Raw genomic sequence first — 57,671 nt, 5'->3', positions numbered from 1 at the left:
TACCTTTAATTCTGTTACATCATCCCAGGATCCTGCGGGTACATCAAAGAAAACCTGATGTCTGCCAAGTCTTACATAAACACGGCATTTCTCTGCATTGAGCCATCTCGCTCCGTTGTGCTGAAGGTAACGTCCGCTGGAATCTGCCTTTCCATAAGTGATGTTTTCCACGCTGCCATCTGTATAAGTCGCCTTTACTTCCATTCCCTTGAGGGAAATTGCATTTACGTCATTTGGAAGCATGGTTGTCTGTGCAGGTGCTTTTACAAGTTCCAGGGTCTTGATGTCTTTTGATCTGTTGATGGTTACAGAAAGTTTCTTACCTTCCGGTACACTCGCTCTGGCATCCAGAACGTACCATTTGCCTTTTTCCAATTTGAAGGAATAGATTCCTTCTGCTTCGTAGTTCTGTCTTACGTTGTTTGAATATACAGTCTGCTGGTAGTTGGCGCTGCAAGTATACATTTCTGCGCGGGCAGATTCCTCATCCTGTCCTGCAAAATGCACCATATATTCGCCGCTATCCGGAGCCTGGAATACAAATCTTCCATATGTGCGGAAATTGGAATCACCTGTCAGCTCCTGTGTCTTTCCTGTCTTAATCTGATTAAGTCCGGCAAGGCCTTTACGTTTCAGGGTGATCTGTGATTTTTCCTCGTAATCATATTTTCCCGCTATCCAGTTAGCACTGCTGAATTTTATTGTATAGGTCAGTTCTTCGTCTGTTGACAGACCATCTGTTGATATCTCCCGGTCAATTGCATTTTCATACGCATCTCTACCGTAGTCATCCCAGTCCAGTATTCCAACAGATTCATCCGTATAAGTAACTTTCAGGTCAAAATACTCCCAGAAATCATCAAGAACACTGAAGTTTGCAGCATCTTTTCCTTCTTTTGCCTGAAGTTCGATCTTCTGCACTTCTTTGACCTGGAATTTGTCAAATCCAATATAGAAAGATGATGTTACACTCCGTATGTTTATACTATAATAATAGGTGTTGCCTTTTTTCAGGTTATAAACCTGTCTGAAGTTCCAGCCTGCACCGCTATCATCATCACCGCTATCCCAGTTATGTCCATCTTCACTGAAGTCCACCCACGGGTCTATTTCCGTGTCTTTGTTATACTCAGACCAGATTACATAATAACCGTCTTCTTCCGGTGTAAAGGTACCGATCATTTCGCCCTCTGGCTCATTGATTTTAACAAGTGTTCTCATTCCGGTGCTCAATTCAAGAGTTTTTCCTGTGAACGGATCCTCGTCTTCTCCCGGATTTTCCGAAGTGTATCTTTTAATTTTGAATTTTACTTCTGATGATTTTTTATACAGGTTTGTAACAACTGCACAGGTTTCACCTGCCTCAAGGTGAATGCTTCCGTACTGCAGGGAAAGGCCATCTTCATCATCGCGGAAGAACCAGACATATCCGCCTCCTCCTTCTGCTTCAAATACATACTCACCCTCCTGCTGTGCACGGAAAGCATAGATAGTTCTTTCTGATGTATTTACAACTGTTTCTGTATTTTCTTCAATAACAGGATATTTGGAGAGATCCAGTTTCGTTGCTGTGATCTCAGTTCCCTCTGCCGGGATATCTACTGCCACTGCTGTTCCTGTTGCAACGCTTGCACTCAGATAAGGTTCTACCTTCCATACACCACTGCTCAGACGGCTTCCGTTATACGCTACGCTTCCATCCTCTTTGGTTGCTCTGTACTGAAGATAATATCCGTTGGTTTCTTCCTGATTTCTGACTTTTCTTGTTGTCTTGTCCGGATAGGTGATCTCTGTTTCTATTGTATCTGCATCAAACGCATCCAGACCGGCAATATAAGAAGTCTTATGTGCCTTGGATTTCATGCTCTCCGGTCTTGTCAGAAGAGAAGTCGTCATCCTGAGGTCTTTGTACATCTCATCTGTCTTTATGCTGAAGTAATAGGTAATGTCCTGGTTCAGAGTGGTATAAATTGCATAATCGTCTCTTTCCATACCTACTTTTTTGCCATCTTCATCGTACACCCTTACGTCAGAGAGCGGAGCATTGAAGGAAATTTCATAATGACCGGATTCTTCCGGACGGAAACGCAGAAGGAATTTGCCATCTTTGTTCTGGATATCCTGAGTACCTGTTTTGAGTTCTGTGGCATCTGCATCTGCCATAGAAACTATTTTTACCGGAATGTCTTCTGTATAGACAGCATCTTCTCTGGTTCGTCCATACCAGATACGGTATACATAGTCTCCTTCCTCCGCCCTTCCGTACCACATACTTTCGTAAGTTCCGTCATCATTTTTCCTGCAGAAATCCAGATTAAGAGAACGGCCGTATAAATCGTCCTCATACTCTGAAACCACAGTCTTACTTCCATCCTCAAAAAGTACTTCTGCAGTTACATCCTCAAAAGTAGCTGTATCTATTCCTTTTACAAAGGTTACAGTCTCAGAAGATGGCTTACGTGATGTCACAGTAAGCTTCGTCGGAGATGCAATTCTGGCAATTGTATAATCAAGTTCATCTGCCTGATCGTCTGATCTTTTTTCAAAATATACCGGGTAGCTTCGTCCCGCCTCAAATACAAATCCTGCATACTCATCTTCCAGCCCGAAATAATCATATCCACCTTCATCATTGCTGTAATACCAGGATTGCCTAAATGTATCTTCACCAGTACTTACTTCATAGATTCCTGTTTTGTCGGGTTTAAACACATACCAGTTTCCTGCCTTTACTTTATTCGTTCCTTCTGTAAGAAGTGACAGATCGCTGGCATTAAAATCTTTTACTGTAATGGTGCACGGATCACTTACAATGTCTCCAAGCTGCAGAGAAACCGTATAGGTTCCTGCCGCGAGTCCCTCTGCCGGGGCAACCGCATCTCCATCCTGGTTCTTAACGATAATATCAATATAATTAGACTCGTCATCCCATAATCCGGTTGTACAGTCTATCTTCTCTCCTGTCCAGGTCGTCTGGTCGTCATAGGTAATAACAACATTTCCCCAGATGCGGGTGTCATCATAATTAAGAGCATTGCTGTATATTGTTCTTGCAGGTGTAAAAGAAAGCCCTGTAATCACACGCAGACGATGGATATTCAGGTCAAAAGTGCCCTCATCAATGTCCATGCCTGATACACAAATGTAATATGTTGTTTCTTTTTTCAGAGTACTTTCGTAGTCTGTCTCCAAAGAACCATTTTCATTTCCTGTATATTTCTCGACAATAGATACATCATCCGAGGAAGAAAAATTATAAACGCCCTCCAGAGATGTTGTAAATTTATAATACAGATACTCATCCTGTGGTGCTTTCAGACCGGAGTTTTTTCCCTCATGTACTTCACCGCAGAAAGAAGGTGCCTCTTCGATGTTTACCGCCTGCAAATCCAGCTCATTGCTCTCCACATCAGCAAGACTTATACTTAATTTATACTGTCCGGCTGGCAGGGAAGACCATTGATTATATGTATATCCATCTGGATCATCCACGGATCTGATTACAACATTTGTTGCAGATATATCCAGGGCATCATTCTCTGTTCGCCAGTTTCCTCTTCTTAATTTTACTGTTTCTGTACTGTCATCAGTAAATGTGTATTGTATATCCATACTCAGACCGGAAGGAACTTCTGCCGGAACCTTATCTGTATTCAATGTCGCCTGAATACTTCTGACTTTTTTATTTCGGACTAATCTGACATCAAAGTTACCAGTTATCTCTGCGTCTTCCATTCTGGCACAATAATAGTACGTTGTTCCGGCTTTTAATGTTTTTACAATTTTAAAATTGCCGCCTGATCCACTGTTGCCATCCCACCAGGTACTGTTATATTTATAATTGCCAACAGGAGCACCATAGTCTTTACTGTCAAAGATATATCCTTCCGGATCACCTGAGCCTATTGAGTAAAAAATGTACTCCCCGTCTTCCTCTGGTGTAAAGGAAAACCACTCAGTTCCTTCCTCTTCTTCAATATTGACAGAATATGTAGTATCCAGAGCAAGCTCTCTGATTCCTTCATCCGGCACTACTGATTTTAATTTTTCTAATCCTATATTGAACCTTCCTGTAACATCTGATTCATAGAACTTCGCACAGTAATAATAGGTTGTTCCAGCGTTTAATTTCTTCTCCAGTTCAAAATTACCGTATCCATTTCCGTTATAATGACTTTCATCCCATCTGTAGTAATCTAAACGTTTTATGTAATCTTCTTTATTGTCAAAGAAGTAGACTTCTGTAGGATATTCTGAATCTGCTGAAAAAATACGATATATTCCATCTTCGGATGGAGTAAAGGAAAACCATCTGCTCTGATCTGCTTCCTCTACAGATACAGTATAATAACTGTCAACATCTATTGCAGTAACACCTTCATCCGGTACTACTGATTTTAATTTTGTCAATGTTACATCGAAAGAGCCAGTAGTCCAATCACTCCACATTTTTGCACAGTAATAATAGGTTGTTCCGGCGTTCAATTTCTTTGAAAATTTAAAGTTACTGTTCGTGCCGCCCTGATCGTTATAATGCTCCTCATCATTCTGGCTTCGATAATATTTAAGTGCGTCATAGTATTCCCTGCTGTCGAAAAAATATCCTTCCGTATCATACGTACCTGTAGAATAGAATTCATATACTCCATCTTCCTTTGGGGTAAAGGAAAACCATGCACGCTGATCTTCTTTTACAATATCAACAGGATAAACACCGTCAGCTTCTATCTCCGTAATGCCCGTATCCGGCACTACGGAAGTTTGTCCATCAGATACAACATCCACATTTGTATCTTCTGATGTCAGCTCCGGTTCTTCTGAATCAACCTCTTCTACGATCTCCGGGCTGTCTGTTGTTTCTTCTTCGGATTCCGCCACATCTCCGTCGGAGAATTCAATATCTGCCGTATCCTCCGATGCTTCCTCCGTCAAAATCTCCGGTGCTTCTTCTGCTGCTTCCGGATTTTCTGTCACTTCCGTTTCTGTGTCTGGTTCCTCTGACTCGACAACAGGATCAGCGGTAAAGTCCGCTGCGCTGGCGACCATCGCCGTGCTGTCTACGCTCGTAGCCGTCAATGCAACAGCCAGAAGCAATGCAAGCCTTTTTCTCTTCATCTCTAATCCTCCTTTTACTAAAAATAGTTAATTTTAGTATATATTCAAGCACTTTATTTGTCCAGAGGCGTTTTTGTCTAATTTTGTCATTTATCTTGCATTTTCTGGATATCTTTTGTTTATTATTATTCCAATTGTATTTTATTGCAAAGATTCCCATGGCAATTTTGCCATGGGAGTCTTTCGTATTTGCTTATTTTACTGTAATTTTAACTCTTACATACTTACGTCCGGATTTTGCTGTGATATAAGCAGTTCCTTTTGCTTTAGCCACGATCTGACCATTGGAAGCCACTGTTGCTACTTTTTTATTAGAAGTTGCATAGGTAACTGTCTGTGTACTTGTTACAGGTGCAAGTACCGGAGTTACTTTTAATTGCCGTTTCACTTTCAGTATAAAAACGCCCTCCCTGTACCAAAAGTAGTTACATTCAGTATAAGGAGGGTATTTTTATTTATCCAGTCTGTTATTCATTGTTTCACTTTAATTTTCACGCACGATTACGGCAGCTGTATCTCCTCATGCACCCACCGCAGTTCCAACGGGTCGCGGGACCAGACGGCTCCGCTGTAGCCTGGTTCCATTTCAAGCATCAGGTAGCTGCCTTTGTCCAGGGAGATCTTGCGGAGGTCTTTGGAAAGACCTTCTCCCGTCCATTTGATGTAGGCTTCTCTGAGCACCCACTGAGTAAAAAAGGCTTTCTCCATCTGCTCGCTCTCAAGAATCTCGCGTACCATGTCTGCCGGGACCATTCTGGTGAGCATTCGTTCGTAGTTGACTTTCTTGTGTTCCTGGACATCGATGCCGACTTCTTCTCCGGCGATGATGCACATTACATATTTGCCGGAATGGCTGATGTTGTAGTGGATCTTTGGCTGCAGGGTCAGGAATGGTTTGCCGTGCTCTCCTGCTGCCCGCGGCTCAAATGCAAGCTTCAGTCCATATTCCTTGTAAAGTCCTGTCGCAAGTAGTTTCTCTCCGATCATATGCCCCATATTCTTGTGGAGATATTTCTCCGGAACCTCTGTAAAATAAATCACTGCCTTCATATGTGCACCTCCTCTAGAAAGCGGGAAGGCTCCCGTTTCTTCTCATGCTGCTGCCTCACGTAACACAGATCAAGTTCCTTCCTGGCACGGGTCATCCCTACATAAAAAAGCCTCCGTTCTTCTTCGATCGCCGGTTCCAGGACTGCTTTCTTGTACGGCATGCTGCCTTCATTTACATTCAGGATATATACCTTGTCATATTCCAGACCTTTGACTCCATGGAGTGTTGAGATCAGTACACCCTCTCTTTCCTGCTCCTGTTTCTTCGCCTGTTCTTCCAGTTTCCTGGTGTAATCTTCTATGTAGGCTTCCCAGTCTCCGAGGCTGTCCATCCCCTTCGTGCTGTCGGTCAGACGATCCAGGATCTCACTTAATTCTTCTGGTTTTATTTTACGATATTCCGCGTATTCCCGCAAGTATTCTTCGTATCCCATGCCCTTTCGGATGAAATTTATCGCCGCAAAAGGTGTCAGACCCCGAAGGATACGCAGATGCGTCTCAAGTGTTGTCAGCCGGTCACACATCCAGTCCTTATCCTTGTAAAAATCCTTAAGCTGATCAAAGGAGATCACAGGGGAAAGTGATACCGCATCTCTGGCTATATAACGGTTCGGGCGGTTCATAAATTCAACAAAATTCTTCCGGCTCTCATCGCCCGCCGCAAATCTCAGATATGCCAGAATGTTCCGGCAGATCCAGTGGTGGAACAGGTTCGGAAGTTTTTCTTTCATGTTAAATGGAACCTGACGTTCCATCAGCGCACCGACCAGACCTTCCGCCTCCTGGTTCGTGCGAAGAAGGATTGCTGTGTCTTCCAGCTTGTCGCCCTGTTCCAGACGCGCCCGGAGTTCTGATACAACTTCGAGATATTCTTCTCTCGGATTTTCAAATTCACGGATCTTTACCGGATCACCTTCCGGATTGGGAGTCTGCAGATGCTTCTGGAATCTTTTCTTGTTCGTTCCGATCACCTGCATTGCAGAAGAAAGGATCCTCTTGCTACATCGGTAATTCACATCCAGTGTCACCGTCTCTGCCTCTGGATAATCCTTTGTGAAATTCAGCATGATCTCCGGTCTTGCTCCACGGAAATGATAGATGGACTGATCATCATCCCCCACGATAAACAGATTATCCTGCGGCTTCGCAAGAAGCTTCACGATGTCATACTGAAGCTGGTTGATATCCTGAAACTCATCGACCAGGATATACTGAAATTTATTCTGCCACGCTGCCAGAATATCCTTCCGCTTATCAAAAAGGTCATAACAGTAGAGGATCATGTCATCAAAATCCAGTTTCCGTCTCGCCTGACAGGTTTTGACATATTCCCGGTAGATCTGACGGAAAACCTCATCCGGACAGCACGAAGAATAATAATATTCCAGCGAGATCCTGTTTCCCTTGACAACACTGATCTCCTTGGCAACTTCTTCCGAAAAATCACCTTCCTCTGCCAGTTCCCCGCCATGGTTCAGTGCAAGTTCCCGGAGAATTGCAGACTTCTCCTCCTCTGACAGAATATTCGCCGCAGTAAATCCATACGCCTGCTTCAGAATTCCATAAAAAACGCCATGGAAAGTCCCGAATGTGATCGGTGTATACTCCTGGCCGGTAAAATTCAGAAATCGTTCTTTCATTTCCTTCGCCGCTGCCCTTGAAAAAGTCACGACAAGGATATTGGAAGGAGAAATCCCGCCCTCGGTTGTCATATATGCTGTTCTTTCTACAATTACGGAAGTTTTCCCCGAACCAGGGCCTGCCAGAACCATCATGGGTCCTGACAGGTGGGCGATTGCCCGTTGTTGAGATGGATTACGTTTCATATATCTGTGATCAGCTGAGTTTTTCGATAGCTGCTTTGACACGTTTCAGTGTTTCTTCTTTGCCGATGATCTCCATGATCTCAGTTGCTCCTGCCGGTGTCATCTGCTTGCCGGATACAGCGGTACGAAGCGGCCACATAACATAACCGTTCTTGTATCCTTTCTCCTTAACAAACGCACTTAAAGATGCGAACAGCGGATCATTAGTATAGTCCTCCTGAGCTTCCAGAACCGGAAGAACTTCTTTGAGGACTGCCAGAGATGTCTCCTCGTTGGTCTTCATCTTCTTGTGGCAGTACATTGCGCTGTCGTATTCCGGAACTTCCTCGAAGAAGTCGATCAGTGCCGGGATATCCGGGAATGTCTCGATTCTTGTCTGAACCATTCCTGCGATTTTGCGGAAGTTGTAGTCTCGTTTGAGGACCTGCTTCATGTATGGAAGTGCTTTCTCGTAGAATTCTTCCGGATCCATTTTTTTGATGTACTCGCCGTTCATCCAGCGGAGTTTGGTGATATCAAAGACTGCCGGTGATTTGCTGATGTGATGATAATCAAATGCCTTGACAAGTTCCGGAAGAGAGAAGATCTCCTGGTTGTCCTGCGGGCTCCATCCGAGCAAAGCTACGAAGTTTACGATCGCTTCTGTCACAAATCCCTGCTCCAGAAGATCCTCATAAGAGGAATGTCCGGAACGCTTGGAAAGCTTCTGATGCTCCTCGTTGGTGATCAGTGGGCAGTGAACATAGACCGGGATCTCCCATCCGAATGCTTCGTAGATACGGTTGTATTTCGGTGCAGAAGAAAGATACTCATTTCCTCTGACAACGTGAGTGATTCCCATCAGATGGTCATCTACAACGTTTGCAAAGTTGTAGGTCGGGTATCCGTCAGACTTGATCAGAATCAGGTCTTCCATTTCTTCGTTGTTTACTGTGATGTCTCCGTAAATTACATCGTGGAAAGTAGTGGTTCCCTCTGTCGGCATATTGAAACGGATAACATGCGGTTCGCCTGCATCCAGACGTCTCTGTACTTCTTCTTTGGAAAGGTGCAGACATCTCTTGTCATAGATGGAGATCTCCTTGCCTGCAACGACACGTTTCATGGATTCCAGTTCCTCCGGACCGCAGAAGCAGTAGTAAGCATCACCCTGTTCAATAAGCTGCTGTGCATATTTGAGATAGATTCCGGATGCCTGTCTCTCACTCTGTACGTAAGGACCTACGCCGCCGTCCTTGTCCGGACCTTCATCGTGAAGAAGTCCTGTACCTGCCATGGTACGATAGATGATATCTACAGCTCCTTCTACATAACGCTCCTGGTCTGTATCCTCGATTCTAAGGATAAAGTCTCCATCTTCATGTTTTGCAATCAGGTATGCGTACAGTGCGGTACGCAGATTTCCTACATGCATCCTGCCTGTCGGGCTCGGTGCAAATCTGGTTCTGATCTTTGTCATTTTATTATTTCCTGCCTTTCAAAAATGTAAAACCCCTGAGACAATTATATGCCTCAGGGAGTGTTTTTGCAATTATGCCTCAATTCCTCTGCCTTTAAGATACTCGATCACGTCTCCCACTGTTTCCAGTTCTGTCAGTTCCTCAGCAGGTATCTCGATGTTGTACTCATCTTCCAGTGCCATAACCAGTTCGAACAGGTCAAGGGAATCTGCTCCAAGGTCATCTTTAAAAGAAGTATCTGCTGTGATCTCATTTTCGTCGCAGTTTAACTGTTCTGCGAGCATTTTTTTCATTTCATCTAACATTGCTTTTCTCCTTTATCAAGTATGCTTTTTCACTACTTTGATGTGCAAAGTATATATTCTGGAAAACTATTTGTCAATAGATTTTCTGTTATTTTAGGCTGCCCTTTCGGGTGTCTTGAGCTTAATCTGCCTGGACACGCTTAAGGCCAGTCCCATCTCGGCCATGAGGAACATGATCGAGGTACCTCCATAGCTGATAAACGGCAGCGTGACACCGGTATTTGGCATCAGATTTACTACGACTGCAATGTTCAGAATTACCTGCAGTGCAATATGTATAAAGATACCGCTGACAATCAGCGACCCAAAAAGATCCGGTGCATTCTGTGCGATAAAACACAGCCTGTAAAGAAGATATCCAAACAGAAGCAGAAGAATCACGCCCCCTACGATTCCAAGTTCTTCACAGATGATAGAAAAGATCATATCGTTCTGTGCTTCCGGTACGCTTCCAAGCTTCTGAATACTGTTACCAAGTCCACGTCCCAGAAAGCCTCCGGAACCAATTGCATAAAGCGCCTGTATGGTCTGGTATGCCGCAGTTCCTGTGGCATTCTCAGGATGAAGCCACGCGATGATTCGATTCAGACGGAAATCATCTGTCTCCTTTACACTCTGACCAATAACAAATACAAGAATCGCCAGAAACGCAATTGCCACCGCCGCAAGAATCAGAAAAATCCTGGTCTTGGGATGTGCCACAAAAATCATTCCCACTGTAATACAGAAAATAATAATGGCTGTACTGAGGTTATCTGTGCAGACATATGCCAGCAATGCAAGAAATGTTCCCATTGCCCCAAGTGTCATACATGCCTTAAGTGAATTCATCTTCTTGCCCATGTGAACGATCATGTAGGAAAGACAGACGATCACGGCGATCTTGGCAATCTCTGCCGGCTGAAACTGAATCGGTCCGATCCTGAGCCATCTCCTGGCACCATTGGAAACAGTTCCCAGAGGTGTTCTTACCAGTACCATAGAGCCGGCAGCAACACCATACAGAACCCCTGTAAACCTTGCCAGGATATGATAATCAAACATGGATATAAACAGAGCACCGGCAATACATACAAAGCTGATCGCCGCCTGTTTCTTAAAGAAATACATATCATCACCATACTTGATCGTTGATGTGTATGCGCTGGTACTGTACAGCATAACCAGACCGAAACAGGTCAGAAGGATAATCGCCGCTACCAGATTGTAATCATAATACTCTGGTTTCTCTATAAGCTTCACTCCGATATTATTTCTGGATCTGGATTTGGTTTTGGATTTCTTTTTGGTCTTTTTCGAAACCGGTACATTGCCCCGCTGTTTCGTTTTTTCCATTTTATCACCTGATACTTTCTCTGTGATTTCTATGTCCTGCTATACAGTATAGCAGACTCCCTCCGCCATCGCAAGACAAAACAGGGGAACGGTCTGAAACCGTTCCCCTGAAAAAGTTATCATCATTATCAGTCGTTGTCAATTGCTTCTGTTTCAATGACAAACTTCACATTTCCATCCATCTTATCGGACTTTCCTGCATAGCTTGTGTATGCATTATCATCAGAACGAAGCGCATCCAGACGATCCAAAACATCCTGAAGATCATCATTTACAGCTTCATCAAGTTTCTTGATTCCCTTGTCATTGAATTCCTTTGTTCCGTCAGCCAGTTTCTTGGCTCCTTTGGCAAGCGTATTAATTCCGCTCTTAACCTGCGAACTTCCACTTACAAGTGTGCCTGTTCCACTTGCAAGCTGCTGTGTTCCGCTTGCAAGCTGACTTGCTCCGCTGTTCAGTGTACCACTGTTTGCAGAAAGCTGGTTTGCTCCGCTTGTCAGAGTACTTGTTGCACTGTCAATCTGACTTGCTCCGCTCTGAACCTGCTTGCTTGCACTTGTAAGCTGGTTTGCTCCACTTGTCAACGTTGTTCCTGATTTCTGAAGCTGACTTACACCATTTGTAAGCTGTTTATTGGTAGACTGCAGTTTCAGTGCACCAGATTTCAGCTGTGTTGCTGACTTCTTTGCTGTATTATAACCTTCCTGAAGCTGATCTGCACCAGTCTGGAGTTCTTCTGCACCTTTCTGAAGTTTAGTTAACTGGTCGCCATCCAGCATACTTCCGACTTCTGTCTGAAGTGCTGCTGTTCCTTCTTTTACCTGAGCGGAAGCATTTGTCAGGGATTCTCCCTCTCCGGTTCCGTTCGTGATCAGATTGTCAGCTACTGTCTCTAACGCTTCATTATTACCGGTAAGCTGTGTCAGGGCTGCATTCAGACCTGCTGCAAGCTGTGCTGCACTGTCAATTGCATCTCCTGTGGAATCAGCATCGTCATCCTCATCCAGACCATCAGAAATCTGATCCAGACCATCCTTAAGCTGTGATACTGCATCTGCTGCCGCCTCATTCTGGCTGCCCTGTGCACTGATCGCAGCTGCTGCTGCCTGAACTTCTCCAGCCTGTTCAGAAAGACCAGATACCTGATCTGCATGTTCCTGAAGACTGTCAACTCCACTCTGCGCGGTATCCACACCACTGGAAATTGCTCCGATCGCACTTTCCACTGCGCTGTTTACAGCCGCTGCTGTTACATCATCCATAGAAGAAGTATCAATGCTGCTCAGAATATCAATTGCAGATTCTGCACTTGCAAGACCGCCGGCGATCGTTCCTGCATCACCCTGAATTGCTGCTCCTGCACCCGCTGCTTCGCTGATTGCATCTGCTGCTTCACTCACCTGATCCGCTACGGAATCATCTGTAGATGCCTCAATGGAATCTGCTGCCTCCATTGCCTGTGCAAGACCGCTTGTGATCTGCTCTGTTTTGGAGTCTTCACTTTCGCTGCTTCCTGTCATGCTTCCAAGAAGCTGTGCAAGCTGTTCAGCAACCGGCTGTGCCTGTGCAACGCCTGCCGCATATGTTTTTACGCTGTCTGCAAACTGTGCTGTTCCCTGTGCATAAGCACTTACACTGTCTGCATATGTGTTGATCTTTGTAACTGTATCGGAAAGTTCTCCTACCATTGAACCTGCTTTTTCTGCAAAAGCACTGATTCCTGCTGCCGCTTCCTTGACACCCTTTGCGCTCTTTCCAACACCCTCTACCAGTGTTCCGATTCCATCAACATACGTAGTAATTCCGTTTCCAAGCTGTGTAGCGCCCTGTACATAAGCCTTTACACCACTTCCAAGAGTGTTTGTTCCGCTGACGTAAGCTTTTGCACCGGCTGCAAGAGTATTTACACCCTGATTATATTCTGTGAGGGAACTGGTCAGCTTACTTACACCGGATGCATACTGATTTACACCGGACGCAAGGGTATCTGCACCGGAAGTATAAGATGCAACACCACTCTTCAGGCTTGCAGCACCGCTGTTTAATGTACTTACGCCGCTTTTCAGTGAAGCAATACCGTCATCCAGTTCTTTGTATTTCGTATTCAATGTGGTAGTACCATCAGAAAGTTCCTTGGCTCCATCCACCAGCTTAGTTGCAGAATCTGTAAGTTCTTTCATGGAATCCTTGAGATCATCCAGACCGTCAATATCATCTGTATCAATGGAATCCAGAAGGTCTGTCATTCCGAAAGTAAAGGTAGAACTCATGCTGAAATCTGTCACATCTGCTTCCATTGTGAAGCCTTCCGGAATGTCAATGTCGATATCCTTATCGATGCTCTTGAGATCCAGGCTGTCTGCCAGTCCCGGGAGACCTACGCCGACTGCAATGTTTCTCTGTCCGTCAGAAAGGACTTTACCATTGTCGATCGTTACATTTGTGAAATTATCGACCGGAAGGATCATTGCTGTCACCATGACGAATGGTGAATACATGTCTGTCTTTTTCTTGCCGACTTTTACTTTGTTCTTGGCATTGTTTGTGTATTTTACTTCGACCTTGAGATGACCGCTCTTGCCTGCCAGATCATCCGGACTTACCTGAACACCGTCCAGGTAATAGGTAAGTTCTACAGATGCCGGAAGTTCCTTGGTAGTAGTTCCCTGATAATAAATATCCTTATCCTCTGTATTCCAGGTCAGGTCATCGCCGTCCTGGTCAAAGGTCTCATCACCTTTGACATTCTTGATATCTTTAAGATCGGACACATCGCTTAAATTTCCTGAGGAAGCTGAGTTTTTCAGCCATTCAGATACAGTGATTTCCTGCGGAGTACCACTTGCTGAAGCGTTTACATATACAGTTTCCTGTTTTGAAACACTGCTGTCCGCAGCCAGTACCGGCACTGTTCCCATAACAACTGCCATTCCTGTTGCCAGAGAAGCTACCACTACTTTCTTTCTGTTTCTGTTCATATCTTGACTCCTTTTCCAGCCCGGGGGCTTCATTCATTTATGTGTTGATTTTATTTTTTGTCCGGCAAAAAGCCTTTTGATGTACGAACAATGATCGGGTCAAATACCATAAACATCGCCGGAAGTACAAGCAGTACAACGACCGTACTGATCACCGCACCTCTCGCAAGCAGAGTGCAGATCGAACCGATCATATCTACCTGTGAGTAAAGAGCTACACCGAAGGTTGCTGCAAAGAAGCTGCATCCGCTTACGATGATAGACTTCATGGAGAATTTATGTGCAATAGAAATAGATTCCTTCTTGGTCTTGCCAAGATGACGCTGTTTCTGGTAATTGCTTGTCATCAGAATCGCATAGTCTACGGTTGCTCCAAGCTGGATCGCACCGATGACGATACTTGCAACGAACGGAAGGGTTACACCCTGATAATACGGGATTGCCATATTTACATAAATCGCAAACTCGATAACCGCCAGAAGTACAAACGGCAGGGAGATGGATTTGAATACAAACAGGATGATCACGAAGATTGCTGCCATGGAAAGGATATTTACTCGCTGAAGGTCGACATCTGTCGTATCCTGAAGGTCCTTCATCAGAGGTGCCTCACCGATGACCATGGAGTCCGGACTGTATTCCTTAACGATCTCCTGAATGGAAGCAAGCTGTGCGTTACATTCATCTGTTGCAGATGAATATTCAGAGCAGACAAACTGCACTTCGTAGTTGTCTGATTCCAGCATTTCCCTGATATTGGAAGGGATCATGGATTCCGGGAAACTTGGTCCGATCAGGGAGTTCATACCCAGAGACCATTTTACTCCGTCTATTTCATCGATCTTGTCGAGCATCTGTGTTTTCTGTTTGCTGTCCAGACCATTCCTGAGCAGGATCATATGCATCGTGCTCATATCAAAATCCTCTTTCAGTTTATCATTTGCAACATTACTTGCCAGGGTTGCCGGAAGAGATTTATCAATATTGTAGTAGATCTGTGTATGGTTGTTTCCATAGATTGCCGGGTACAGAAGTACGAGGAATACGATCAGCCATACTTTGTAATGTTTGGTGATAAAACCGGAAGCTTTGTCCATGTTCGGAAGCAGAGCCTTGTGTTTTGTCTTCTCGATTGCCTTGTCGAATACGAGGATCATTGCCGGAAGAACAGTTACACAGCAGACAACTCCGATCACAACACCCTTCGCCATAACGATACCCATATCACGTCCCAGGGCAAAGGTCATAACACACAGTGCAAGGAAACCGGCGATCGTAGTAACGGAACTTCCCGCTACGGATTTGAAGGTATCTGCGATCGCATGTGCCATCGCACGTTCTTTCTCATCATATTTCTTCTTATATGCTTCAAACGAGTTCAGCAGGAAAATGGAATAGTCCATTGTAACACCAAGCTGAAGTACCGCCGTCAGTGATTTGGTAATGTAGCAGACCTGACCGAGAAAAATATTACTTCCAAGGTTATACAGGACCGCCAGACCTACACTCAAAAGGAACAGAATTGGAACCACGAGTGAATCCATTGCAAGAAGCAGTACCAGAAGGGAAAGTCCTGCTGCGATCACAACATAGATCGGCATCTCCTCCAGGGCAATGTTCTTGATATCTGTTACAACACCTGACATACCACTGATAAAGCACTGTTCATTTGCGATCTTACGCATGTCTGTAACTGCTTCCATCGCAGCATCAGAGGAAGTTGTATTGTCAAACAGTGCGATCATCATGGTCGCATCGCCATTAAAAAATGCATCTTTGAATTTATCAGGGATCATGCTTACCGGGATGCTTAAGTCAGCCACACTGTCATACCACAGAACATCCTTTACATGCTCTACATCCTGAAACTTTTCTTTTAATGCTGCTACGTCCTTGAGGTCCATATCTTCCACAACGACCATGGAAAACGCACCCATTCCGAACTCATCTACCATGATATCCTGGCCTTCTACAGTTTCCAGGGAATCCGGCAGATAACTAAGGATATCGTAATTGACTCTTGTTGCCGCCATACCGATCACTGACGGTATCAGCAGAATCATACTGATCAGTACGATCAGCACTTTATGCTTCGCTATCCATTTACCGACCTTAATCATCATGTCCTCCTTGTTGACTATCTTTTTCATTTATGACTATCAGTCATTTTCTTTTCATCATTAAGAGTTATATACCAAAACTGACTGTTAGTCAATATACGATTATGCGAAAGTGTCCAAAAAACAACTTATTTTTTTCATTGTGTTGATTGGTCCGTAATTAATATTGACTTCTGGTCATTTTTGATTATAATAAAGCACAAAAGGTATGGTCAGAAGGAGAGATTTTATGGGAAAAGTAGAAGTAAAAAAGCAGAAAAAGAAAGATGCGCTGTTCAATACTGCATTCGAGCTTTTTACCACCAAAGGCACCAACCAGACGACCATCTCTGATATCGTAAACAAAGCAGGCGTCGCCAAGGGGACCTTTTATCTTTATTTTAAAGACAAATATGATATTCGAAATAAACTGGTATCACACAAGACCTCGGAGCTTTTTTACCAGGCTTACCGTGCCGTGATCGACCAGGAGATCACAGGCTTTAGGAATCAGCTTCACTTTATGATCGATTTTATTCTGGATGCCCTGGAAAGTGACTCTCCTCTTCTGATGTTTATTTCCCGCAATCTTTCCTGGGGTGTCTTTCAGGCAGCTCTGGATGACAAAGTTCCAGACGAAGATCTTGTATTTTATGATGCGTATCTCGGACTTCTTGAGAAGGATGAACATACGTATGAACATCCGGATATGATGTTGTTTTCGGTGATCGAGCTGGCAAGCTCCACCTGTTACAGCTGTATTCTTTATCAGCAGCCGGTTTCACTCAGTGAATATAGGCCGTATCTGCATCGGTCGATCGATGGGATACTGGATAGTTATACCCATGACGAACCACGGGGACGGAGTTAATGGCCCTGAAGTGCCATATAACTCCGTCCCCGTGATTCTGTCATCTTTTTTCAAGTTTTTTATCATTCTTTGCTTTTTCGATCAACTCTGCGATTCTGCTGTTCGTTTTCCCCACTGTTACTCCGGCATCAATGACTTTTTCACAGGAATCCACCAATTTCATGGCTTCTGCAAATGTCTCATCACTGATCTCCTCAAACGGCTTCTCTGTCACAGTCCGTACAGCGAGAAGGCGTGCCAGCTGATAGTCGATGTCATTGGTATAGAGAATCCCGGCTGCAAATGGGATATTTTTTCTCTGCAGTTCTCTGTAGATCGGGATTCCGGTTCCGCCGCTGGAGATGACCAGGGTCTTTGGTTCTCCTTCTGGTCTTGGAAGTTCCAGGCTTCCGAAGACCGGGTCAAAATATCCATTGTCAATTCCATAAAGATCACGGATCGCTTCTTCCTTAAAGATCGTTTCCGGTTTTCCGTAATGTGCAATGCGGTCGCCTTTTACGCAGATGATCTTGTCGGCCACTTTTTCAGCCAGATCGATCTCATGGAGCGACATGATCACGGTGATTCCTTTTTTCTTTGCCATATTTCTGAGGATTGAAAGCAGTTCCAGTTTGTAACGCACATCCAGGAATGAAGTAGGTTCATCCAGAACGATGATCTCCGGTTCCTGACAGATTGCCCTTGCCAGGAGAACTCGCTGCCGCTGTCCGTCACTGATCGCGTTAAAATCACGGTCGCCAAGTTCCTGTGCATGGACTGCTTCCATCGCTTCATCAACCTTCTGCTCATCTTCCCTGCTCAGGATTCCAAGCTTGCCGGTATATGGATAACGTCCGGTAGCCACAATATCATGGCAGGTCATAAGTTCCGGTTTCATACGGTCCGTCAGGACTACCGCCATCTTGGTAGACAGGTCACGGAAAGACAGCTTAGAGAGATCTGCATCTGCGATCTTTACATTTCCGGAAATGATCTTGAGCTGGCGTGTGATACTTTTGAGGATCGTGGATTTGCCGGCACCATTCGGTCCGATCAGTGTCACGATCTCTCCTTTTTCGATTCCGATACAGATGTCATGGATCAGGGCTTTTCCGTTATAGCCAACTGCCAGATTATCCATATTTATATATTGCTCTGCCATATCACTGTTTTCCTTTCTGACGTTTCAGCATCATTGCGATGACAACCGGCGCGCCAAAGATTGAAGTTACGGTACTGATGTTCAGTTCCAGCGGTGCAAATGCTGTTCTTGCGATCAGGTCACTGAGCATACAGAAGACTGCTCCTCCCAGAAAGGTTCCCGGAATGACGACCAGTGGCCTGGAAGTATTCAGTGCCTGTTTTACCAGATGTGGAACTGCGATTCCCACGAAAGAGATCGGACCCGCAAAAGCAGTTACTGTAGCCGAAAGGATACTGGACAGAAGGATCAGTGTCACACGAAAGACCTTGATATCAACGCCCATGCTCTGTGCATAAGCTTCGCCCAGCTGATAGGCACCGATCGGTTTGGAGAGCATAAATGTCAGTGCGACTGCAACAGCTACGATCACTGCTGCAATATGTACATTACTCCAGCTCATACCGGAGAAACTTCCCTGGGACCAGCCATGAAGGTTTACGATATCGGAATCCTCTGCAAACGTAACCATAAAATCCGTGATCGCAGAGCAGATATAACCGATCATAGTTCCGGCAATCAGAAGTGTCGCCATATGTTTGATGCGTCTGGATACCAGAAGGATAAATCCTGTTGCTATCAGAGATCCGATAAAAGCGGCAATTACTAATGTATAGGAAGAAACTTTGTTGAATTTCTCCAGGAAATAGATCATTGCCAGTGCTACGACCATTTTGGCTCCGGAAGAAATACCCAACAGGTATGGTCCGGCGATAGGGTTTTCAAAAAAGGTCTGTAACAGAAATCCGGAAAGGGACAGTGCACCGCCCAGGATCGCCGCCATCAGAAGACGCGGCATTCGGATCTTCCAGATAATATTGTATTCTGTCTGTGCACCTTCCCGCAGGAAAATGATCTTCAGGATACGTGAGACCGGAATGTTTGTCGTTCCGGTATTGATGTTTAATATCAGAATTGCAAAAAGTGCCGCTGCAAGTACTGCAAATACTGCTGCGTAACGTGAACGCCGCCGGAAGTTTTCCATGTGGAAGGTTCCGGTGCCCTCACCTGTCTGTGCTTTCATCATGTTTTCTCCTGTATTTAATCAATTTTTGTCATAAAGGTCATCTGGCTCGCATCTCCGCCGGTGAGCATCAGATGAATGTCTGTGATCATATTTCCTACAATGTCGGTTGCCTGGTAGAGATATTTGCCGGCACACCATACATTGCCTTCTTTGACAGCCTTGAAGTCTGCAAAAAGTTCGCTCTTCTGCAGAAGGTCATCCACGCTGTTAATCGGATCATCAATCGTTCCATTGTATACCAGATAATCCGCATCGATCGCCTGTGTATAAAATTCTTCCATCGTCATCGGCACGGAAGAACGCTTTGTTTCTTCCTCAGAGTCCACCTGTGTCGGAACGTAACGACCGCCTGCGATCTCGATCATCTTCGGCACATAGTCGGATGGTTTTCTTACGACTACGGAGCCATCTGTATTAATATAGAAGAAAGCGACTGTTTTTTCTGTATTTTTGAAATCTTTCAGATCAGAGATGATCTTTGCCTGTTCGTCAAAGAATTCTTTCGCCTCATCTCTCTTATCAACCATTTCTGCATAAACTTTGATCCATTCGGTACGTCCAAGCGGATGGTTTTCGTAACTGGAACGGTCTGTGAATACAGGGATTCCCATCTGCTCGATCATCTCCTGTACCTTCGGGGTGTGAAGGATCATCGTTGATTCAATTGCCAGATTACATCCGGAATTTACGAGAAGTTCATAATCCGGCTCACTGTATTTGCCGGCAAAAACGATGTCGCCGTTTTCCATTGCCTGTTTTGCCGCATCAACATACCATCCAGATGCCTGGAGGGAAGAAAACTTGATGTCATCCAGTGCGTCCAGGGAAGAAAAAAGAGACATTGCAGATGTCGCTGCCAGGTAAATATTATCCAGCGGCTTCTGAAGCACCACGATATCCTCATCCAGTCCGTCAGGGGCACTCTTTCCTTCCGGTACCAGAAGGAACTGGCCGCTGTCCGGCACATCGATCAGAGTATAGTCATCGTTGTAATAGTATATATGGAAGCATTCTGCAAACTCATTCTGCATTTCTGACTGAAAAGTCAGACCGGGGATCTCCGGTGCAGAGGAATCGTTATCTGCTGCTTTTGTGCTCACGGACAGGCTGAAAATCCCCATCATGAGAAGGCATGCTGCCATAAGCGGCAGCCACAGTTTTCCTGTACTTCTTTCTTTCATATTCTTATTTTATCCTCCGATTTTTATATACGGGCGATCCGAAGACCGCCCGCTCCCATGATTACTGTGTTACTGTTCTGTATCTGTATTTTCTGTTGTATCTGTACTTTCCGATGTGTCTGAGCTTTCTGAGTTATCTCCGCTATGTCCGCTTACAGCAGCTTCATAAAGTTTGGACGCTTCCTTCTCACATCCGAACAGAGCCCCATATACTTTGCTCCACTCATATTTTGCAAGGACATCCTTCTCATCTTTGGAACGATCCAGGATCATCGGGATCTTGAGGATTGCAAGTTTTTCTGCAAAAGCAGTCATTTCCGGATATTTCGCTGCGATCTGGTTTTCATCGCTCTGTGCATCATCCGTCTGTTCTGCATCAGCAGTATCTTCCGTACTGTCGTCCCCTGTATCCTCTGCTTTCGCTGTCAGGATATCGGACGGTACAATCGCCAGTTTGCATTTATTTTTTACAAGTTCTTTCAGGTCTGCTTTATCATAAGTGCCTGCTGAAATGATATCGCCTTTTCCAAGGGATTCTTTGATTGCAGCGATCTTGCAGTCGTCTGCTGTCGCAGAAACCGCAGATACATTTTTGTCTGCACCGATCTTATCGATCATTTCCAGTGCCACGTCAGAAGCAACATATGTCTTGTCCATCGGAAGCTGGATCACAATAATGGATTTGTCGATTCCTGCCGGAATCTGATCGGCTTTGTCCTCAGGAACAAGAAGGTAGCGGATGACTTCCTGCTTATAAAGTTTTGCGTAATCCTGTTCTGTCGCTGCGTTCTCCTCTCCATCCGCACTGGAAGTCTTTGCTGTACTTTCTTCATTCGTGCCGTCTGCGGAAGTCTGTGCCGCGTTATTCTGTGTAAGATCCACACTGTCCTTGCCAAACTCATCATTCAGAGTGATCTCAAGCACGGTCATATCGTTGTTGTAATAATGGATCTTGAACATTTTGGAATGTTCCAGTTTCAGGGAGCTCATATATTCCAGACCTGTGATCTTTGGCGCCGCATCATCCTTGTATACGGTGCCAGCATCTGTCTCGGCTTCCTGACCGTCTGCAAGCTTTGTGGAATTTCCTGCTGCCTTTGCAGTCACACTGCTGCCACCGGAACTCTTACTGCCGGAACTGCTGTCCGGGATATCCATGCCGAAATACAGAGTATATTCAATCTCGTACGGCTTGGACATCGCTGTTGTACAGCCTACGACTTTATTGTTGGCATTCAGCTGGATCGGGATCTTGAAGGTACTGTATTTGTCCCCCTGATCTACCGGATCATACTGGTTTCCACTTGCTTTCACATAGATCCATTTGCCACTGTTGAATGTCACATACGCCCATGCCTGTCCATCTTCGACGCTGATCTTGTCGCAGGTAATATTAAGACCATGCGTACCTGTTCCACCTGACCAGGAGAAAGAGAACTGATCAGAGCCATATTCCCCATCCTTTAAGCCGCCGGCAGAAGAATCTACTTGGCTTGTCTTGCCATCTGTATTTGATTTGTAGTTATTTGTACTCGAGCTGCTTCCACCGGATCCACTGCTTCCGCCGGAACCAGTTGAACTGCCGCCAGAACTGCTTCCATTAGAACCACTTCCACCGGTGCTGCCTCCATTGGAACTGTTGCTGCCGCTGGAACTGCTTCCATTGGAGTTACTTCCATTGGAACTGTTATTTCCATTAGAGTTATTCCCTGAATTATTTCCGTTCGAATTATCATCTTTGGAACCATCTCCGCCAGTTCCGGAATTGCTGGTATCTACGTTGAATTTCAGCGTATGGTCATACCACATTTTATCCTTATCACCAGCCTCATAGTAACGATGAGAGCGCGCAGCCAGTTTCGTATCTTTGTTCAGACCTTCCAATGCAAATTCATAGGTATATTTACCCTCTGCATCAACTTTGTAGGAAATCAGCTTGCTGTCTGCCGCCTTCAAAGCCTCTTCTTTGGTTCCAAGAAACAGCCTGTCGTATCCTGTTCCACTCAATGTGATTTTTGCAGTAACCTTACCATTCTTGACCGTAATCTCACATGCATTGATCTTGAACATCGTAGCCGTACCAGATACATGTGTCACCGTGCCTGTATAGGTTCCATCCTTCGGAATATCACTGGATGGTGCAGAAGTCGGCTTCGGTGTGGCTGTCGGCTGTGGTGTGACTGTCGGAGTGGCATCCGGTGTGTCTGCACCGCTCTTTGTGATATGGATAACGTATTCAATATCATGCGGCTCTGTCATGGCGATCGTCGTTCCGGTGATCGTCATATCTGTATTTAAAGTCACCGGAATCTCAAAGTAAGAACCGCCTTCGTTACTTGCAGGCTGATATTCTTTGCCGTCCACAACCAGTTTCGTAAAACTGCTGCTGCTGAATTTGATCGTTGCATAGGTCTGACCGTCTTTTACAGTAATCCCTTCACAGGTGATCTTTGTTTTTCCTGTACCGCCGCTGAATGAGAAATCATCTGCTTTATACGTACCATCTGCCATGGAAACGGCATCTGCTTCTGTCTCAGCAATACTGTCTTCTGTCGTATTGTCTTTTTCCAGACTTTCAATACGATAGTCCTCGGCTGCTGTAGTCTGCTCTGCACCAGTCTCTTCCAGTGCTCCGATCTGCCAGAGAGAATCAGAATCGCTGTCTGAACTGTCTGAGCTCTTTGAAATCATTCCTTCGCCGGAATTATCTGCAGAAGTATTTTCTTCTGCTGTCGGTACTGTTTCAGAAGGTTCTGCTGTATCCGTTGTTTCCTGTACAGGTGTTTCTGATACTTCAGACGGAAGCATAAAATACAGTTCTTCCTCTGTATACCAGCTGTCATCCTCTGTATTTCCCGGGACATAAGCCGCTTTTTCACCAAGGTACTTCGGGTCGATATAAAACAGATAATGATATCTGCCCGCTTCATCCAGAGAGCCCTCAATTACCGGTGTGCGGTCTTCGTCTGTTCTGTTTCCGATATATACTCTGTTATAAGTTGTATTGGCAGAGACAATCTCGATCAGAATGGAATCATCCTCTGCATACGCTTTTTTGTCTGTTATCTGAAGGAATTCTTCTCCTGATGATACATCGTCTGTGTTCTGCTCTGTTTCGCCCGCATCAGTTTCTTCTGTTTCCTGAGCTGTATTTTCATCAGATTCTCCTGATGAGTCTTCACTGCTTTCCTGCGCCGATGCATTTTCTGCTGATGCCATGACCGATGCCTGTGGTGCAGCTGTTATACTCAATGCAAGGAATGCAGCGAGAAATTTTTTCGAATGCATATGCCTCTCTCCTCTTATAAAACGCATTTCTGTAAGTATCTCATATAGGATTTTTCCTCTTACACTGCAAAAATATAAAGCCTACTCTCCGATCCAGATGAGTAGACTTCAGTCGCACAAATAAAACATCCTTCTTTGCATAACCGGATGTTTCGTTTCTGTGAAATTCTGCTTTCTTCGGAAGCTTTTCACTGATTCTCCAGCAGGTTTCCTGACTTGCAGAGTATTCTAAGATCACGCCTTCTCACACAACTTCACATGCAATGGCTTCTGCAATCCTCTCTTACGCTTACAGTGACCGGATCGTTCAGGATTCGCACCTGATTCCCTATTATCTGTCAGTGACAGCACTGGAGTTCCTATATTCTGCTTTATTATAGCAATATATGCATCCTAGTGCAATAGTCTGAGCCTGATTTGTACTGCCAAAAATGTGCCAATATGCACAGAAAAAGCAGTGTTTTTTTCTTGTTAGCATTTGTTATTTTTAACAAGAAGTGATATGATTAATAACAGAATGTAATTCGCGGGACATTCCAGTTGCACAGGGCATCCTTCATGATGCCTCAATTTTATTCAATAATAAGGAGATTATGAAAATGAAACAAAGAAGTAAAATTCTGACAGCATTGTTTCTCAGTGCATCACTGGCAGTTACTCCGGCAGCTTCAGTCTCAGTTCTTGCGGAGGATCTGGATTTTGCAGCAGTCGAAGAAATTGACGTAGTACCCGAAGAAGAAATTTCTGATTCAGAAGAAGTTTCCACTTCCACAGAGGATTCTGTTTTAGCGGCCGACATTACGACAGAGGATTCTGACCTGACAACTGATGAATTTACAGCAGATACATCTACCTTCAGTGCGGATGAAGCAGATGTATTTACATCTGGTGAGACATCTGAACAGGATGTCTCAGAAGCCAGAACTCATTCTATCAAAGTTTCTGTTATCAACAGTTCAGGGGTTGCTTCCGGCATGTACGCTATGGACAGTGCTGTTGTCACCAGACAGGACGATGGCACTTATCTGGTAAGAATGCACCAGACAAGCGTAAACAGAAACTACATGGCTCTCACAGATGATAAAAACAAAGCAACCAATCATGAGGTTGACTGGTATGTTGCTGGTGGAGACGACGGCTACTGGTATACCATTCCTGTTGCCAGTCTGACAGATCCCCTCTATGCAAGTTTCAGCTATACCAAAAATGTAAATGCAGGCAAAGCCTGGGGAAATGTTCAGACAATCACCTTTGATGTCAGTTCCATGGCAGAAACCGAAGAAAGAGATGCAGTTGCATCCGATATCAACAAACTTCCGGCTACAAACGGTCCTGCTGATTACACATCTGTAGATGCAGCTCTGGCCACTGTTCCGGAAGACCTCTCCATCTACACTGATGAAACAGCTGATGCTGTAAGAGCTGCCGTTGCAGCAGTTAAAAGAGATTATACTATGGCACAGCAGGCTGATGTTGACAAGATGGCACAGGCCATCACCGATGCGGTCAATGCTCTGGTCAAAAAAGCTGTAGAAGAAGCCAAGACTCATTCCATCAAAGTTTCTGTTACCAACAGTGAAGGTGTTGCTTCCGGCATGTATGCCATGGATGATGCTATCGTTACCAAGCAGGACGACGGCACTTATCTCGTAAAAATGCATCAGGCAAGCGAGAACAGAAACTACATGGCTCTCGTAAATGGTACAACGGCAGACGACATAGCTGCTGCTACTCAGCACAAGATTGACTGGTATGTTGCGGATTCTTCCTACTATTATACCATTCCTGTTGCAAGCCTCAGTGATACTGTTTATGCAAGCTTCAGTAAGACCACAAACGTCAACAAAGGCTCAAAATGGAGCAATGTCCAGACCATCACTTTTGACACCACCTCCATGGCAGATACTGACAAGAACGATGTTGATGCTTCCGGCATGAACAAACAGGCTGCCCTGGATTATTCTTCTGTAGATGCTGCTCTGGCAACTGTTCCTGAAGACCTCTCCATCTATACAGACGAAACAGCCAATGCTGTTACTTCTGCCGTGAAAGCACTTAGCGGTACATACAAAGCTGCAACACAGGATGACGTTGACAAACTGGCCACCGCTATCACCGATGCGGTCAACGCTCTGGTTGAAAGAGGACTTCTCACTGTTACAAACGAAACATTAATGTTTAACGTTGAAAAAGCTATTCTCAGAGACGGCAATCTCATCCTTACCCTTCACGGAACAGGTTATCATTATCTGTACAAAGGTACTTATGAAGAAGCTGTTGCAAATGGTGATAACAGAGACAACTGGATCGCCGGTGAAGAAGTTAACGGTAAATGGCAATTTACTGTCCCTGTAGCAGAAGGCGAGACATACCTTCCGATCGTAGCTATCTCCAACAGCTACCTTACCAAATATGAAGAAGGCAAGAACTCTCTGGAAAGAGCTTTCTATCCTCGCCAGGCTGTGATCGATCAAGACGCTGCTACTTTAGTTACCGGTGATTACGATCATACAAAAGATCTGACCGTTGACAACAGCGTTAAGATGTTCAACGTTGCCGCTGCTTCTCTTGAAACCATCGGCGGACCAAATTCTAACAATTATAAGGAAATCCTTCACCTGACCATGGGCAGCGACAGCTTTGACAAAGTATTTATCGGTTTTGCCAAAGATGCAGCAAAAGCTGAAACAACGGCTGACATCACAGACCGCAAAGTTTCTTTCGATATGAAGGCAAACGCTATGGGTGGAGCAGCTACTACAGATTATCTTGACAAAGAAGTAATCTTCTCTTTCCATTCTGTAAAAAATGGTACCTGGTATGAGCGTGTCTTCAATGTAAGCAAGACAAATGGCACACTTACCATTACACCGGTTGCTGCTGCTGATTACACCGCTGTAGATGCGGCTCTGGCTGCTGTTCCAAAGGATCTCTCCATCTACACTGACGAAACGGTTGCTGCTGTAAGAGCTGCTGTAGACGCAGTTAACAAAAACTGTACCGTATACCAGCAGGCCGATGTTGACAAGATGGCTTCTGATATTACAGCAGCTGTAAAAGCACTGGTTAAGAAACCTGTAGCCGCTGCCAAAGTTACGCTGAATGCTACAAGCAAAAAAATCACTACCGGTAAGTCCTTTACATTAAAGGCCACTGTTGCACCTTCCAATACAACAGACAAAGTTGTATGGAAATCCAGCAATACCAAAGTTGCAACTGTATCCGCTAACGGTACTGTAAAAGCAGTGAAAGCAGGTACTGCTGTGATCACCGCTACGGCAGGAAAAGTAAAAGCAACATGCAAAGTTACTGTTGCCAACCCAGTTTACAAAGTAACCAGCATCAAACTTGCAGCTGCTCCTTCCCGCTACATCACAGCAGGCAAAAGAGTACAGCTCAGAGCTACAATCACTCCTTCCAATGCAACAAACAAAGCAGTAACCTGGAAATCCAGCAATACCAGAATCGCAACTGTCAGCTCTACCGGTATTGTAACCTTCAACAAAAATGCAGGCGGCAAAAAAGTCACCATCACAGCTACTGCAAAAGATGGCAGCAAGAAATATGCAAGAATCACCCTTGCCTGCATGAAAGGTTCTGTAAAGAGCATCAGGCTTTCCGGAAAAACTACCGTTACCAACGGTCAGTCCACAAAAGTAACCGCAGCCGTTACTTCTCAGGGCGGAAGCGCAAACAGATCACTTGCATGGTCTTCCAGCAATACAAAACTTGCTACCGTTGACAAATACGGTAAAGTCAAAACCATCAAAGGCAAAAAAGGTACAGTTACCATCACTGCCAAAGCAACAGACGGATCTGGAAAGAAAGCAACATTCAAGATCCGCATCAAATAATATCCCTCAGTTTCACTGATCGATATTACTACATAAAAAAATATCCTGGCGGGTTCAGTTATGACACTGGATCCGTACAGGATATTTTTATTGTACTGCATATTTGGTTATCGTTTTGTCCAAAGACAATTTTATTTCTCTGACGCTTCTTTTGTATCGTCTGTTGAAGTGTCCTTCGTCTCTTCTGTTGCTGCTGTCTCATCAGATTCTTTCTGAGGATTGGTGACTTTTACCTTATGGTCGTACCATTTGTTTTTCTTTCCGATCAGGGCAAGGTCAAATTCTTCGTCAATAGCTTCAACCGGAATATCAAAACCATAAACTTCTTCTGACATTCCATCGCTGTATGTAACAGTATCTGTTGTCGGCTGGAGAAGTTCTGCACCATCTTTCTGTGCATCCTCTGCTGTTCCCACAAACAGATTTACGATATTTTTGGAAGCCAGACTTACATGAAGTGTCATCTTACCGTCTTTGACTGTCAGGACTCCCTTGCCATCGTTTGCTTCGTTTACATGGAACATTCCGCTGTCTGTGTCAAACTCAGCACTGTAGGTGCCATCTTCCAGAACTGCATCCTTTGCATCGTCCTTCTTATCGGTTGTATCAGCCTTGGCATCATCCTTCTTGGCATCTGCTGTTGCTGTAGAAACTGACTTGACTTCTGTTTCTGCCAGAACCGGCGTAAAGCTTCCAAGCATAAGTGCTCCGCTTAATACGCATGCCATCATTGCCACTGAACGTTTCATAATATTTTCCTCCTGCTTTTACAGGAAATGCCCGGAAAGACCTAGATCCTCCCGGGCAGCCCCGTTATCTTACATAAAAACTGTTTCTTTATTATTCTGCTGCTTCTTCTGTAGTATCAGCTGCATCGTCTGTTGTTTCCTCTGCTGCTGCATCATCAGAAGCTTCTTCTGTGTCATCTGTTACTTCTGCTGCATCATCAGCTGTTCCCAGAGAATCGATAGCATCTTTTGTATGTGCTACATACAGATCCTCAACTGCTGCGACTCTTCCAAGACCTTCGATCTGGCAGTCAACACTGTCAAATGCTCCGGATGCCTCGAACTGGCTCTTCCAGGAATCTTCATCATCACCAGCCATATCGTTGTTTGCATGGTCACCAGCTACAACCATAAGCGGACGAAGAACAACTTTCTTGAAGCCTGCATCTTTAACCTTAGCGATAACTTCTTCGCATGCGGTGTCTTCCGGCTCACCTTCAACAGTTCCGATGAAAGCGTTTGTGAATCCAAGGTCTCCCATCTGTGTCTGCATCTGATCGTATGTTACGTTTGCTGTATGAGAAGTACCATGTCCCATGAATACAAATGCTGTTCCGTCTTCTGCGGCTGCTTCCATGCTGTCATATCCTGCTACCTTGCAAGCTTCATCTGTGATAGCCTGTGCAACTGCTTTCTTGTCGTCGTTGATCACAGTAGCGTCATCACCAACTTCACCAAGCATTGGCTCTGCGATTGCTACAGATTCGAATTTGTCTTTGTAGTTGTCGATTACTTCTACCATCTCATCGTACTCAGCACCATGCATCAGATGTGTAGGCTGAACAACAAGGTTCTTAACTCCGTTTGCTACTGCACGGTCAAGAGCCTGATCCATGTTGTCGATTGCTTCATCATCTCTTGCCTCTACATGGTTGATGATGATCTGTGCTGTGAAAGCACGTCTTACGGACCAGTCCGGATAAGCTGCTGCCAGAGCATCTTCGATTCCTTTGATATCCTGTGCACGGCTGTCGTTGAAGGAAGTACCAAAGCTTACAACAAGAAGTTCGTTCTCACCGATCTCATCCTGGTTGCGTGGGTCATCCTTGGAAGCATCGCCTGTGTCACGTCCGAAATATTCCGGGCTTGCTTCTTCACCTTCTACCAGTTCTTTCTGTGCGTCTGTCAGAGCATCCCATGCTTCTTTGGCTGCCTTACAGTCCTCATCTGTTGTGTCGTTTCTTTCCTGAACGTAGATCTTGTCGATCAGTGCTGCAACGTTGTCTGCTGCTGCCTGGTCATCATCAGATGCCTCTGCTGTATCGTCTGCAGCTTCTGCGTCATCTGCTGCTGCCTCTGTTGCAGTGTCCTCTGTCTTGTCGCTCAGTAGTGCAACGTCATCTGCTGCTTCTGCGTCATCTGCGTCATCTGCGTCATCTGCTGCTGCCTCTGTTGCAGTGTCCTCTGCTGTGTTGTCAGAAGCCATAACTCCTGCTGTACCCATCATAGATACAGTTGTGATCGCTAACAGTATTGCAAGTGCTTTTACAGTTTTGTTTTTCATGTTTTTGTCCTCCTTTGACATTACAGTACGAAAACTGAACAGAATCCTGCACACAAAAAAAGCCCTCAAAAAAGGGGTAAGTGGTCTATCAAAAAACGGTACGACCAATTACTCGTGATCTGGAATCCATATTCCCGTACCAGACAACAGGCAGGTTTCCTGACTTGCCGCTCAACATATGGTTCTATCTTCCCAGTTTCCCAGTGATCATGCTTAATGCATACAGAACCGTACTCCGTGCTTACAGTGACGAGATCGTACAGGTTTCTCACCTGTTTCCCTTTTAACCTCATGAACAATGCCCTCGGCACCTGTTATCTTCTTTATTCAATTTTCTATACAGTATCATATTTTTTGACAAATTACAATACATTTGGGCTATTTTTAACAAAATATATCGGTCAGCCTGCTCATCTGTGCTGTTTTTGCTGCCGGATCTTCCGCTGCAAAGATCCCCGAGATCACGGCTGCACCGTTGACTCCGCTGCCCTCAAGCTGTGAGACATTTTCGCTGTTGATCCCGCCGATCGCCACGACCGGAATACTGACAGAGGCTGCGATCTTCTTCAGGTCTTCCATGGAAAGATATTTGGCATCTTTCTTTGTTGTGCTGCCAAAAACCGCCCCTGTTCCGATGTAATCTGCTCCGGCTTTTTCGGCTGCGATCGCCTGTTCAACAGTCTTGGCTGTCATCCCGAGGATTTTGTCCGGTCCTATCATAGCACGGATGTCTCTTTCCTTAATGTCTGACTGACCGACATGTACACCGTCCGCGTCCATTTCCAGCGCGATTTCCACACTGTCATTCACCACAAAGGGGATATTGTATCTGTGGCAGAGTTTCTGAAGTTCTATGGCTTCTTTTCTTGTCTCCTCTGCACCCAGTTCTTTTTCTCGGAGCTGAAGGAAGGTTGCCCCGTTCTGGATTACCTTTTCGCAGACAGAAAGAAGTGTTTCGTCTTCTTTCAGCCAGCTTCGGTCCGTAATGACATAAAGTTTCAGCGCTTTTGCTATCTGTTCTCTTGTAAATTTCATCTTTCTTATCCTTTCTTCCGAATTCCATCCAATACCCTGCAAAGCGGCAGCAGATACAGGAAAAACGCGAATAAAATACTGCTCTGCGGTGCACCGACTGCTGTAAGCGGAACCGCCCCCGCGATCGACCATGGGATCATTGGTGCAAGGATCACGACACTGTCCTCCAGGTCATTCGCAAACCGCTCTTTGTCTCGTTCTGTTCTGGCGCAGAGCTGCTGTGTCAGCATGATCGCAAGTGTCTGGTTGCAGGCGATCGCGCTGGCTGCTGCTGATGTGAGCAGGATCGCAAGAAACGGAAATGTTTTCTGTGCCAGAGACTCTACTGTTGTCTGGATCCCGTCGAGGATCCCTGTCTTCTCAAAAATCCCCGAATAGGATGAGGAAAGACACACGATCGCACCGACTCTCAGCATGGAAACGATCCCTCCTCCATCCAGCATGGAAGCAATCTCTGCATTTTCGCTGTGAAAGCCAAAGATAAGGATGTGCGGGAGTTCCATAAGCGGCATCCCCTGTATCCAAACGCATAAGACAAGTGCCACGGCAATGCTTGCAAGCATGGAAATTTTGACTCCGAGCTGCGCCACGGACAGGGTCAGAATCACCAGTGCCGGCAGAAATATCCACCAGACGATCCGAAATTCCTGATGAAAAACTCCGGTAAGATCCGGCAGTTCCTGTGTATGGGAAGTCCTCATTCCGACCATTGTATACAAGATGCAGACCAGTACAAAGGGAATCAGCGCACTGCGGACCATATTTCGGATGTTTCTATAAATGCTGGTCTCTGTCAGTTCTGACACAAGAAGGGCGCTGGTCGAGACCGGTGAACAGCGGTCACCAAAAAAGATTCCCGAAAGGATCGCGCCACCGCAGAGCCACGGAGATACCGAAAGGACAGATCCCATCGTCGCACAGACAACGCCTACTGTTGCCGCCGTCCCGAACGAAGTTCCGGTCAGCACCGAAACCAGCGAGTTCAAAAGAAATACCATCAGAAGAAAAACCGATGGTTTTATAAAATGGATCGTATAGCAGATGATCGCCGGGATCGTTCCTGCCTGTCTCCAGAGTGCGGTCAGCATTCCGATCAGCATAAAGGTGATCAGGATGTTTCTGACTTTCCAGATTCCCTCGCCCGCCATATGCAGGATCTCTTTTACCGAAAAGCCTTTTTTCTTTGCATAACAGCCAAAGATCACGAAGCCTGCCAGTAATGCATATATAATAGAAACATTACATACAATACACAGAATAAGGATGCCGCAAAACAGCCCTAATACTGCAAATTCCATGGCAGCCTCCTACATCTCAAAGGCTTTGCGGATGCTGTCGTAATGGAGGAATTTACCTTCTGCTGCAAATGCCTGGATCTGTTCCAGAGTTGCAAACATATGTCCGTCTGTCTCCTCTGTCTGCAGTGTCAGGTCTTTCTCGTCAGTGTCCATGACGAAACGGTAAACGTCTACAAAATAGTTGTCGCCCTCGCCCGGATTTTCTCTCTTATAAGTAAAAAGATAACCTCCTTCTGCGTTTCTCGCATCCAGACCAGTCTCTTCTTTTACTTCACGGAGCACTGCCTCATAGGAGTCCTCTCCTGCCTGTGCCGCGCCGCCGGAAACTTCCCACCAGCCCGGAGCCCAGGCTTTTGTCATAACTCGTTTAGTGATCAGGAATGTGCCGTCCGGTCTTGCAACAACGCCAAGCACGGTCAGATGATACTCCCCGTCTTTCAGACACCAGTCGTTTCTTTTCATTGTGCGGCCTGTCGGCTGTTTATTTTCATCATAGATATCCCAGTATTCCATTTATCTTTCTCTCCCTGTCTGTCTTTTTTGTCCCTGCCTCTACTGGCGGGGATTTTTTTCGGTTTTATTTTACCAGAGTAAAGTGTAAATGACAAGGAATTCAGATTTATAGCCTGGAAAAACATGGTTCAAAATCTGGCAGTTCTTCCTTTTTAATGCTCAGGCAGTTTATCGGCATCGGATTTAACCGGTTATTCATTTTCCGGGGCAAAACTCTATTATGAAGACATTTTGCCTTGGAATAACTTGTGAGATGCTATGTTTTATTAAGGAAAAATGGCGCCAGTTATAAGCCCAGCACCATTTCTCACTACATTCTAAGCCTGGTGTCAATGTGCCAGACACTTTTTATTTCATTCAACTTTTACACGAGGCTTTACATGGATTGTCGAAACTTGGGTTAAATGCGTAGAAATTCTTGGCATCCAGTTCTTCCTGAATGCTTCGGAGAGCTTCCCCAAACCGCTGGAAATGAACGATCTCCCTTGCACGCAGGAATTTAATCGGGTCGGCAATCTCCGGAATGTCACGTACTACGCGGAGAATGTTATCGTAAGTCGAGCGGGCTTTCTGTTCGGCAGCAAGGTTTTCGAACAGATCTGTGATCGGATCACCTTTACTCTGGAATTCGCACGCATTAAACGGAACACCGCCCGCCGCCTGCGGCCAGACACCAACTGTATGGTCAATATAGTACGGCCCGAAACCGCTCTTTTCAATCTCTTCCATTGAGAGGTCGCGTGTGAGCTGATGAACGATGGTAGAGACCATTTCGAGGTGTGCGAGTTCCTCCGTACCGATGTCATTTAAGACGGCGGCAGCCATACGGTTCGGCATCGTAAATCGCTGGGAAAGATAACGGAGAGATGCGCTGACCTCCCCGTCGGGACCGCCATATTGGCTTAGGATATACTGTGCGATCTTTGCATTCGGAGTCTTGATATTTACCGGATACTGCAATCTTTTTTCATAATTCCACATAGACTATCTGCACCCTCCTTCCTGCTCCCATGGGAATGGCTGTTCCATCCATTTCCAGGTGTTGCCGTCTGTCTCCAGTGCATCATCGACAGTGAGAGGTCCATAGCACTGGGCGTATTCTTTCATCAGTTTCCTGCGCTCGGCGGCGCATTCCTGATAAAATGCAAGTGCTTCCTGACAGCATGGATGCGTGTCGAGATAGAGAAGAATGTCGTTGACAGCAAAACTGACCTCATTGATCCGCTGAAGGAGTTTTTCTTTTGGGGTGCACTGATTCGGACACATCATCGTCTGCCACCTCGCTTTCCGCAAAATGGTTTGCACAGATCAGGGAAAACTGTTCCAACATTTAAAGCATAACCAAGATCATAAGTCGTCGAAAATTTCTGACAGGGTACATATGCCATCGCGATCTGCATTTCATCAATATGCGTATACATCTCAGGATCTCTGGACGATGCAGACGGCATGCGGCAGGATGGGCATGGTGCGGACGGTGTTCTCGAGTTTCGCGGTGATGGACGGCAGGAACATGGCTGGTTTCCCATCATTTCACGTGCCATACCGCAGGTTGCATTATATGGGCGGCCACAGGGCCGGGATGTCTGATAGATTTCCATAAACAAGACCTTTCAGAAGAGCTCTTTATATTTTATGTTCTGGCAACAGAAAAGTGCATCTTTTCAGTCCTTAACTCAAAACAGGGCATTTCCCATTCTGATATGAGGAAATGCCCTGTTGTAATTACCTTTACTCTTCAATAATATATGCATTTACGATCTCACCATAATATGCCACATGGGTATCTCTGTTGGAGCCGGTAAATGTGCTGTCTACATTCTGTGGATAGAATTTTCCCTGGTCTTCTTTGGTCATTGCGCTGATGTCCTGGGTCTGTTTGTAGACTACTCTGCATTCCAGAGTCAGCGGAAGTTCCTTGATTCCAGGTACGGAAATGGTTTCCGGTTCTTCGTAAGTAAGACCGAGTTCTTTGGCTTTGTCCACATCTCTTCCTGATTTGGAGCCGCAGAATGTAAGGATTTTCTTTGCGCTGTCGTCTACCGGGATGTTAACGGTGAATTCGCCGTTTTTCTCGATGAGGCTTCTGGTGAAGCGGCTTTCTCTGATGAAGGTTACGAATACAGGTTTCGCCCATTCGATACCAACCATTCCCCAGGAAATTGTCATGGAGTTTACTCTGTCATCTGCCTTGCCTGTTACCAGGACACCAGATTTCACTCCTTTGAGGATTTCTCCCATATGTTCATATACGTCTATTTTTTTCTTCATAATATGAATTCCTCCTGATCTGTCTTTGTTTTCTGCTATTAATCATAAAATAATGACCGCTTTTTGGCAAGCTTTTTGTTCTCTGTTGTTGTATAATAGAAATAATTATTCATACATAAGGAGATTTTATCATGTCATCTGCCAAAAGCAAAAACCTCACGGGATCTTATTCCTGTATCCAGGCTCTGTACTGGATGTATTTCGCTGCGATCATGAGTTTTTCCGGATTTTTCCTTTTGGGAGGGGGATTTTCCAATACTCAGATCGGCATCATCGCCGCTGTTGCCGGCATTATGTCTGCACTTTTGCAGCCTGTGCTCGCGGGTTACGCAGACCGCCCGGACAGCCCATCCCTCAAAAAGATCATCCAGATTCTCTATGTCATCCAGCTGCTTCTCGGAATCGGGCTGTTTTTTTCCAGAACGCTTATCCTGACCGGACTTCTCTACGGGATCAGCATCGCACTGCTGCAGCTTATGACTCCTTTCATCAACGCGCTCGGTATGGAGAGCATCAACCAGGGTCAGAAGCTGAACTTCGGACTTGCGCGTGGAATGGGCTCTGTCGCCTATGCAGTCATCTGCTATGTGCTCGGGATCATCACCGTCAAAGCCGGCGTGCTTTCCATCCCAGCTTCCGTGACGATCATCACCGTCCTGTCACTTGGCTGCCTGATCATCTTTCCTTTCGTCAAGACACAGAAATCTGCCCAGACATCATCCGACAGTAAAAGCCTGGCAAACCCTCTTCTGTTTTTCCGGAAATACAGACGTTTTTCACTGGTACTGATTGGCTGTATTTTTATCTACCTCAGTCATGTGCTCCTGAATAACTTCAATTTCCAGATCGCACAGGGTAAAGGCGGAGGAAGTGCAGAAATGGGTACTGCATCCGCGATCGCGGCAATGTGCGAACTTCCTACGCTGTTTCTCTTTGGATATATCATCAAAAAGATCCGCTGTGACCTCCTGGTCCGTTTCGCGGGGATCTTCTTTGTGCTGAAGGCGCTGGGGACTTTCCTTGCTCCCGGAATTTCCATGTATTATGGAGTTCAGGTTTTCCAGATGCTCGGCTGGGGACTTCTGACTGCGGCTTCTGTCTACTACGTAAACGCCATCATGGAACCGGAAGATGCCATCAAAGGACAGGCGTATTTCACGATGACCTATACACTTGGAAGCGTGATCGGTTCCTTCCTCGGAGGTGCGCTTATTGACTTCGCGAGAGTCAGTTCCATGCTTCTGTTCGCAACAGTCTCTGCACTCTTCGGTGCCGTGATCGTATTTATCTTTGCAGAACGTACACCTCTTAACAAATAAACGCTTCATTACCATATATGAAACAGCCGGAACATATCATCCGATACGCTCCGGCTGTATTTGTTTTATTTTTTATGCTACGTATTTACGCAGTTTTCGGGAAAGCACATAGGCAAGTGCGATCTTGATAAGATCCGGGATGATGAACGGAAATACACACCATCCAAGGGCTGTTACAAGTCCTACCGGTCCGTTTGCTTTGCCATAGACTACCATGAACCAGGCGGTTCCGAATGCATAGCATACGACCAGTGCTACGACCATGGACACGATCTGCATAATGGATTTCTTACCAGGAAGTTTCTCCATCGCCCACATCACAAGTGCGGAAAATAAAAATCCGATGATATATCCGCCTGTAGGTCCCGCCAGGACTCCGATCCCACCGGAAAAGTTTGCGAATACCGGGATTCCTACTGCACCGAGCAGGATAAATACCAGAACAGATAAAGTTCCTCTCTTGCCTCCCAGAACACCTGCTGCGATAAAAACACCAAATGTCTGTAATGTAAACGGTACTGCTGCCGGAATGGAAATCCAGGAACAGATTGCCATGATCACTGCAAACACTGCAATGTAAACAATATCATATGTTTTGCTTCTTTGAACTGCCACCGTACTCATCTTGTCCTCCTCGTGATAAACGTTACTGTTCACAGTAACTGATAAACAACTGTTTTCACAGCTTCTGTAATTTCTGTGCATTACTTTACCACAGGAAAGTTCAGATTGTCAACCTATTATTTATTTCCAGTTTACGTTTTCTCATAAACAGCTATTTGCGTGGATGTACGTAAACCTCCAGCTGGTTGTATGGGATCGCGATTCCGTTTGCGTCAAATTCTTCCTTGATCCGCTGGTTCAGTCTCCACTTCGTTGCCCAGTACGCTTCTGTCGGTACCCAGACACGAAGTCCCATGATGACCGCACTCTCTCCCAGTTCATCTACAAAAACCACCATCTCTGCATTGTCGCTCTTGGTGTCCGGGTCTGCCTTCAGGATATCCTCAAGAATTTTTTTTGCTTTGCGGATGTCGGCTTCGTAGGAGATTCCTACTTTGATCTCAAGCTTACGGTTTTCTTTTGCTGTCACATTGATGATCGTGCTGTTTGACAGAGTTCCGTTCGGTACTACGATCTTCTTGTTGTCAATACTCAAAAGTGTGGTATAACAGATCTCGATTTTGGAAACAGTACCTTCACAGCCATTTGCCTGGCCCTGAATGATATAATCCCCCACAACAAAAGGCTTGAACATCAGAAGCAGTACACCACCTGCCAGGTTCGCAAGACCGCCCTGCAGTGCAAGACCTACCGTAACACCGGCAGTTCCGAGAAGTGCTGCAACAGAAGATTCCTTGACTCCCAGGCTGATCGCAATATTAAAGATCAACAGTGTATACAAAATAGCCTTGCCCGCCGATGAGATAAACTGGACAACTCCAGCATCCACATTGGCACGCTCCATAGAACGCCTCATAATGCTCACGATCCAGCATATGATCTTGCGGCCTACAAAAAATACAATGATCGACAGAACTACCTTGATACAGAATCCGGTAAATGCAGGCAGCTGCTCTGCCAGATATTCCTTGAAATTCAGAAAGTCCCTGATGCTCTGCTTCACGGAAGTTCCGTCAATCCCCATATTCTGGAGACTCTGATCGACTTTATCCGCGGTTTCACTCAGTGTATCCATTGTCCGTCACTTCCTCTCTTTTTTCCATACTATAACATTTTTCTCATTAACTTCTGTAAGCTGCTGTTCACAGCGGCTTCTGCAGCCAGTATACCATGAAATTTACATTTTCTCTATTTAAAAACCTTATGTAGAGTGATATAATAGATTGGCTTATAATAATTATTTTTTATTACTGGAGGAAATCATGCATATCATAATTGTCGGGTGCGGCAAAGTTGGACGCACTCTTGCAGAACAGCTTCAGGAAGAAGAAACTGACCTGACTCTGATCGATATGGATGCCGATGTTATCAACGATCTCACAGAAGATATCGACGCTATGGGAATTGTTGGAAACGGCGCAAGTATCAATACTCTTATGGAGGCCGGTGTTCAGACTGCCGATATCCTGATCGCTGTCACCGCTTCTGATGAACTGAACCTTCTCTGCTGCCTTATCGCACAGAAGACCGGTCATTGTCAGACGATCGCGCGTGTAAGAAATCCGATCTACAGCAAGGAGATCGGGTTCATCAAGGAACGTCTGGGACTTTCCATGATCATGAATCCTGAACTGGCTGCTGCACGGGAAATCTCCCGTCTGCTCCGTTTTCCGGCCGCGATCAAGATCGATCCTTTTTCCAAAGGCCGTGTAGAACTTCTCAAATTCAAGGTCCTGCCTGAATTTGGACTGGATGGCATGTCTGTTTCTCAGATCACAGACAAATACCGCTGCGACATTCTTTTTGCCGCGATCGAGAGCAAAGATACCCTGACGATCCCAGGTGGTGATCATCTTGTTCATAATGGAGATTTTGTTTCCATTATCGCTGCCCCTAAGAATACCGCTACTTTCTTCAAGAAGATCGGTCTCAAGACCCATCAGGTCAGAAATACACTGATCATCGGAGGAGGTACTATTTCTTATTACCTTGCCAAAACTTTGTCCGATCTCAAGATCAATGTCAAGATCATCGAGAAGGATAAGGAACGCTGCGAGGAATTAAGTGACATGCTCCCGGAGGCAACGATCATCTGCGGAGACGGAACTGAGCGTTCTCTTCTTATGGAGGAGGGGCTTGCAACTGTCGAATCATTTGTAACCCTCACCAATATGGACGAGGAAAACATCTTCCTGTCACTTTCTGCCAAGAAACTTACCAACGCCAAGCTGGTTGCCAAGGTCAACCGCCTGCCGTACAAGGATGTTATTGACGACCTGGATCTCGGAAGTGTGATCTATCCGAAATATATCACTTCGGATTCCATTCTCCGTTATGTCCGCGCCATGCAGAATACGATCGGAAGTAATGTAGAGACTCTGTATCACGTCCTGGACAACCAGGCAGAGGCTCTGGAGTTCATCATCCGTGACAACTCTCCTGTTGTCGGTATTCCGCTTGCCGAGCTGAACCTCAAGAGCAATCTTCTGGTCTGCTGTCTTACCCGCAAGGGTACTGTCCGTATTCCACGAGGCCAGGATACGCTTCAGATCGGGGATAATGTTGTCATCGTAACCACCAGCAAGGGACTTCGCGACATCCGCGATATTCTTGCATAGAACGGGGTGGTATTATGAATTTTCGTATTATCGCCTATATTGTAGGCTGGGTATGTAATTTTCAGGCGGCCTTTATGATGCTGCCTCTTCTTACGGCAGGAATCTATCGTGAAAAGGATTTTTCAGCCTTTTTGCTTGTCATGCTGGTGTGCCTTGTCGTTGGCGTTCCGCTTACCCGCAAGAAACCCAAAAACAAGGTCTTTTATATCAAGGATGGCTGCGTTGCCGTTGCACTGAGCTGGCTTGCCTTATGTATTTTTGGTTCGATCCCGTTTGTTGTCAGCGGATGTATCCCACATCCGATCGATGCACTGTTTGAGACTGTTTCCGGATTTACAACGACCGGTTCCAGTATCCTTTCAGATGTGGAAGTCCTCCCTCATTGTATTTTGATCTGGAGAAGTTTCACTCATTGGATCGGCGGTATGGGCGTCCTCGTGTTCCTGCTTTCTCTTCTTCCGCTTGCCGGAGGTTATCATATGAACCTTATGAAAGCAGAGAGCCCGGGGCCTTCCGTCAGCAAACTTGTCCCGAAGGTACAGTCCACTGCAAAGATCCTTTATACGATCTACTTTGGAATGACACTGATCCAACTGGCTCTGCTTCTGATTGGCAGGGTTCCGCTTTTTGATTCTCTGTGCATTACCTTTGGTACTGCCGGAACCGGTGGATTCGGTATTGTCAATGACAGTCTTGGAAGCTACAGCACTTACTGCCAGGTTGTTACTACGATCTTTATGATCCTGTTTGGTGTCAACTTCTCCGCATACTATCTGATCCTGACCAAGAAATTCCGCCAGGCATTCAAATATGAGGAGGTTCGTTATTACTTCGGGATCATCGCTGTAGCGATCGTGATCATCGCCCTGAATACAGCCCACCTGTTCCGCAACCTCCTGACTGCATTCCAGCAGGCTGCATTCCAGGTAGGTTCCATTATCACAACGACCGGTTTTTCGAGCACCGACTTCAACCAATGGCCTGCTCTGTCCAAGACGGTTCTGGTCCTTCTGATGTTTGTCGGAGCCTGTGCCGGAAGTACAGGCGGTGGAATCAAGGTTTCCCGTATTCTGATCCTGTGTAAAGCTGCCAAGAAAGAATTCCAGCTTTACCTTCATCCGAATGCAGTCAAGAAGATCAAGATGGATGACAAGGTCATCACCCATGATATCCTGAGATCCACCAATATTTATATCAGTCTGTATCTTATGATCTTCGCCGCATCTGTTCTGCTGATCGCGATCGATAATTTTGATCTGATCACAAACTTCATGGCGGTAACAGCTACACTCAACAACATTGGTCCGGGATTTGAGATCGTTGGTCCGATGGGAAATTTCAGTTCTTTTTCCTATCTGTCCAAATGTGTCCTTATCTTTGATATGCTTGCAGGACGTCTGGAGATCTTCCCGCTTCTCCTGCTCTTCTTCAAAGGAACCTGGAAAAAATTCTGATGCAGTAATCCCTTCCTTGCCCTTACATTTAAGCGGCAGGGAATTTTTTTTGCTTTTTCACGTAAAAACGCTGTATAAAGCACGTTAAATTTTATGTTTTCTTCACGTTTTCTTCAAAAGTTCATCACACTTTCTTCACATTTATAGGGTATAGTATTAGCCATAGAAGGCGATATGCTTTCTATAAAATATTTTTCTTTTTCATACGCGCCGGTACGAAAGTACCGGCCTCCTTCCATTTATGGAACTTTTTTTATTTTCCCATTTATATAATTAACAAAAAACACACTCTGCATCCCCTGCAAAGTGTGTTTTTTATTATGCTCTCATTCTATTATCATATAGAAAATTTCTTATTTATGAAGCACTCTGAAGATTCTCACTGATCGTGCTCCATATATCATTACTCTCGAATCCCAGTCTCCACTGTGCAACTCCGGCAAGATCGTATTTCGGGATCAGCTTGACTTTCTCTGCGATCGACTGTGCATCCTCCATCCAGATCTGGTATGTAGAGCCGTCCTTCTCGTATTCCCCGTAATTCTGGCTTATACTTCCATCCCATACAGTCTCTACCTTATTCTCTGTAAGGACATTCTGGGCCTCTGTCATACCGATCGCCTCGCTTGTCACAGCGCCGCCTGTTGTCTTCCACAGTCTGGTGTAGAATGGGATCGCAAGAATGGTCCTCTGCGCCGGAACTTCTGCCAGCGTATCCTCTACGCCCTGTTCTACCCACGGAAGGGACGCAACAGAACCTGCATCGGAACCGACATAATGTTCATCATATCCCATAATCACGACATAATCTACAACCAGTCCCTGCTCTCTCCTGTCATAATGGCTTGTAAAATCCTCTGGAACCGGATTATCTACGGAAAGAACGAGATTGTTCTTATGGCATTCGATCGAAAGTTCTCTCAGGAATTCCAGGAAATGCGGACCCGCATCTTCACTGAGCGATTCAAAATCGACATTGATGCCGTCCATTCCGATATTGGCTGCTGTCTGCACCAGATGCTTAATGATATTCTGTCTGGAAGCAAGCTGTGACAGAGTCTCTGTCGTACTCACATCTGCTGTAAAGTTATCCACCAAGCCCCATACCTTATAGCCCTTCTGATGTGCCTGTGTCACATAATCTGCGGAAGAAAGATCCCCAAGATTGCCTGAAGTATCCTGAATATAAAACCAGGTCGGAGAGATCACATTCAGACCGCTGACATTCGCTGTCATATCCGCGAAATAAGCATTTGCATCCGTGTTGGTGATCTGGTGCCAGGTCATATTGACCTTGTCATCCATAGTGAGATAGGTATAATCTTCTTTCTCAAAACTTCTCTCGAAATCAGTCGTCTCCATACCGGAAAGAACCTTCTTCTGTACATATCCGATATAGCCGTCCAGGGTAGAAACCTGTACCCAGTCCTCCAGTGCCTGCATATAGATCAGGGTATCGCCCTTGCTTACGTCTGTAAGTATCGGTGATTTGATACCTCCACGATAACGGACACTTGTGTCCTTCTGGACAGTTGCTGTATTGATTCCTGTAAATTCATGCTGTATCACGATCCTGGATGGATCTTCGTAAGTATAAGTATCGAGATCTGTGTATTTCTGTACCAGTGCGAGATTCAGATAAACGGTCCCATCCTTAAGCCAGACATCCCCGTCTCCTGATTCTGATGCCGGATAATTCTCAAGTGCTGACGGTGTTGCATACAGAATCTGCTGGTTAGCGCTGTCCCAGTAATATCTCTGATTCAGATAGGTGCTTACCATAGTCTGAGGCAGATAGATCTGATCTCCTGATTTCAGAGCCCGCTCTTCCATGATATCTGTACCAAGTACAACAACCATCTCACCGTCTGACGGCTGACCATAGTACTCTGTCAGACTCATATGCTCCCTGGATGGGATATAATTCTGAACAACGTGTACACCCAGTCCGATCGCTGCCAGCAAAAAGATCAGAATAACAATGGTGATCCTGAGTTTAAGCTGCTTACGCCGGCTCTGTATATCGTTTGACTTTTTCATTCGTTCCTCTCTTTCGGTTCAAAATGTATGAAATCCTGTTTTTTTGTAAAGATTCTGTATTATTATATCATGTTTTGTTTTGAATGTATTGTTTATTTATATATTTTAGGAGTTTTTATAGTTTTTTCACTTTTGCAGGAGGATTTTCCCAAATGGTCAAGTATACGGAGGAAACCTTTTTCTCCGGGAGATCCCCCTGCCTGCTCTTATGTATTTCCGCAGGATCTGCACTCCGGTGTTTATCTGTATCGGTATTTCTTACGGGGAGCTTCACTGATCCGGTCAAAATCAACTCTCGCGATCCTGCCCGATTCATCTTCGGTGTAATCTCTCATGTAGCCTCCGCCCTCTGCGATCAAACAGGCTTTCGCAATATCTTTGGGCGTACTTGGCTCTCCATCCATAAAAAGCTGTATCCCGCTCTTCTGATAGAGCTTCAGTTCTTCTCTGAGAGGCTTCATAGATTTCCTGCTGCACTTTGCATGTGACATATTTTCGCTGGTCTTTCCTCCTTTCTCTCGGAATAAGATTTTAGAAAACACCTGCAAGAAAAAATAAGCCTCTATAATTGAATTTAATCTCATGGAAATTGCATCTGCCGCAGCCTGAACGCTGCATGACATGTAAATGATGGCAATGACTTGTTTGTAGAAATAAGAAAATGATGGTTACTATGTAAGTTAGATGTTACGTCTTCAGTCGTCCAATCACAGAATCTGTATTTTTTCTTATCCTTTATTATACAGATTTATTCTGTGCTTGCAAGGACTTTTCTCTATTTGACGAAAAATTCCCGCTTTATTTCCAAATATTTTAGAAATAGGTAATTCTAATTTCTTTACATTCGCTATGGTTGTGGTATATAATATACACAAGGTTACTGTGAACAGGTAGTATCCCGCGAGGTGTTTTGCCATGAATATGGCAAAATCCCGAGACATACAGGGCAAAATCCCATCACCGAAGGTGATTTGGAATGGATTTTGACCAAGTTACTGTGAACGTAGTGAACAGTAACCATATAAGTCATGGACTATATCCTGATTTCTATATATATTCATATAATACAACAGGATCCGAAGAATAGGATGTGATGAAATGAAATTAGAGAAGATCAACGACAATCAGATTCGTTGTACCTTAACACGAGAAGATCTGGAAATGCATCAGGTAAATTTACGTGAACTGGCTTACGGCTCAGAGAAAGCCAAGAAACTTTTTCGCGATATGATGCAGCAGGCTCAGATAGAGTTTGGTTTTGAGGCGGACAACATTCCGCTGATGATCGAGGCGATTCCTGTAAATCTTGACAGCATTATCCTCATCATTACCAAAGTCGAAGACCCGGAAGAATTAGATACCCGCTTTTCCAAATTTTCTCCATATAAAGAGAATACCCAGGCGGAACCGCTTCAGCTTGACGGAGCGGACAGTATCATTGATATCTTCCAGAAGATCTGCGAATCCAAGCTCAAGGGCAAATCTTCACAGGCCTCAGAGTCTCAGGAAACAGAAGATTCTTCCGATTCCGGCGAATCTTCCGCTGTAAATCTGATCCGTCAGTATACATTCACTCATCTGGATGATGTAATCGCAGCATCTCATGGACTGAATGGATTCTTTACCGGCGAGAACAGCTTATACAAGATCCCTGGCAATGGCAGCTATCAGCTTATCATTCACCAGTCTTCTCACACAGCACAGGAATTCAACAAGGTCTGCAATATTCTTTCTGAATATGGCAAGGGACGCGCCTGCACACCTGCCGGCGAGGCTCACCTGATCGAGCATGGAGAACTGATCTCCACCAATGTTCTGCAACAATTAATACAGCTTTAACCATGACTTAAAAAGACTGGCATCTCTGCCAGTCTTTTATTTTGGTATTAATTAGTTGTTCTCAAGAAAATCGTTGATCTGCTGAACCAGAACATCAGCGTCCATTCCATGAACCATAGCTGCTTCTTCCAGAGATTCCATCTGTGAAGACGGGCATCCAAGGCAGTGCATTCCTGCTCTCATAAGAATCGGTGCAATATTCGGATCTAAAGTGATTAACTGGCCGATCAGCATATCTTTTGTAACCTTTGCCATTATATTTTCCTCCTTTTCTCAGGGATGAGACCGAAATCCGTATTCCCAGTGATAGATTTCATTATAATATAAAACCCACCAGTACGCAACGCCCGACATCAAAAAAACTGTACATAATTTATAAAAATTTGTTTATAAATTAATACTTGTATTCTTGCCGGATATATATTAGAATAGCCTTATGGATACCTGTAAAGGGTACGAAAGATATAAAGGAGGATATCATTATGGCATACGTAATTTCTGACGATTGTGTAAGCTGCGGAACATGTGCAGCAGAATGCCCAGCAGAGGCTATTGCTGAGGGCGCAGAGCATTTCGAGATTGATGCTGATGCATGTCTTGACTGCGGAACATGTGCAGATGCCTGTCCAACCGAAGCTATTCACCCAGCTGAATAAGCTTCATACAGACAGAATTGAGAGAAGCTGTAGCAATTATGCTACAGCTTCTTTTTTTGTCTTTTTTCAACAGTTGCCGCGGCTTCTTTCCTTGCCATCTGCTGTCTGCGGATTGCAAGATCCAGAGAGCGGCATCTCTCTTCATCTTCGCTTTCATTCTGAAGCTTCAGTTCCTGCGCGATCAGACGCTCGAGGATCGTCTGGAATTCCAGGATCTTCTCATCATTGTCCTTATGTGGATCTTCTATGATCTCTTCTGTCACAACTTCTTCTTTGTCCGGCGGTATTTCCACCATCTCTCCTTCCAGGAGTTTCGTTCGGCTTTCTGTGGAGCCTGGTGCTGTCCGGGCAAGTTTCGGGATCAGCTCGCGGATTGCGCGGAGCTGGAGTCCACGCTTCTTCAGTTCTTTTATATTCATAAAAAGCTGAATATCATATCCGGTGTAATAGCGATGACCAAGTTCGTTCCGGTGAATCCGCAGTTCCAGTTCTTCTTCCCAGTACCGCAGGACATACGACTTCACTCCGGTCATCTCCACTGCCTGTCTGACGGTATACCTCGTTTCCATGGCGGTGCACCTCCCTATGAAATTCATCACCTATCATTATAAGCAGGAATCCCGGTAAATTCAACGAAAACCGTTTGACAGAACTTCACAGGATTTCCTGATAAATCACAAAAAAACAGACATAGAGATAAAATATTGCTACTTTCATCTCTATGTCTGTTTAATTTTACTTCTTCATATTTACAAACTGCGTATATCTTGGCAGCCATACCAGTTCGATGGTTCCAATCGGGCCGTTTCGCTGTTTGGCGATGATGACTTCGGCAATGTCTTTCTTCTCTGTGTCCTTGTGATAGTAATCATCCCGGTACAGGAACATTACCACATCGGCATCCTGCTCGATCGCTCCGGATTCTCGAAGGTCTGAGAGCATCGGTCTGTGGTCCGGGCGCTGCTCTACTGCACGGCTTAACTGTGACAGTGCAATGACCGGAACATCCAGCTCTCGTGCCAGAGCCTTGAGCGAACGGGAAATATCAGAGATTTCCTGCTGTCTGGAATCACTCTTGCCACTTCCACTCATCAACTGAAGGTAGTCGATCATGATGATTCCAAGATTATGCTCGAGCTTATATTTCCTGCATTTGGAACGCATCTCCGCAATACTGATCCCCGGTGTATCGTCAATGATCAGGTTGGAACGCCCAATGATATCTGCTCCCTCTACCAGCTTCGTCCAGTCCTCATCCTTGAGGTTACCTGTACGCATATTCTGGGAATCCACATGGGATTCCATCGCCAGCAGACGATTCACGAGCTGTTCCTTGGACATTTCCAGACTGAAGATCGCAACGGTGACATCCTTGCGGAACGCCATATACTGTGCGATATTCAGAACGAACGCCGTCTTTCCCATGGAAGGACGGGCCGCGATCAGCACCAGGTCTGACGGATGCATACCGGAGGTCTTGTAATCCAGATCGATAAAACCTGTCGGGATTCCTGTAACGCTGCCCTTGAGTTTGGATGCTTTCTCGATATTATTGATCGCATTCAGGACAACCTGCTGAATCGGGACGTAATCTCCGCCCACCGTTCTCTGGAGGATATTGAATAATTTCTTCTCTGCTTCCTCCATGATCGTCTCTGTGCTGTCCTTCTCAAGATAGCAGGCATTCTCCACTTCCTCCGTCGCACGAATCAGTTTACGGAGTTGTGCCTTGTCACTTACGATATTGGCGTAATATTTGACATTCGCGGAAGTCGGAACTGCTTCGAGAAGTTCCCTCACATACTCCATACTGCTGATATCCGGTGGAACATCCTTCTCCTTCAGACGATTCTGAAGTGTGATCGTATCAACCGGCTTGCCCTCATTACAGAGCTCCACCATCGCATCAAAGATGATACCATACTGGTTCTGATAAAAATCGTCGCTGGTAAGGATTTCTGATGCCACGAGGATCGCATCACGGTCAAGAAGCATGGAACCGATCACCGACTGCTCTGCCTCGATACTGTGAGGCAGGATACGCTTTATCAGTGCTTCTTCCATTTAGTTTCTCCCGGCACTTACGCCTCTTTGATCCATACTTTCAGGCTTCCTGTTACCTTCGGGTGAAGTTTGACCGGAACCTGTGTAACGCCCAGGTTTCTGATCGGGCTTGGAAGCTGAAGTTTCTTTTTGTCGATATCCAGACCAAGCTGTGATTTGGCAGCTTCGGAAATTTCCTTGGTAGATACGGAACCGAAGGTTCTTCCGCCCTCTCCTACTTTCAGTGTGAGGATGATCTCCTTTGTCTCGAGATCTTTGGCAAAAGCCTGTGCTGCTTCCAGGTTTTCCTGTGCTACCTTGGCTGCATTTGCCTTCTGAAGTTTCAGATCATTCAGGTTCTTCGGAGTTGCTTCCAGACCGAGTTTCTTCGGAATGATCATGTTTCTTGCATATCCGTCACTGACATTAACGATTTCGCCTTTTTTTCCAAGAGATTTGACATCTTCCAATAAAATTACTTTCATTTCTTGTTTTCTTCCTCCTGATATAACTCATCAATGATTTCTTTTAACATATCTTCTACTTCGTCGATCGGACGTTTTACCTGGGCTCCGGCGATATTGATGTGACCGCCGCCGCCAAGTTTCTCCATCATAACCTGGACATTGACTTCATCGATCGCACGGGCACTGACATAAACTTCTTTGTTATATGTTGTAAGTACAAATGAAGCCTTGACTCCGGCAATATTCAAAAGTTCATTGGCCGCCTGTGCACCGACAACAGTAGGGCTCTCAAGTCCCTTGCTCGGGCATTTCGCGATGGCAAAGCAGCCACGGTAGATCTCAGCAGTACGCACTGCTTCTGCCCTTGCCTTATAAGAATCAATGTTGTCACGGAGCATCTTGCGCACTCTGGTCATATCTGCTCCGGAACGACGCAGGAATGCTGCTGCCTCGAAGGTACGCACTCCGGCTCTTGTGATAAAGTTGTTCGTGTCAATCATGATCCCGGCATAAATACAGTCTGCCTCGATGTTGCGCAGACGCAGATCGTCTGAAAAATACTGCAGGATCTCCGCTACCATCTCACAGGTGGAGGAAGCATACGGCTCTACATAGGACAGGACTGCATTCTGGATGACCTCATTGCCTCTGCGGTGATGATCCAGAACAACGATCGTCCTGGTCATGTAGAGAAGTTCCTCACATTCTGTATAGCTTGGTTTATTGGTATCTACAACGACTACTACCGTATTATCATCTACAAGCTCCATCGCCTGGTTTCGGTCGATGAACATGGACGGCTCATAGTCCGGGTTGTTCATATATCCTGCCATCAGCGGACGGATGGATGTAGACGGGTCATTCACTACGATATGGACCGGTTTGCCAAGTGTCTTACCTGCACGGTAGATACCGATGGCAGCTCCAAGTGCATCGACATCTGTGATCTTGTGTCCCATGACCACAACGCGCTCCTTGGTGCTCATAAACTCCTTGAGGGCCTGCGCCTTGACACGCGCCTTGACACGGGTGGTCTTCTCCATCTGCTGTGCCTTGCCGCCATAGTAAGTGATCTTGTCGCCATTCTTGATCACGACCTGATCGCCGCCTCGTCCAAGTGCCATCTCGATCGCGATACGGGAATATTCATAATCCTGAAGATAAGTAGCGGCATTCAGTCCGACACCGATACTTAAGGTCACATTCATCTCATTACCGATATTTACGGTCTTGACTTCCTCGAGGATATGGAACTTCTGCTCCTTGAGTGCCTCAAGAGAACTCTGTCTCATGATCAGGAAATACTTGTCCTTCTCCAGCTTACGTACCAGACCATCATAGTTGGAAAAATATTTAGTGATCTTTCTGTCGATCAGAGCGATCAGAAGAGAACGTCTTACATCCTCCACACTCTCCAGTGCTTCCTCGTAGTTGTCGAGATATGCCAGTGCAACTACCAGTTTGTTGTCCTCATTCGCCTGAATATAATCCTTAAGTTCTGTCTCGTCATAGAGATACATGGCGATCAGGCTGGTGCTGTCCGGGATATCCATCAGAAGTTTCGATGGTGCCACGGATTCTCCAAGGAGGACTCTCTGCATGGATACACGATAAATGTGCTCTCCAAACTGTGTACTGATCTCTGTGATTTCTCTGTCAGGTCCTGTCGGAAGCTTGTCTGCTGTGATGTCTGCAAAAATCGTATTGACATTTTTGCGGTAGAACTGATCCCTGCCGGTGATCTGTGAGAATACCTTGTTGGACCAGATCATCCTTCCCTGCATATCCATTACTGCATATGGAAGAGCAAACTCCTCCAGAACCCTTTTTTCCAGAAATTCATACTGGCTGGCAAAAGCTATCAGATCATTGAACATCAGTGGCCGATGGTAAAAGAGCAGCCCGATCGCTGCACCTACATACAGAATGATTCCCATTGTAACCACTATTCCGGCTTTGATGCTGATCACATACACCAGAACGTTCAAAGCTATCAGCAGAACAGACAAATACAGAGGCCAGCGTGCAAGATGCTTCAGATGACCTTTTAGTTTTAATTTTCCACTCATAACATTCTTTACCATTCTTTTTATAATTTTTTCAAGATGCTATCTGCTATTATAGCAGATTTCTATACATTTTACCATATGAATGTCAATAATCGTGTTTTATAAGCGTTTTATTGAATAAAAAAAGCTGCCATTCGTCTGCGGTCCACATGCAAATGCTTGTCCGACAGATTCATGGCAGCCTGATGTTCAACTAAAAATTAGTCCTGAACGTATGGCATCATGGAAAGATGACGTGCTCTCTTAACAGCAACAGTCAGAGCTCTCTGATGTTTTGCACAGTTTCCTGTGATTCTTCTCGGAAGGATCTTACCTCTCTCAGAAACATATTTTCTGAGTTTTGCTACATCCTTGTAATCGATCTCATTGTTTTCTTTACCGCAGAATACACAAACTTTTTTTCTTCTGCGTCCGCCTCTTCTTTTCATAGGAGAGTCCGGTCTTTCGCCTCTATTGTAAGCCATGATGGTTTCCTCCTTATATAATTTCTTTCAGTTTAATTAAATGGAAGTTCTTCGTCGATTCCGTCCGGAATGTTCATAAATCCGTCAGCAGATGCTGAAACAGGATTCGGCATGGATGGTGCAGACGGTGCACTCTGCTGAGGATGTGATGCTGCATAGCTGTCACTGGATGCTTTGCTCTCGGCAAATTCCTGCTCCTCAACAACAACTTCTGTTGTGTAAACCTTCTGTCCTTCTCTGTTGGTGTAGCTTCCGGTCTGGATACGACCGCTCACTACGATCCTGATGCCCTGATGGAAGTACTTCTCTGCGAATTCCGCGCCACGTCCGAATACTACACAGCTAATAAAATCAGCGGTCGCCTCGCCGTCACGACGAAATCTTCTGTCTACTGCCAATGTGTATCTTGCAATTGCCAGTGCGTTTTCTCCTGCGGAATATCTCACCTCAGGATCTCTTGTTAAGCGTCCCATTAAAATTACTTTGTTCATTGTAATACCTCTTTCTTCTTAGTGAGTGAACGGGTTTCTTAATGGTGCTTTCTAAAATCCATCTGTAAAAAGATTATGCGTCTTTACGAACGACTAAGTATCTTAATACGTTGTCCATGATGCGTACATGTCTTTCTACTTCTGCCGGACACTGTGCGTCTGCTTCAAACTGAATGAAATAGTAGAAGCCTTCATGCATTTTCTGAATTTCGTAAGCTAATTTCTTCTTACCCCATTCTTCTACTTCTGTGACGTTTCCGTTGTAACGAGCGATGTAAGCTTTTGCTTTCTCTACTACTGCATCGCGAACTTCGTCTTCAACTTTAGCGCTCACAACTAATGCTAATTCGTACTTGTTCATGCTTTCTTACCTCCTTATGGTCTTTAAGGCCCTCTGCCTGTTACAGAGAGCAAGGATATGAAAATATATCACACAGCTAAGTATTCTAACATAGGAATTTGTGCTTGTAAAGTATTTTTTGTCGAAACACAAACTTTTTTTGAAATTTTTTTTTATTTCCAATAAATACCAACTAACTCGGTTTTATTTTTGTCGTTATTTTGCATAAAGCATTGTATTATTTGTCGAAATAGACTATACTATCTGCACAAACGCATTCGCGTGATCAATGGAAAGGAGAAAAACTATGGACTCTGCATTATATGCAAACTATCTGAACATCCTGAAACAGGAGCTTGTTCCTGCCCTTGGATGTACAGAACCGATCGCCATTGCCTATGCAGCGGCAAAAGCCCGGCAGGTCCTCGGAGAGTTCCCGGAGCATGTGGAAATGCACCTGAGTGGCAACATCATCAAGAATGTCAAGGGTGTCACTGTTCCCAATTCCGGCGGACTCAAAGGAATCGATGTAGCGGCAGTTCTTGGTATCGTCGGCGGTAATGCTGACCGTGCCCTTGAGGTACTCAGTGAAGTCACCCCTGAGGATATTGCCAGGACCCGCAAGCTCATCGCACAGAAAGTCTGTTCCTGTACCCTGGTCGAAGGTGTTGATAATCTTTTTATCACAGCCATCGTTACCAGTGGTGAGCACACCGCTTCTGTCACGATCGAGCATCAGCACACCAACATCACAAGGATTGAGAAGGACGGCGAGGTGATCCTTGACAATCCTTATCAGTCTGCTGTCACAGCAACCGTTGACAAATCTCTTCTTACAGTGAAGGATATCCTGGATTTTGCCGATCAGGTCAGAATGGAGGATATCCAGCCGACCATCGACCGTCAGATCAAAATGAATTCTGCGATCGCACAGGAGGGGCTTGACAACAACTATGGTGCACAGATCGGCAAGACACTGATGCATGTATGGGGCAAAGGTGTCACCACGAGAGCCTGTGCCAGAGCTGCTGCCGGAAGCGATGCACGTATGGGCGGCTGTTCCATGCCGGTTGTCATCAACTCCGGAAGTGGAAACCAGGGAATGACGGTTTCACTTCCTGTCATCGTCTTTGCCGACGAATGGGAAGTTTCGCACGAGAAACTCTGTCGTTCTCTCGTTGTCAGCAACCTGATCGCCATCCACCAGAAATATTATATAGGAAGTCTTTCCGCTTACTGCGGTGCAGTCAGTGCTGCCTGCGGTGCCGGTGCAGGGATCACCTATATGTACGGCGGAACTTATCAGCAGGTTTCTCTGACGATCATCAACACGCTTGGAAATGTAGGCGGTATCGTCTGTGACGGTGCCAAACCATCCTGCGCTGCCAAGATCGCATCTTCCGTCGATGCGGCTCTGATGGCATTCCAGCTCAGCATCCAGAACAAGAGCTTTCTGCCAGGCGAGGGTATCATCAAGGATGATATTGAGGAAACGATCAAGAGCATGGGCTATATCGGACGTGTGGGAATGCGCGCTACCGATACGGAAATTCTCAATGTCATGATTGACCAGGCAAATATCGATCAGGACTGCTGAAATTTATTCAAACTTTTACAGGGGGGATCAAATCCATGAAAAAAAACAGTTTTTTTACCAGCCTGCCTTTTAAACTTCTGGTAGGCGTTGTACTCGGCATTATCGCAGGACTTATCCTTAGCAGTACAGATTCTTCTTCTGTCACTATGGCAATCCTGAATATTGTCGTTACTCTGAAATATGTCCTTGGGCAGCTTATCAACTTCTGTGTACCGCTGATCATCATCGGCTTTATCGCACCTTCCATCACCAAACTCGGAAACAGTGCTTCCCGCATGCTTGGTGTTGCTCTGGTGATCGCTTACGTTTCTTCCATCGGCGCAGCCCTGTTTTCTGTTGCAGCCGGCTATACGCTGATCCCGCATCTTTCTATCGTGACAAACGTAGAAGGACTGAAAGAGCTTCCGGAAGTCGTATTTGAACTTTCTATCCCGCAGATCATGTCCGTTATGAGTGCACTTGTATTCTCCATCATGGTTGGTCTTGCCGCTACCTGGAACAAAGCAAAACTCATCACAGGACTCCTTGATGAATTCCAGAAGATCGTCCTTTCCATCGTATCAAAGATCATCATTCCGATTCTTCCATTCTTCATCGGACTGACTTTCTGCGGACTGGCATATGAAGGTTCTATCACCAAACAGCTTCCTGTATTCCTCAAAGTCATCGTGATCGTGCTGATCGGCCACTTTATCTGGATGACACTTCTGTATGTCCTCGCAGGTGCATACTCTCACGAAAATCCATGGGAAGTTGTACGCCACTACGGTCCTGCATACCTTACTGCAGTCGGAACCATGTCCTCTGCTGCCACTCTCGCCGTTGCATTACAGTGTGCAGGCAAGGCAAAGCCACTTCGTAAAGATATGGTGCAGTTCGGTGTTCCGCTTTTTGCCAACATCCATCTGTGCGGTTCCGTTCTGACAGAAGTTTTCTTCTGTATGACGATCTCCAGGATGCTCTACGGTTCCATCCCGTCTCCGGGAACCATGGTCCTGTTCTGCCTGCTTCTTGGAATCTTCGCTCTGGGCGCTCCTGGTGTTCCTGGCGGTACTGTTATGGCATCACTCGGTATCATCACCGGTGTCCTTGGTTTCAACGAAACAGGAACAGCTCTGATGCTTACTATCTTTGCTCTTCAGGACAGCTTTGGTACAGCCTGCAACGTAACAGGCGACGGAGCCCTGACCCTGATCCTTACAGGATATGCAAAGAAACACAATATCAAAGAACAGCATATTGATACTGTAGATCTTTAATTAAGTAGTATTTCTAATAATTATTTCGAAACCGGAGGGTTCTGTCGACTTGACAAAGCTCTCCGGTTTCTTCTATACTGATTTTAATATTTTCCGTCAGGAGGGCAAAATTATGCTTTTGAAAAATGGTCATCTTATTGATCCTGCTACAAAAACCAACGAACCTGTGGACATCCGCGTTGAGAACGGAACGATCGTCGAACTCGGAAAAGATCTTTCTGCCAAAGATAATGAAGAAGTTCTTGATCTTTCCGGTCTGACTGTCGCACCGGGACTTGTTGATACACATGTACATTTCCGTGACCCGGGACTTACTTACAAAGAAGATATCCATACCGGTTCCCTTGCCGCGGCAAAAGGCGGTTTTACCTCCGTCATCTGCATGGCAAACACCAAACCTACTGTTGACTCCGTAGGCACGCTCAAAGACATCCTTACACGTGCCCAGGACGAAAACATACATATCTATCAGACTGCCTCCGTCTCCTACGGCTTAAGCGGCGAAAAAATGACAAATTTCGATGCCCTGGCAGATGCCGGTGCCTGCGGATTTACCGATGATGGGATCCCGCTTCTCGATGCCACTTTCTGCTATGAAGCAATGTGTAAAGCTGCTGAACTTCATATGCCGATCAGTCTCCACGAAGAAGACAAAGCATTCATCACCAATAACGGAATCAACGCCGGAGAAACATCCGCCAGGCTTGGTGTCGTCGGTTCACCTGCGATCGCCGAGGAAGTGATGGTTGCCCGTGACTGTATGCTTGCCCTTCGAAGCGGTGCCGCTGTCGTAATCCAGCATATCAGTTCCGGAAACTCCGTAGAGCTTGTCCGCACAGCGAAAAAACTCGGTGCTGACATCCACGCAGAGGCAACCCCGCATCACTTCACACTTACAGAGGAAGCACTTCTTGAGCACGGTACACTTGCCAAGATGAATCCGCCTCTCCGCACCGAAAAAGACCGCCAGGAGATCATTCAGGGTCTCAAAGACGGCACGATCGACCTGATCGCCACCGACCACGCTCCACACAGTACTGAAGAAAAATCCAGGCCTCTCACAGAAGCCCCAAGCGGTATCACAGGCCTTGAAACTTCTCTTGGTCTCGGCATCACTTCCCTTGTAAAGCCAGGATACCTCACTCTGACAGAGCTTCTGGAAAAAATGACCTGCAATCCGGCTTCTCTCTACAAACTTCCGGGCGGCAGTATCCAGGCAGGCGCTCCTGCTGATTTCGTGATCTTTGATCCTGATGAAAAATGGACCGTTACAGACTTTGCCTCCAAAGCCTCCAACAGCCCATTCAAAGGCGCAGAACTTTATGGAAAGATCCATTACACGATCTGCAATGGAAAGATCGTTTATCGTGGATAAATAAATTATTTTCGGCAAAAAATCTCCCCCGGTGCAGCGGTCCTGCTGTCCTGCCGGGGGAAATTTTTATTTGCTCTGAAATTGCAACTTCCAGTGCCTGTTTGCCTGAGCCGCCGTGAGACTGTGTCACTTCCACCTCCTGTCCTGTCTGTTCTTTCCAGTGCTCTGCAAATACCTTATTGTACTGCTCATATAATTCTCTGGTCGGATCGTAGGATACGTTTGTAATCTCCACCTTATCTGCCGCCCACACTGCTGATGTGCCTGCGATGTTTGCTCCAAGAACTGCCGCGATTCCTAATGCTAAAAGTCTTTTTTTCATAATACTCTTCCTCTCTTTCCTGTATGGTTTCGTGTTGTGTTTTGCTGTGACACTATAAAACCATATTTTCTGCGAGAAAGAAATCATAAGATCAGAAAACGATGTCTTTTTCTACGTAAAAAACTGCAAGATCCAGTTGTTTTTGAACTGAAATCTTGCAGTTTTTCGTGTATTTTTGCTTATTGAGGTTTATTTTGTGAAAACGTTATCCGTATTTATTTTGTTGGGTTCTGAGACACTTTATTTGTTTTTTGTCAGCATTTTTCCTGAAATCGCCGCGAGAATCTGCTGAAAAAGGGTTCCGATCATGACTGGATATACGACTTCACTTGGGAAGTAAGCTACCGCAAGGACAGCTCCTGTACTGATGTTTCGCATGCCGGTTCCGTATACCATGGAAATGGTCGTCTTCTGATCCTGATGTGTCAGTTTGGCGATGAGCCAGCCAAGGAAGTAACCGCCTGCCGCCAGTACAAGGATCGCTACCGCTACCGCAACGCGCTGTAAATTCATCTGGCGGATATATGGTGCTACTTTAGATGAATTTGAAGTCACGACAAACATCAGTGCCATCTTGGAAAAAGGTGCCAGTTTCTTTGGCCAGGTTTCCATGACTTTTCCGTGGCTCAGTTGGTTCAGACACATTGCTGCGACTGCCGGCAAAGCCACCATATAGAGCAGTTCTTTCATCATGCCCCCAACATCAATTGATACATTGGAACCGATCAGAAAATGCAGGGTAAAGGGAATGATAAACGGTGCAAGAACCGTGTCGATCACGACCAGTGAAAGTGACAGGGAACTGTTTCCATCAAAGATCGATACCCACATCATACTGGCGACTGCTGTCGGAATCGAAAACTCCAGTACCATTCCCGTAATCAGGTTCATATTATTCGGAAACAGCAGATGTCCCATCCCGTAGGCCGCTGCCGGGATCGCTATATGAAGCATAAGCATGATCGTGATCAAACTTCCGGGATTACGGATCACATTTGCCACATCCCGGAACCTGGACTTCAATGCTCCTGTGAATGTCATAAATGCAAATACATATGTCACATATGGAAGGCCATGTTTCGCAACATCCGGAAAACACACTCCTACCAGCAAACATAACGGCGTAACAAAAGCCATCCATTTCTCTATAAATTTATTAAATCTGTCCAGCATTATATTTCCCCTCTCTCGTTACATTATAAGAAGATTATAGCATATCGCTTTTGTGTGATGAAGTCCGTAAAATATTTATATACGCAAAAAAGTCCAGAGCATTAAACTCTGGACTCTGGTAGAGGTGCCACCCGGATTTGAACCGGGGATAGAGGTGTTGCAGACCTTTGCCTTACCACTTGGCTATGGCACCATATTTAATTGTTTCCTTAAAGGAAAGTGACTCCAAGGGGATTTGAACCCCTGTTACCGCCGTGAAAGGGCGGTGTCTTAACCGCTTGACCATGGAGCCAATTCTATTGCTATCGGCTCTAGGTCCGAAAAGCTAACTCCCCCTGTTGGACTCGAACCAACGACACTGCGGTTAACAGCCGCATGCTCTACCGACTGAGCTAAGGAGGATTATTAGAAGATATCGTATCTTCAAAACCACATACATGTTGACTAAGCAATTATATCATAACCAAGCTTGTTGGTCAAGCCCTCACCCTATTAGTAGCAGTCAGCTCCATGTGTTACCACACTTCCACCCCTGCCCTATCA

Annotated in this window: 46 protein-coding genes, 3 tRNA genes, 1 rRNA gene and 2 riboswitches (2 of these 52 only partly in view); of the genes, 10 read left to right on the top strand and 40 right to left on the bottom strand. The window is 45.4% G+C overall.

Annotated features, from left to right (window positions below; all coding sequences use genetic code 11):
* The 9 genes from DXC01_RS11900 to DXC01_RS11860 form a co-directional block, all read right to left on the bottom strand.
* A protein-coding gene (locus DXC01_RS11900; protein WP_118698981.1) for an Ig-like domain-containing protein crosses the window boundary here: on the bottom strand, positions 1 to 5,115 show its 5' portion. It extends 1,116 nt beyond the left edge of the window; only the first 5,115 of its 6,231 coding nucleotides appear in the window; its start codon is at positions 5,113 to 5,115; the stop codon falls past the left edge of the window.
* Between the two features lie 193 nt (positions 5,116 to 5,308).
* A complete protein-coding gene (locus DXC01_RS11895; RefSeq protein ID WP_158583634.1) occupies positions 5,309 to 5,503 on the bottom strand; it encodes an Ig-like domain-containing protein in 195 nt (64 codons plus the stop codon).
* A 113-nt stretch (positions 5,504 to 5,616) separates the two neighbouring features.
* Entirely contained in the window at positions 5,617 to 6,165 is a 549-nt protein-coding gene (locus tag DXC01_RS11890) for a 4'-phosphopantetheinyl transferase family protein (RefSeq protein WP_118698979.1), read from the bottom strand.
* Positions 6,162 to 7,991 (bottom strand): ATP-dependent helicase, encoded by a 1,830-nt coding sequence (locus DXC01_RS11885; protein WP_118698978.1) that lies wholly within the window; start codon positions 7,989 to 7,991, stop codon positions 6,162 to 6,164. Before DXC01_RS11885 ends, DXC01_RS11890 begins: the two co-directional genes overlap by 4 nt.
* Positions 7,992 to 8,001: 10 nt before the next feature.
* The gene (gene gltX / locus DXC01_RS11880; protein ID WP_022214940.1) at positions 8,002 to 9,450 is read right to left on the bottom strand and encodes a glutamate--tRNA ligase; all 1,449 of its coding nucleotides are present in this window, start codon (positions 9,448 to 9,450) and stop codon (positions 8,002 to 8,004) included.
* 72 nt (positions 9,451 to 9,522) lie between these two features.
* Complete coding sequence (gene acpP, locus DXC01_RS11875; protein WP_022214939.1) at positions 9,523 to 9,756, bottom strand: acyl carrier protein; 234 nt, start codon at positions 9,754 to 9,756, stop codon at positions 9,523 to 9,525.
* A gap of 93 nt (positions 9,757 to 9,849) precedes the next feature.
* Positions 9,850 to 11,091, bottom strand: a complete 1,242-nt coding sequence (locus tag DXC01_RS11870; protein WP_118698977.1) for an FtsW/RodA/SpoVE family cell cycle protein — start codon at positions 11,089 to 11,091, stop codon at positions 9,850 to 9,852.
* 128 nt (positions 11,092 to 11,219) lie between these two features.
* The gene (locus DXC01_RS11865) at positions 11,220 to 14,069 is read right to left on the bottom strand and encodes a hypothetical protein (RefSeq protein ID WP_118698976.1); all 2,850 of its coding nucleotides are present in this window, start codon (positions 14,067 to 14,069) and stop codon (positions 11,220 to 11,222) included.
* Between the two features lie 50 nt (positions 14,070 to 14,119).
* Entirely contained in the window at positions 14,120 to 16,189 is a 2,070-nt protein-coding gene (locus tag DXC01_RS11860; protein WP_118251952.1) for an efflux RND transporter permease subunit, read from the bottom strand.
* A gap of 229 nt (positions 16,190 to 16,418) precedes the next feature.
* Between DXC01_RS11860 and DXC01_RS11855 the strand changes: the two genes are divergently transcribed.
* Positions 16,419 to 17,039 carry a TetR/AcrR family transcriptional regulator gene (locus DXC01_RS11855; protein ID WP_022214935.1) on the top strand — a complete coding sequence of 207 codons (621 nt, stop codon included), beginning with the start codon at positions 16,419 to 16,421 and terminating at the stop codon, positions 17,037 to 17,039.
* Between the two features lie 40 nt (positions 17,040 to 17,079).
* On the opposite strand, the gene DXC01_RS11850 is transcribed toward DXC01_RS11855, so the two are convergent.
* The 4 genes from DXC01_RS11850 to DXC01_RS11835 all read right to left on the bottom strand — a co-directional run bounded on the left by DXC01_RS11850 (position 17,080) and on the right by DXC01_RS11835 (position 23,715).
* Positions 17,080 to 18,180 (bottom strand): ABC transporter ATP-binding protein, encoded by a 1,101-nt coding sequence (locus tag DXC01_RS11850; protein ID WP_022214934.1) that lies wholly within the window; start codon positions 18,178 to 18,180, stop codon positions 17,080 to 17,082.
* A gap of 1 nt (position 18,181) precedes the next feature.
* On the bottom strand, positions 18,182 to 19,246 hold the full coding sequence (locus DXC01_RS11845; protein ID WP_022214933.1) for a FecCD family ABC transporter permease: 1,065 nt from the start codon (positions 19,244 to 19,246) through the stop codon (positions 18,182 to 18,184).
* A 14-nt stretch (positions 19,247 to 19,260) separates the two neighbouring features.
* A complete protein-coding gene (locus DXC01_RS11840) occupies positions 19,261 to 20,427 on the bottom strand; it encodes an ABC transporter substrate-binding protein (RefSeq protein ID WP_022214932.1) in 1,167 nt (388 codons plus the stop codon).
* Positions 20,428 to 20,496: 69 nt separating this feature from the next.
* The gene (locus DXC01_RS11835) at positions 20,497 to 23,715 is read right to left on the bottom strand and encodes a hypothetical protein (RefSeq protein ID WP_118698975.1); all 3,219 of its coding nucleotides are present in this window, start codon (positions 23,713 to 23,715) and stop codon (positions 20,497 to 20,499) included.
* A 184-nt stretch (positions 23,716 to 23,899) separates the two neighbouring features.
* Positions 23,900 to 24,085, bottom strand: a riboswitch (cobalamin riboswitch).
* A 229-nt stretch (positions 24,086 to 24,314) separates the two neighbouring features.
* Here DXC01_RS11835 and DXC01_RS11830 point away from each other — a divergent pair.
* Complete coding sequence (locus tag DXC01_RS11830) at positions 24,315 to 27,569, top strand: Ig-like domain-containing protein (protein ID WP_158583633.1); 3,255 nt, start codon at positions 24,315 to 24,317, stop codon at positions 27,567 to 27,569.
* Positions 27,570 to 27,700: 131 nt separating this feature from the next.
* Here DXC01_RS11830 and DXC01_RS11825 read toward each other — a convergent pair whose 3' ends face one another.
* The 9 genes from DXC01_RS11825 to DXC01_RS11785 all read right to left on the bottom strand — a co-directional run bounded on the left by DXC01_RS11825 (position 27,701) and on the right by DXC01_RS11785 (position 34,978).
* Entirely contained in the window at positions 27,701 to 28,318 is a 618-nt protein-coding gene (locus DXC01_RS11825) for a hypothetical protein (RefSeq protein WP_022214929.1), read from the bottom strand.
* A 91-nt stretch (positions 28,319 to 28,409) separates the two neighbouring features.
* Positions 28,410 to 29,861 carry a sirohydrochlorin cobaltochelatase gene (locus tag DXC01_RS11820; protein ID WP_243111615.1) on the bottom strand — a complete coding sequence of 484 codons (1,452 nt, stop codon included), beginning with the start codon at positions 29,859 to 29,861 and terminating at the stop codon, positions 28,410 to 28,412.
* A gap of 132 nt (positions 29,862 to 29,993) precedes the next feature.
* Positions 29,994 to 30,191, bottom strand: a riboswitch (cobalamin riboswitch).
* Between the two features lie 54 nt (positions 30,192 to 30,245).
* On the bottom strand, positions 30,246 to 30,896 hold the full coding sequence (thiE, locus tag DXC01_RS11815) for a thiamine phosphate synthase (protein WP_118698973.1): 651 nt from the start codon (positions 30,894 to 30,896) through the stop codon (positions 30,246 to 30,248).
* Between the two features lie 5 nt (positions 30,897 to 30,901).
* On the bottom strand, positions 30,902 to 32,194 hold the full coding sequence (locus DXC01_RS11810) for a Na+/H+ antiporter NhaC family protein (protein ID WP_118698972.1): 1,293 nt from the start codon (positions 32,192 to 32,194) through the stop codon (positions 30,902 to 30,904).
* Positions 32,195 to 32,203: 9 nt separating this feature from the next.
* Complete coding sequence (locus tag DXC01_RS11805; RefSeq protein WP_118698971.1) at positions 32,204 to 32,707, bottom strand: NUDIX hydrolase; 504 nt, start codon at positions 32,705 to 32,707, stop codon at positions 32,204 to 32,206.
* 357 nt (positions 32,708 to 33,064) lie between these two features.
* A complete protein-coding gene (locus DXC01_RS11800; protein WP_022214924.1) occupies positions 33,065 to 33,688 on the bottom strand; it encodes a manganese catalase family protein in 624 nt (207 codons plus the stop codon).
* Between the two features lie 3 nt (positions 33,689 to 33,691).
* Complete coding sequence (locus DXC01_RS11795) at positions 33,692 to 33,976, bottom strand: spore coat protein CotJB (protein WP_118698970.1); 285 nt, start codon at positions 33,974 to 33,976, stop codon at positions 33,692 to 33,694.
* Positions 33,973 to 34,308 (bottom strand): spore coat associated protein CotJA, encoded by a 336-nt coding sequence (locus DXC01_RS20650; protein ID WP_227222101.1) that lies wholly within the window; start codon positions 34,306 to 34,308, stop codon positions 33,973 to 33,975. The genes DXC01_RS11795 and DXC01_RS20650 overlap by 4 nt, the downstream gene beginning before the upstream one ends.
* Positions 34,309 to 34,438: 130 nt before the next feature.
* Complete coding sequence (locus DXC01_RS11785) at positions 34,439 to 34,978, bottom strand: flavin reductase family protein (protein ID WP_022214922.1); 540 nt, start codon at positions 34,976 to 34,978, stop codon at positions 34,439 to 34,441.
* 131 nt (positions 34,979 to 35,109) lie between these two features.
* Here DXC01_RS11785 and DXC01_RS11780 point away from each other — a divergent pair, with 131 nt between their 5' ends.
* The gene (locus DXC01_RS11780; protein WP_022214921.1) at positions 35,110 to 36,297 is read left to right on the top strand and encodes an MFS transporter; all 1,188 of its coding nucleotides are present in this window, start codon (positions 35,110 to 35,112) and stop codon (positions 36,295 to 36,297) included.
* A 72-nt stretch (positions 36,298 to 36,369) separates the two neighbouring features.
* Here DXC01_RS11780 and DXC01_RS11775 read toward each other — a convergent pair whose 3' ends face one another.
* Both DXC01_RS11775 and DXC01_RS11770 read right to left on the bottom strand, forming a co-directional pair.
* Positions 36,370 to 36,921, bottom strand: coding sequence for a biotin transporter BioY (locus tag DXC01_RS11775; RefSeq protein WP_022214920.1), 552 nt, complete (start codon positions 36,919 to 36,921; stop codon positions 36,370 to 36,372).
* Between the two features lie 151 nt (positions 36,922 to 37,072).
* Positions 37,073 to 37,996, bottom strand: coding sequence for a mechanosensitive ion channel family protein (locus DXC01_RS11770; RefSeq protein ID WP_022214919.1), 924 nt, complete (start codon positions 37,994 to 37,996; stop codon positions 37,073 to 37,075).
* 187 nt (positions 37,997 to 38,183) lie between these two features.
* Here DXC01_RS11770 and trkA point away from each other — a divergent pair, with 187 nt between their 5' ends.
* Complete coding sequence (trkA, locus tag DXC01_RS11765; RefSeq protein ID WP_022214918.1) at positions 38,184 to 39,539, top strand: Trk system potassium transporter TrkA; 1,356 nt, start codon at positions 38,184 to 38,186, stop codon at positions 39,537 to 39,539.
* Between the two features lie 14 nt (positions 39,540 to 39,553).
* Positions 39,554 to 40,993 carry a TrkH family potassium uptake protein gene (locus DXC01_RS11760; RefSeq protein ID WP_022214917.1) on the top strand — a complete coding sequence of 480 codons (1,440 nt, stop codon included), beginning with the start codon at positions 39,554 to 39,556 and terminating at the stop codon, positions 40,991 to 40,993.
* Positions 40,994 to 41,350: 357 nt separating this feature from the next.
* Here DXC01_RS11760 and DXC01_RS11755 read toward each other — a convergent pair whose 3' ends face one another.
* The gene (locus DXC01_RS11755; RefSeq protein WP_118251962.1) at positions 41,351 to 43,033 is read right to left on the bottom strand and encodes a glycosyl hydrolase family 18 protein; all 1,683 of its coding nucleotides are present in this window, start codon (positions 43,031 to 43,033) and stop codon (positions 41,351 to 41,353) included.
* Between the two features lie 239 nt (positions 43,034 to 43,272).
* Positions 43,273 to 43,494 carry a hypothetical protein gene (locus tag DXC01_RS11750; protein ID WP_022214915.1) on the bottom strand — a complete coding sequence of 74 codons (222 nt, stop codon included), beginning with the start codon at positions 43,492 to 43,494 and terminating at the stop codon, positions 43,273 to 43,275.
* A 637-nt stretch (positions 43,495 to 44,131) separates the two neighbouring features.
* Between DXC01_RS11750 and DXC01_RS11745 the strand changes: the two genes are divergently transcribed.
* Entirely contained in the window at positions 44,132 to 44,872 is a 741-nt protein-coding gene (locus tag DXC01_RS11745; RefSeq protein WP_022214914.1) for an adaptor protein MecA, read from the top strand.
* Between the two features lie 51 nt (positions 44,873 to 44,923).
* On the opposite strand, the gene DXC01_RS11740 is transcribed toward DXC01_RS11745, so the two are convergent.
* Positions 44,924 to 45,127: a DUF1858 domain-containing protein gene (locus DXC01_RS11740; protein ID WP_022214913.1), complete on the bottom strand. Its 204-nt coding sequence runs from the start codon at positions 45,125 to 45,127 to the stop codon at positions 44,924 to 44,926.
* Between the two features lie 227 nt (positions 45,128 to 45,354).
* Here DXC01_RS11740 and DXC01_RS11735 point away from each other — a divergent pair, with 227 nt between their 5' ends.
* Complete coding sequence (locus DXC01_RS11735) at positions 45,355 to 45,528, top strand: DUF362 domain-containing protein (RefSeq protein WP_118698969.1); 174 nt, start codon at positions 45,355 to 45,357, stop codon at positions 45,526 to 45,528.
* Positions 45,529 to 45,569: 41 nt separating this feature from the next.
* On the opposite strand, the gene DXC01_RS11730 is transcribed toward DXC01_RS11735, so the two are convergent.
* The 7 genes from DXC01_RS11730 to rpsF all read right to left on the bottom strand — a co-directional run bounded on the left by DXC01_RS11730 (position 45,570) and on the right by rpsF (position 51,423).
* Entirely contained in the window at positions 45,570 to 46,097 is a 528-nt protein-coding gene (locus tag DXC01_RS11730) for a MerR family transcriptional regulator (RefSeq protein WP_022214911.1), read from the bottom strand.
* Positions 46,098 to 46,263: 166 nt separating this feature from the next.
* Positions 46,264 to 47,592: a replicative DNA helicase gene (gene dnaB / locus DXC01_RS11725; protein ID WP_022214910.1), complete on the bottom strand. Its 1,329-nt coding sequence runs from the start codon at positions 47,590 to 47,592 to the stop codon at positions 46,264 to 46,266.
* Positions 47,593 to 47,609: 17 nt separating this feature from the next.
* Positions 47,610 to 48,056: a 50S ribosomal protein L9 gene (rplI, locus tag DXC01_RS11720; protein ID WP_022214909.1), complete on the bottom strand. Its 447-nt coding sequence runs from the start codon at positions 48,054 to 48,056 to the stop codon at positions 47,610 to 47,612.
* Positions 48,053 to 50,107, bottom strand: coding sequence for a DHH family phosphoesterase (locus DXC01_RS11715; RefSeq protein ID WP_118251979.1), 2,055 nt, complete (start codon positions 50,105 to 50,107; stop codon positions 48,053 to 48,055). Before DXC01_RS11715 ends, rplI begins: the two co-directional genes overlap by 4 nt.
* Positions 50,108 to 50,307: 200 nt before the next feature.
* Positions 50,308 to 50,571: a 30S ribosomal protein S18 gene (gene rpsR, locus DXC01_RS11710; protein ID WP_005427218.1), complete on the bottom strand. Its 264-nt coding sequence runs from the start codon at positions 50,569 to 50,571 to the stop codon at positions 50,308 to 50,310.
* A gap of 32 nt (positions 50,572 to 50,603) precedes the next feature.
* Positions 50,604 to 51,062: a single-stranded DNA-binding protein gene (locus tag DXC01_RS11705; protein WP_118251963.1), complete on the bottom strand. Its 459-nt coding sequence runs from the start codon at positions 51,060 to 51,062 to the stop codon at positions 50,604 to 50,606.
* A gap of 73 nt (positions 51,063 to 51,135) precedes the next feature.
* Positions 51,136 to 51,423, bottom strand: a complete 288-nt coding sequence (gene rpsF / locus DXC01_RS11700) for a 30S ribosomal protein S6 (RefSeq protein WP_118251964.1) — start codon at positions 51,421 to 51,423, stop codon at positions 51,136 to 51,138.
* A gap of 286 nt (positions 51,424 to 51,709) precedes the next feature.
* Between rpsF and DXC01_RS11695 the strand changes: the two genes are divergently transcribed.
* From DXC01_RS11695 to DXC01_RS11685, 3 genes are all read left to right on the top strand, one after another.
* Positions 51,710 to 52,999 carry an L-cysteine desulfidase family protein gene (locus tag DXC01_RS11695; RefSeq protein ID WP_118698968.1) on the top strand — a complete coding sequence of 430 codons (1,290 nt, stop codon included), beginning with the start codon at positions 51,710 to 51,712 and terminating at the stop codon, positions 52,997 to 52,999.
* A 35-nt stretch (positions 53,000 to 53,034) separates the two neighbouring features.
* Positions 53,035 to 54,258, top strand: coding sequence for a dicarboxylate/amino acid:cation symporter (locus DXC01_RS11690; RefSeq protein ID WP_118698967.1), 1,224 nt, complete (start codon positions 53,035 to 53,037; stop codon positions 54,256 to 54,258).
* A 112-nt stretch (positions 54,259 to 54,370) separates the two neighbouring features.
* Positions 54,371 to 55,633 carry a dihydroorotase gene (locus DXC01_RS11685; protein ID WP_118251967.1) on the top strand — a complete coding sequence of 421 codons (1,263 nt, stop codon included), beginning with the start codon at positions 54,371 to 54,373 and terminating at the stop codon, positions 55,631 to 55,633.
* On the opposite strand, the gene DXC01_RS21485 is transcribed toward DXC01_RS11685, so the two are convergent.
* From DXC01_RS21485 to DXC01_RS11655, 6 genes are all read right to left on the bottom strand, one after another.
* The gene (locus DXC01_RS21485; protein ID WP_330427667.1) at positions 55,563 to 55,955 is read right to left on the bottom strand and encodes a hypothetical protein; all 393 of its coding nucleotides are present in this window, start codon (positions 55,953 to 55,955) and stop codon (positions 55,563 to 55,565) included. The genes DXC01_RS11685 and DXC01_RS21485 overlap by 71 nt on opposite strands.
* Positions 55,956 to 56,195: 240 nt before the next feature.
* Entirely contained in the window at positions 56,196 to 57,128 is a 933-nt protein-coding gene (locus DXC01_RS11675) for a bile acid:sodium symporter family protein (RefSeq protein WP_118698966.1), read from the bottom strand.
* A 122-nt stretch (positions 57,129 to 57,250) separates the two neighbouring features.
* Positions 57,251 to 57,321: transfer RNA gene (locus tag DXC01_RS11670), tRNA-Cys, on the bottom strand.
* 27 nt (positions 57,322 to 57,348) lie between these two features.
* Positions 57,349 to 57,420 (bottom strand) — tRNA-Glu (locus DXC01_RS11665).
* Positions 57,421 to 57,457: 37 nt separating this feature from the next.
* Positions 57,458 to 57,530 (bottom strand) — tRNA-Asn (locus DXC01_RS11660).
* A gap of 70 nt (positions 57,531 to 57,600) precedes the next feature.
* Positions 57,601 to 57,671: ribosomal RNA gene (locus DXC01_RS11655) — 23S ribosomal RNA — on the bottom strand; it runs 2,847 nt beyond the window's last position.

The organism is Blautia sp. OM07-19 (assembly GCF_003481595.1).
Lineage (GTDB): Bacteria > Bacillota > Clostridia > Lachnospirales > Lachnospiraceae > Blautia_A > Blautia_A intestinihominis.
The sequence above is the reverse complement of the archived record's forward strand: the minus strand, read 5'-3'. Positions and strand labels throughout refer to the sequence as shown.

Excerpts from the sequence above, each read along its gene's own strand:
- DXC01_RS11890 (WP_118698979.1), bottom strand. The coding sequence starts at position 6,165 with ATGAAGGCAGTGATTTATTTTACAGAGGTTCCGGAGAAATATCTCCAC.
- DXC01_RS11885 (WP_118698978.1), bottom strand. The coding sequence starts at position 7,991 with ATGAAACGTAATCCATCTCAACAACGGGCAATCGCCCACCTGTCAGGA.
- gltX (WP_022214940.1), bottom strand. The coding sequence starts at position 9,450 with ATGACAAAGATCAGAACCAGATTTGCACCGAGCCCGACAGGCAGGATG.
- acpP (WP_022214939.1), bottom strand. The coding sequence starts at position 9,756 with ATGTTAGATGAAATGAAAAAAATGCTCGCAGAACAGTTAAACTGCGAC.
- DXC01_RS11870 (WP_118698977.1), bottom strand. The coding sequence starts at position 11,091 with ATGGAAAAAACGAAACAGCGGGGCAATGTACCGGTTTCGAAAAAGACC.
- DXC01_RS11865 (WP_118698976.1), bottom strand. The coding sequence starts at position 14,069 with ATGAACAGAAACAGAAAGAAAGTAGTGGTAGCTTCTCTGGCAACAGGA.
- DXC01_RS11860 (WP_118251952.1), bottom strand. The coding sequence starts at position 16,189 with ATGATTAAGGTCGGTAAATGGATAGCGAAGCATAAAGTGCTGATCGTA.
- DXC01_RS11855 (WP_022214935.1), top strand. The coding sequence starts at position 16,419 with ATGGGAAAAGTAGAAGTAAAAAAGCAGAAAAAGAAAGATGCGCTGTTC.
- DXC01_RS11850 (WP_022214934.1), bottom strand. The coding sequence starts at position 18,180 with ATGGCAGAGCAATATATAAATATGGATAATCTGGCAGTTGGCTATAAC.
- DXC01_RS11845 (WP_022214933.1), bottom strand. The coding sequence starts at position 19,246 with ATGATGAAAGCACAGACAGGTGAGGGCACCGGAACCTTCCACATGGAA.
- DXC01_RS11840 (WP_022214932.1), bottom strand. The coding sequence starts at position 20,427 with ATGAAAGAAAGAAGTACAGGAAAACTGTGGCTGCCGCTTATGGCAGCA.
- DXC01_RS11835 (WP_118698975.1), bottom strand. The coding sequence starts at position 23,715 with ATGCATTCGAAAAAATTTCTCGCTGCATTCCTTGCATTGAGTATAACA.
- DXC01_RS11830 (WP_158583633.1), top strand. The coding sequence starts at position 24,315 with ATGAAACAAAGAAGTAAAATTCTGACAGCATTGTTTCTCAGTGCATCA.
- DXC01_RS11825 (WP_022214929.1), bottom strand. The coding sequence starts at position 28,318 with ATGAAACGTTCAGTGGCAATGATGGCATGCGTATTAAGCGGAGCACTT.
- DXC01_RS11820 (WP_243111615.1), bottom strand. The coding sequence starts at position 29,861 with ATGAAAAACAAAACTGTAAAAGCACTTGCAATACTGTTAGCGATCACA.
- thiE (WP_118698973.1), bottom strand. The coding sequence starts at position 30,896 with ATGAAATTTACAAGAGAACAGATAGCAAAAGCGCTGAAACTTTATGTC.
- DXC01_RS11810 (WP_118698972.1), bottom strand. The coding sequence starts at position 32,194 with ATGGAATTTGCAGTATTAGGGCTGTTTTGCGGCATCCTTATTCTGTGT.
- DXC01_RS11805 (WP_118698971.1), bottom strand. The coding sequence starts at position 32,707 with ATGGAATACTGGGATATCTATGATGAAAATAAACAGCCGACAGGCCGC.
- DXC01_RS11800 (WP_022214924.1), bottom strand. The coding sequence starts at position 33,688 with ATGTGGAATTATGAAAAAAGATTGCAGTATCCGGTAAATATCAAGACT.
- DXC01_RS11795 (WP_118698970.1), bottom strand. The coding sequence starts at position 33,976 with ATGATGTGTCCGAATCAGTGCACCCCAAAAGAAAAACTCCTTCAGCGG.
- DXC01_RS20650 (WP_227222101.1), bottom strand. The coding sequence starts at position 34,308 with ATGGAAATCTATCAGACATCCCGGCCCTGTGGCCGCCCATATAATGCA.
- DXC01_RS11785 (WP_022214922.1), bottom strand. The coding sequence starts at position 34,978 with ATGAAGAAAAAAATAGACGTATATGAACATATGGGAGAAATCCTCAAA.
- DXC01_RS11780 (WP_022214921.1), top strand. The coding sequence starts at position 35,110 with ATGTCATCTGCCAAAAGCAAAAACCTCACGGGATCTTATTCCTGTATC.
- DXC01_RS11775 (WP_022214920.1), bottom strand. The coding sequence starts at position 36,921 with ATGAGTACGGTGGCAGTTCAAAGAAGCAAAACATATGATATTGTTTAC.
- DXC01_RS11770 (WP_022214919.1), bottom strand. The coding sequence starts at position 37,996 with ATGGATACACTGAGTGAAACCGCGGATAAAGTCGATCAGAGTCTCCAG.
- trkA (WP_022214918.1), top strand. The coding sequence starts at position 38,184 with ATGCATATCATAATTGTCGGGTGCGGCAAAGTTGGACGCACTCTTGCA.
- DXC01_RS11760 (WP_022214917.1), top strand. The coding sequence starts at position 39,554 with ATGAATTTTCGTATTATCGCCTATATTGTAGGCTGGGTATGTAATTTT.
- DXC01_RS11755 (WP_118251962.1), bottom strand. The coding sequence starts at position 43,033 with ATGAAAAAGTCAAACGATATACAGAGCCGGCGTAAGCAGCTTAAACTC.
- DXC01_RS11750 (WP_022214915.1), bottom strand. The coding sequence starts at position 43,494 with ATGAAGCCTCTCAGAGAAGAACTGAAGCTCTATCAGAAGAGCGGGATA.
- DXC01_RS11745 (WP_022214914.1), top strand. The coding sequence starts at position 44,132 with ATGAAATTAGAGAAGATCAACGACAATCAGATTCGTTGTACCTTAACA.
- DXC01_RS11740 (WP_022214913.1), bottom strand. The coding sequence starts at position 45,127 with ATGGCAAAGGTTACAAAAGATATGCTGATCGGCCAGTTAATCACTTTA.
- DXC01_RS11735 (WP_118698969.1), top strand. The coding sequence starts at position 45,355 with ATGGCATACGTAATTTCTGACGATTGTGTAAGCTGCGGAACATGTGCA.
- DXC01_RS11730 (WP_022214911.1), bottom strand. The coding sequence starts at position 46,097 with ATGGAAACGAGGTATACCGTCAGACAGGCAGTGGAGATGACCGGAGTG.
- dnaB (WP_022214910.1), bottom strand. The coding sequence starts at position 47,592 with ATGGAAGAAGCACTGATAAAGCGTATCCTGCCTCACAGTATCGAGGCA.
- rplI (WP_022214909.1), bottom strand. The coding sequence starts at position 48,056 with ATGAAAGTAATTTTATTGGAAGATGTCAAATCTCTTGGAAAAAAAGGC.
- DXC01_RS11715 (WP_118251979.1), bottom strand. The coding sequence starts at position 50,107 with ATGAGTGGAAAATTAAAACTAAAAGGTCATCTGAAGCATCTTGCACGC.
- rpsR (WP_005427218.1), bottom strand. The coding sequence starts at position 50,571 with ATGGCTTACAATAGAGGCGAAAGACCGGACTCTCCTATGAAAAGAAGA.
- DXC01_RS11705 (WP_118251963.1), bottom strand. The coding sequence starts at position 51,062 with ATGAACAAAGTAATTTTAATGGGACGCTTAACAAGAGATCCTGAGGTG.
- rpsF (WP_118251964.1), bottom strand. The coding sequence starts at position 51,423 with ATGAACAAGTACGAATTAGCATTAGTTGTGAGCGCTAAAGTTGAAGAC.
- DXC01_RS11695 (WP_118698968.1), top strand. The coding sequence starts at position 51,710 with ATGGACTCTGCATTATATGCAAACTATCTGAACATCCTGAAACAGGAG.
- DXC01_RS11690 (WP_118698967.1), top strand. The coding sequence starts at position 53,035 with ATGAAAAAAAACAGTTTTTTTACCAGCCTGCCTTTTAAACTTCTGGTA.
- DXC01_RS11685 (WP_118251967.1), top strand. The coding sequence starts at position 54,371 with ATGCTTTTGAAAAATGGTCATCTTATTGATCCTGCTACAAAAACCAAC.
- DXC01_RS21485 (WP_330427667.1), bottom strand. The coding sequence starts at position 55,955 with ATGAAAAAAAGACTTTTAGCATTAGGAATCGCGGCAGTTCTTGGAGCA.
- DXC01_RS11675 (WP_118698966.1), bottom strand. The coding sequence starts at position 57,128 with ATGCTGGACAGATTTAATAAATTTATAGAGAAATGGATGGCTTTTGTT.